The 56,947-nt window shown below is 70.3% G+C and carries 47 protein-coding genes, 1 tRNA gene and 3 pseudogenes (1 of these 51 cut by a window edge); 29 read left to right on the top strand and 22 right to left on the bottom strand.

From position 1 onward, the window contains the following. From ACQ3I4_RS13675 to ACQ3I4_RS13655, 5 genes are all read right to left on the bottom strand, one after another. On the bottom strand, nt 1-944 hold the beginning of the coding sequence (locus tag ACQ3I4_RS13675) for a DEAD/DEAH box helicase (protein ID WP_430633761.1). The gene continues 5,494 nt to the left of window position 1, outside the view; 944 of the gene's 6,438 nt are visible here — the first part of the coding sequence; it begins with the start codon at nt 942-944; its stop codon lies off the left edge, out of view. 3 nt (nt 945-947) lie between these two features. Further along, nucleotides 948-5,624 carry an N-6 DNA methylase gene (locus ACQ3I4_RS13670; protein ID WP_430633760.1) on the bottom strand — a complete coding sequence of 1,559 codons (4,677 nt, stop codon included), beginning with the start codon at nt 5,622-5,624 and terminating at the stop codon, nt 948-950. Further along, on the bottom strand, nt 5,624-8,539 hold the full coding sequence (locus ACQ3I4_RS13665; protein ID WP_430633759.1) for a helicase-related protein: 2,916 nt from the start codon (nt 8,537-8,539) through the stop codon (nt 5,624-5,626). The genes ACQ3I4_RS13670 and ACQ3I4_RS13665 overlap by 1 nt, the downstream gene beginning before the upstream one ends. 111 nt (nt 8,540-8,650) lie before the next feature. Further along, nucleotides 8,651-9,307, bottom strand: coding sequence for a zeta toxin family protein (locus ACQ3I4_RS13660; protein ID WP_430633758.1), 657 nt, complete (start codon nt 9,305-9,307; stop codon nt 8,651-8,653). Nucleotides 9,308-9,437: 130 nt separating this feature from the next. Beyond that, nucleotides 9,438-9,875, bottom strand: a complete 438-nt coding sequence (locus tag ACQ3I4_RS13655; RefSeq protein ID WP_430633757.1) for a hypothetical protein — start codon at nt 9,873-9,875, stop codon at nt 9,438-9,440. A 610-nt stretch (nt 9,876-10,485) separates the two neighbouring features. Here ACQ3I4_RS13655 and ACQ3I4_RS13650 point away from each other — a divergent pair. Continuing rightward, entirely contained in the window at nt 10,486-11,547 is a 1,062-nt protein-coding gene (locus tag ACQ3I4_RS13650) for a hypothetical protein (RefSeq protein WP_430633756.1), read from the top strand. Between the two features lie 73 nt (nt 11,548-11,620). On the opposite strand, the gene ACQ3I4_RS13645 is transcribed toward ACQ3I4_RS13650, so the two are convergent. Both ACQ3I4_RS13645 and ACQ3I4_RS13640 read right to left on the bottom strand, forming a co-directional pair. Beyond that, nucleotides 11,621-11,693 (bottom strand) — tRNA-Ala (locus tag ACQ3I4_RS13645). A 72-nt stretch (nt 11,694-11,765) separates the two neighbouring features. Beyond that, entirely contained in the window at nt 11,766-11,978 is a 213-nt protein-coding gene (locus ACQ3I4_RS13640; protein ID WP_329861173.1) for a helix-turn-helix domain-containing protein, read from the bottom strand. 375 nt (nt 11,979-12,353) lie between these two features. Between ACQ3I4_RS13640 and ACQ3I4_RS13635 the strand changes: the two genes are divergently transcribed. Then, nucleotides 12,354-12,842 (top strand): Lrp/AsnC family transcriptional regulator, encoded by a 489-nt coding sequence (locus tag ACQ3I4_RS13635; protein WP_430633755.1) that lies wholly within the window; start codon nt 12,354-12,356, stop codon nt 12,840-12,842. 67 nt (nt 12,843-12,909) lie between these two features. Here the strand turns inward: ACQ3I4_RS13635 and ACQ3I4_RS13630 are convergent, their stop codons facing one another. Beyond that, nucleotides 12,910-13,410, bottom strand: coding sequence for a DUF456 domain-containing protein (locus ACQ3I4_RS13630; protein ID WP_329861063.1), 501 nt, complete (start codon nt 13,408-13,410; stop codon nt 12,910-12,912). Nucleotides 13,411-13,498: 88 nt separating this feature from the next. On the opposite strand from ACQ3I4_RS13630, the gene ACQ3I4_RS13625 reads away from it, so the two are divergent. The 11 genes from ACQ3I4_RS13625 to ACQ3I4_RS13575 all read left to right on the top strand — a co-directional run bounded on the left by ACQ3I4_RS13625 (nt 13,499) and on the right by ACQ3I4_RS13575 (nt 23,883). After that, nucleotides 13,499-13,705 (top strand): ribbon-helix-helix protein, CopG family, encoded by a 207-nt coding sequence (locus ACQ3I4_RS13625; protein ID WP_329861065.1) that lies wholly within the window; start codon nt 13,499-13,501, stop codon nt 13,703-13,705. A gap of 14 nt (nt 13,706-13,719) precedes the next feature. After that, nucleotides 13,720-14,079, top strand: coding sequence for a type II toxin-antitoxin system death-on-curing family toxin (locus tag ACQ3I4_RS13620; protein ID WP_329861066.1), 360 nt, complete (start codon nt 13,720-13,722; stop codon nt 14,077-14,079). Between the two features lie 94 nt (nt 14,080-14,173). Next, a complete protein-coding gene (locus ACQ3I4_RS13615; RefSeq protein ID WP_329861068.1) occupies nt 14,174-15,127 on the top strand; it encodes a hypothetical protein in 954 nt (317 codons plus the stop codon). Between the two features lie 626 nt (nt 15,128-15,753). After that, entirely contained in the window at nt 15,754-16,215 is a 462-nt protein-coding gene (locus ACQ3I4_RS13610) for a fluoride efflux transporter FluC (protein WP_430633754.1), read from the top strand. After that, on the top strand, nt 16,212-16,577 hold the full coding sequence (locus ACQ3I4_RS13605; protein WP_430633753.1) for a fluoride efflux transporter FluC: 366 nt from the start codon (nt 16,212-16,214) through the stop codon (nt 16,575-16,577). Before ACQ3I4_RS13610 ends, ACQ3I4_RS13605 begins: the two co-directional genes overlap by 4 nt. Before the next feature lie 209 nt (nt 16,578-16,786). Then, nucleotides 16,787-17,545 carry a LamB/YcsF family protein gene (locus ACQ3I4_RS13600; RefSeq protein ID WP_430633752.1) on the top strand — a complete coding sequence of 253 codons (759 nt, stop codon included), beginning with the start codon at nt 16,787-16,789 and terminating at the stop codon, nt 17,543-17,545. Continuing rightward, nucleotides 17,542-19,488 carry a carboxyltransferase domain-containing protein gene (locus ACQ3I4_RS13595; RefSeq protein ID WP_430633751.1) on the top strand — a complete coding sequence of 649 codons (1,947 nt, stop codon included), beginning with the start codon at nt 17,542-17,544 and terminating at the stop codon, nt 19,486-19,488. Before ACQ3I4_RS13600 ends, ACQ3I4_RS13595 begins: the two co-directional genes overlap by 4 nt. Further along, nucleotides 19,485-21,233, top strand: a complete 1,749-nt coding sequence (locus tag ACQ3I4_RS13590) for an acetyl/propionyl/methylcrotonyl-CoA carboxylase subunit alpha (RefSeq protein WP_329861074.1) — start codon at nt 19,485-19,487, stop codon at nt 21,231-21,233. Before ACQ3I4_RS13595 ends, ACQ3I4_RS13590 begins: the two co-directional genes overlap by 4 nt. 139 nt (nt 21,234-21,372) lie before the next feature. Next, a complete protein-coding gene (locus ACQ3I4_RS13585; protein WP_329861075.1) occupies nt 21,373-22,062 on the top strand; it encodes a GntR family transcriptional regulator in 690 nt (229 codons plus the stop codon). A 671-nt stretch (nt 22,063-22,733) separates the two neighbouring features. Next, nucleotides 22,734-23,321, top strand: a complete 588-nt coding sequence (locus ACQ3I4_RS13580) for an NADPH-dependent FMN reductase (RefSeq protein WP_329861076.1) — start codon at nt 22,734-22,736, stop codon at nt 23,319-23,321. Nucleotides 23,322-23,388: 67 nt separating this feature from the next. Further along, nucleotides 23,389-23,883 (top strand): cupin domain-containing protein, encoded by a 495-nt coding sequence (locus tag ACQ3I4_RS13575; protein ID WP_329861077.1) that lies wholly within the window; start codon nt 23,389-23,391, stop codon nt 23,881-23,883. Nucleotides 23,884-24,216: 333 nt separating this feature from the next. Here the strand turns inward: ACQ3I4_RS13575 and ACQ3I4_RS13570 are convergent, their stop codons facing one another. The 3 genes from ACQ3I4_RS13570 to ACQ3I4_RS13560 all read right to left on the bottom strand — a co-directional run bounded on the left by ACQ3I4_RS13570 (nt 24,217) and on the right by ACQ3I4_RS13560 (nt 26,758). Beyond that, nucleotides 24,217-25,071 (bottom strand): putative hydro-lyase, encoded by an 855-nt coding sequence (locus tag ACQ3I4_RS13570; RefSeq protein ID WP_430633750.1) that lies wholly within the window; start codon nt 25,069-25,071, stop codon nt 24,217-24,219. An 8-nt stretch (nt 25,072-25,079) separates the two neighbouring features. Next, entirely contained in the window at nt 25,080-26,297 is a 1,218-nt protein-coding gene (locus ACQ3I4_RS13565) for an NRAMP family divalent metal transporter (RefSeq protein WP_430633749.1), read from the bottom strand. A 167-nt stretch (nt 26,298-26,464) separates the two neighbouring features. Next, complete coding sequence (locus ACQ3I4_RS13560) at nt 26,465-26,758, bottom strand: DUF1540 domain-containing protein (RefSeq protein ID WP_329861083.1); 294 nt, start codon at nt 26,756-26,758, stop codon at nt 26,465-26,467. A 139-nt stretch (nt 26,759-26,897) separates the two neighbouring features. Here ACQ3I4_RS13560 and ACQ3I4_RS13555 point away from each other — a divergent pair, with 139 nt between their 5' ends. Beyond that, entirely contained in the window at nt 26,898-28,355 is a 1,458-nt protein-coding gene (locus ACQ3I4_RS13555; protein WP_430633748.1) for a GuaB1 family IMP dehydrogenase-related protein, read from the top strand. Between the two features lie 702 nt (nt 28,356-29,057). Here the strand turns inward: ACQ3I4_RS13555 and ACQ3I4_RS13550 are convergent. Then, nucleotides 29,058-29,552, bottom strand: coding sequence for an Lrp/AsnC family transcriptional regulator (locus ACQ3I4_RS13550; RefSeq protein ID WP_329861086.1), 495 nt, complete (start codon nt 29,550-29,552; stop codon nt 29,058-29,060). A 181-nt stretch (nt 29,553-29,733) separates the two neighbouring features. Between ACQ3I4_RS13550 and ald the strand changes: the two genes are divergently transcribed. Beyond that, complete coding sequence (gene ald / locus ACQ3I4_RS13545) at nt 29,734-30,864, top strand: alanine dehydrogenase (protein WP_430633747.1); 1,131 nt, start codon at nt 29,734-29,736, stop codon at nt 30,862-30,864. A gap of 172 nt (nt 30,865-31,036) precedes the next feature. Here the strand turns inward: ald and ACQ3I4_RS13540 are convergent, their stop codons facing one another. From ACQ3I4_RS13540 to ACQ3I4_RS13530, 3 genes and pseudogenes are all read right to left on the bottom strand, one after another. After that, nucleotides 31,037-31,819 (bottom strand): ABC transporter permease, encoded by a 783-nt coding sequence (locus ACQ3I4_RS13540; RefSeq protein ID WP_430633763.1) that lies wholly within the window; start codon nt 31,817-31,819, stop codon nt 31,037-31,039. Next, a complete protein-coding gene (locus ACQ3I4_RS13535) occupies nt 31,816-32,091 on the bottom strand; it encodes a hypothetical protein (RefSeq protein WP_430633764.1) in 276 nt (91 codons plus the stop codon). The genes ACQ3I4_RS13540 and ACQ3I4_RS13535 overlap by 4 nt, the downstream gene beginning before the upstream one ends. Before the next feature lie 109 nt (nt 32,092-32,200). Continuing rightward, nucleotides 32,201-32,440 (bottom strand): annotated as a pseudogene (locus tag ACQ3I4_RS13530) (ATP-binding cassette domain-containing protein); the annotation flags it as partial. 112 nt (nt 32,441-32,552) lie between these two features. On the opposite strand from ACQ3I4_RS13530, the gene ACQ3I4_RS13525 reads away from it, so the two are divergent. The 3 genes from ACQ3I4_RS13525 to ACQ3I4_RS13515 are packed head-to-tail and all read left to right on the top strand — an operon-like array spanning nt 32,553 to nt 34,862. After that, complete coding sequence (locus tag ACQ3I4_RS13525; RefSeq protein ID WP_329861090.1) at nt 32,553-33,656, top strand: sensor histidine kinase; 1,104 nt, start codon at nt 32,553-32,555, stop codon at nt 33,654-33,656. Then, on the top strand, nt 33,653-34,375 hold the full coding sequence (locus ACQ3I4_RS13520; RefSeq protein ID WP_430633746.1) for a response regulator: 723 nt from the start codon (nt 33,653-33,655) through the stop codon (nt 34,373-34,375). Before ACQ3I4_RS13525 ends, ACQ3I4_RS13520 begins: the two co-directional genes overlap by 4 nt. A gap of 34 nt (nt 34,376-34,409) precedes the next feature. Then, a complete protein-coding gene (locus ACQ3I4_RS13515) occupies nt 34,410-34,862 on the top strand; it encodes a DedA family protein (protein WP_430633745.1) in 453 nt (150 codons plus the stop codon). A gap of 409 nt (nt 34,863-35,271) precedes the next feature. On the opposite strand, the gene ACQ3I4_RS13510 is transcribed toward ACQ3I4_RS13515, so the two are convergent. Both ACQ3I4_RS13510 and ACQ3I4_RS13505 read right to left on the bottom strand, forming a co-directional pair. Further along, on the bottom strand, nt 35,272-36,636 hold the full coding sequence (locus ACQ3I4_RS13510; RefSeq protein ID WP_430633744.1) for an MFS transporter: 1,365 nt from the start codon (nt 36,634-36,636) through the stop codon (nt 35,272-35,274). A 94-nt stretch (nt 36,637-36,730) separates the two neighbouring features. Further along, nucleotides 36,731-37,552: an SGNH/GDSL hydrolase family protein gene (locus ACQ3I4_RS13505; protein ID WP_430633743.1), complete on the bottom strand. Its 822-nt coding sequence runs from the start codon at nt 37,550-37,552 to the stop codon at nt 36,731-36,733. Between the two features lie 99 nt (nt 37,553-37,651). On the opposite strand from ACQ3I4_RS13505, the gene ACQ3I4_RS13500 reads away from it, so the two are divergent. From ACQ3I4_RS13500 to ACQ3I4_RS13490, 3 genes are all read left to right on the top strand, one after another. Continuing rightward, nucleotides 37,652-38,668: an NAD(P)H-binding protein gene (locus ACQ3I4_RS13500; protein WP_430633742.1), complete on the top strand. Its 1,017-nt coding sequence runs from the start codon at nt 37,652-37,654 to the stop codon at nt 38,666-38,668. Then, nucleotides 38,665-39,603, top strand: coding sequence for a hypothetical protein (locus ACQ3I4_RS13495; protein ID WP_430633741.1), 939 nt, complete (start codon nt 38,665-38,667; stop codon nt 39,601-39,603). Before ACQ3I4_RS13500 ends, ACQ3I4_RS13495 begins: the two co-directional genes overlap by 4 nt. Before the next feature lie 172 nt (nt 39,604-39,775). Then, nucleotides 39,776-43,612, top strand: coding sequence for a choice-of-anchor I family protein (locus tag ACQ3I4_RS13490; protein WP_430633740.1), 3,837 nt, complete (start codon nt 39,776-39,778; stop codon nt 43,610-43,612). A gap of 104 nt (nt 43,613-43,716) precedes the next feature. Here ACQ3I4_RS13490 and ACQ3I4_RS13485 read toward each other — a convergent pair whose 3' ends face one another. Both ACQ3I4_RS13485 and ACQ3I4_RS13480 read right to left on the bottom strand, forming a co-directional pair. Then, entirely contained in the window at nt 43,717-45,003 is a 1,287-nt protein-coding gene (locus tag ACQ3I4_RS13485) for an NAD(P)/FAD-dependent oxidoreductase (RefSeq protein ID WP_430633739.1), read from the bottom strand. 148 nt (nt 45,004-45,151) lie between these two features. After that, complete coding sequence (locus ACQ3I4_RS13480; protein WP_430633738.1) at nt 45,152-46,942, bottom strand: ABC transporter ATP-binding protein; 1,791 nt, start codon at nt 46,940-46,942, stop codon at nt 45,152-45,154. A gap of 74 nt (nt 46,943-47,016) precedes the next feature. Here ACQ3I4_RS13480 and ACQ3I4_RS13475 point away from each other — a divergent pair, with 74 nt between their 5' ends. Beyond that, the gene (locus tag ACQ3I4_RS13475; protein ID WP_430633737.1) at nt 47,017-47,673 is read left to right on the top strand and encodes a TetR/AcrR family transcriptional regulator; all 657 of its coding nucleotides are present in this window, start codon (nt 47,017-47,019) and stop codon (nt 47,671-47,673) included. A gap of 13 nt (nt 47,674-47,686) precedes the next feature. Here the strand turns inward: ACQ3I4_RS13475 and ACQ3I4_RS13470 are convergent. Both ACQ3I4_RS13470 and ACQ3I4_RS13465 read right to left on the bottom strand, forming a co-directional pair. Beyond that, nucleotides 47,687-48,397 (bottom strand): annotated as a pseudogene (locus ACQ3I4_RS13470) (dioxygenase family protein); the annotation flags it as partial. A gap of 288 nt (nt 48,398-48,685) precedes the next feature. Beyond that, on the bottom strand, nt 48,686-48,943 hold the full coding sequence (locus ACQ3I4_RS13465) for a metal-sensitive transcriptional regulator (RefSeq protein ID WP_022876876.1): 258 nt from the start codon (nt 48,941-48,943) through the stop codon (nt 48,686-48,688). Nucleotides 48,944-49,460: 517 nt separating this feature from the next. Between ACQ3I4_RS13465 and ACQ3I4_RS13460 the strand changes: the two genes are divergently transcribed. The 7 genes and pseudogenes from ACQ3I4_RS13460 to ACQ3I4_RS13430 form a co-directional block, all read left to right on the top strand. Beyond that, nucleotides 49,461-50,858, top strand: a complete 1,398-nt coding sequence (locus tag ACQ3I4_RS13460; RefSeq protein WP_430633736.1) for an MBL fold metallo-hydrolase — start codon at nt 49,461-49,463, stop codon at nt 50,856-50,858. A 114-nt stretch (nt 50,859-50,972) separates the two neighbouring features. Beyond that, the gene (locus ACQ3I4_RS13455; protein WP_430633735.1) at nt 50,973-51,557 is read left to right on the top strand and encodes a rhodanese-like domain-containing protein; all 585 of its coding nucleotides are present in this window, start codon (nt 50,973-50,975) and stop codon (nt 51,555-51,557) included. 110 nt (nt 51,558-51,667) lie between these two features. Then, nucleotides 51,668-51,964 (top strand): rhodanese-like domain-containing protein, encoded by a 297-nt coding sequence (locus ACQ3I4_RS13450; RefSeq protein WP_430633734.1) that lies wholly within the window; start codon nt 51,668-51,670, stop codon nt 51,962-51,964. A gap of 60 nt (nt 51,965-52,024) precedes the next feature. Further along, a complete protein-coding gene (locus ACQ3I4_RS13445; RefSeq protein WP_430633733.1) occupies nt 52,025-52,921 on the top strand; it encodes a sulfite exporter TauE/SafE family protein in 897 nt (298 codons plus the stop codon). A gap of 54 nt (nt 52,922-52,975) precedes the next feature. Continuing rightward, nucleotides 52,976-54,304, top strand: a complete 1,329-nt coding sequence (locus ACQ3I4_RS13440; protein ID WP_071214390.1) for an MFS transporter — start codon at nt 52,976-52,978, stop codon at nt 54,302-54,304. 88 nt (nt 54,305-54,392) lie between these two features. After that, complete coding sequence (locus ACQ3I4_RS13435; protein ID WP_430633732.1) at nt 54,393-54,812, top strand: DUF302 domain-containing protein; 420 nt, start codon at nt 54,393-54,395, stop codon at nt 54,810-54,812. Nucleotides 54,813-55,202: 390 nt separating this feature from the next. Beyond that, a pseudogene (locus ACQ3I4_RS13430) lies at nt 55,203-55,544 on the top strand (recombinase family protein); the annotation flags it as partial. A gap of 56 nt (nt 55,545-55,600) precedes the next feature. On the opposite strand, the gene ACQ3I4_RS13425 reads toward ACQ3I4_RS13430, so the two are convergent. Then, on the bottom strand, nt 55,601-56,863 hold the full coding sequence (locus tag ACQ3I4_RS13425; protein WP_329864319.1) for an IS256 family transposase: 1,263 nt from the start codon (nt 56,861-56,863) through the stop codon (nt 55,601-55,603). Nucleotides 56,864-56,947 lie beyond the last annotated feature (84 nt).

Genomic DNA, 56,947 nt, shown 5'->3' with positions numbered 1-56,947 from the left:
AAGATGGTCTCGGCGAAGTCCAGCATGGCGCGGGCGCCACCGGAGCCTCCAAGAGTCGCGGAGGTGGCGACGGGCGTGATGCGCCCGAGGGGCCGCCGTCTGTCCTCCTCCGTGAGCCCCTGCGGTGTCAGGTCCTCCGGCCAGGACGACTTGAGGGCGAGCCCGAGCCGGCGGAGGAGCATGGCGACGTCGGTTCCCTGGGCGCCGTCGTAGGTATGGAACTCGTCGAGGACGAGGTACTGGAGGCTCGTGGCCGAGTCCCGCCAGAGCGAGGCGTCTTCGTGCCGGAGCAGGAGCATGTCCAGCATCTTGTAGTTGGTCAGCAGGATGTCGGGCGGGTTGTTCCGAATTTCCTGCCGGTCGGTGATCAGCCCGTCACGCGTGACGTGCTTGCGGCTGACGCCCTGCTGACCGGTGTACAGGGCGGCGCGGATCCCGCCGAGCTCGGAGTGCCCGGTCAGGAGCCCTGCCAGGCGGTCGGCCTGGTCGTTCGCCAAGGCGTTCATCGGGTAGAGGATGAGCGCCTTGATGCCGGTGATGCCGGCCTTCTGCGCACGGAGGACGTGGTCGACGATGGGGAACAGGAAGGACTCCGTTTTTCCGGATCCCGTCCCGGTGGTGACGAGCGTCGGCTGCGGCCTGCGGAATCCGGTCGAGTCCGGTGTCTTCGTCGTGAGACGCTGGAACGCCTTGGCCTGGTGCCCGTAGGGAGGGAAACCGACCCCGTAGAAGTCCAGGGCCTCCCGCCACCCGTCGGCCGCAGGCTCGAAGGGCAGCCTGAGGCGGACGAACGGCCCCTTGAACATTCCCTTGCCCGCGTCCATGAGGAAGTCTCCGATGGCCCGCTGCGCGCGGGAATCGGACAAGGCGAAGGTGGTGGTCAGATAGTCCCGCAGGCCCTCGACGAGGTCGCGGGATTGCCGTGTGGGAAGGAGTTCGGCCATGGCTCAGTCGGACTCCTCGAGGATCTCGCCGTGCTCCTCGAGCATGCTCGCGAACTTGGCATAGGCGGCGCGCATGTCCTCTTCGCGGTCAAAGCCGCGGAACGGGAACTCGAAGGTGTACTCGACGCCGCTCTGCGGGTGAGTCCACCGCCGGTCGTCGAGCGACATGCCTTCCTCGCCTACTTTGCGGTACAGCTTATTCATCTCCCCCGGGACCTTGCGGCCGTTCGCGTCATAGAGGTCGTTCTGCTCGTAGCCACGAAGCACGGGGAACTGGGTGCGGTAAATGGTGCAGAGCTCGTCGCCTGTGAGCCCGAGAGTGAGCGCGGCAAGCGCATCGAGCTCGATCAAGGCTTGGCGACGCTCGGATGCAATTCGAATCGGTGAGGTTGACGACCATTCGCTGCTCATAGCCTCACTCCAGAGAGGAGCAGTGGCCGAGTTCAAGCACACCAGGCTCGCAGCTCGAGAAACGATTTCACTAGCCATCGGCGCCTTCCGATCGAATTGCGGTAGATTCCCCAGAAGTGCGAACTGAATCTCACCAGATCCGGACACCTTGACGAAGAAGTCAGAGACGACTGAAGACATCATGCCCAGAGTCCCCAGAAGAAGTTCTGCCGAGGGATAGGGCCCACAACTGTAGACAGGGTGAACGTGCGAAGCGCGCGGCGGCAGTACAGCTGGGTGCAGCGTCCTCACTCCCGTCGTCGCCGCCATGCGCCGCCAGGCAATGCGGAAGTGGTCTCGCGACGAAGTGGTCTTACCGTCGATGACCCATTTTGAGTAGTCGGCGTCGTAGTTGAGGCTTCCGTCGCGGACCGGCTGGTAGCTGGTGCGGGGGATGAAGTCCGGCGGGAGGGCCTCGAGGTCGATCTCCGTCCAGTCCTTGTTGCTCTTCATGGTGGGATTGGGCTGCTTCGCGAAGGGATTCGCCACCGTGAAGTGGGGTCCCTGCAGAATGACGTCGTCCCACGAGTCATTGACTCTGGATCCGACCTCGAAGTAGCCCTTCTTCCTGTCGATCGACTCATCCCAACCCCGCGAGTACTGGAGCCCCAGATCCCTGACGCGTGGCGCCTTGCTGAGTTTCTCCAACACGCTCATGCTGGCCCGGTTGACCGGGTAGACCATGCGCGCGTGGAGCGGGGACGTCCCGGGTTCGTCGAGAATGTCTGCCCAGACCGTGAGAACGTCCAGATCAACGTCGACGATGCGCTCCGGGTGGGGGCGTGTGTCCCATGAACCCTCCGCCGTCTTCAGGCCGGGCACCTCGGTTCCACCCTCATGGTGGAGCGATCGAACGACGGTATCGGGATGGTAGAGAGACGCCGCCGTCTGGAAGCGCGGCTCGTCCTGCGCCTGACCGTAGACATGCACGCCGTAGCCGACGTGGTTATCGATCTCAAACAAACGAAGTTCGTTAACGAACTGCCAGTGGCGACGCAGGCGCCGATACGTCGCCGCCCGCAAGTGTTGGGCTCGTTTCTCGGTGAAGTGCGACTCGGGATGGATCAGGGCGATGACACCCGCTCCAGATGCGTTCGTCCAGGTGCGCGCCATAAACGACCGGTAGAGGTCAGGCTGAAGCCCTGTGAGGACGGGATACTGAGACTTCGCTCCGAGGAACTCGGCGAGCACGGAAGTCGGGACTGACGCCTCGATGAACTCCCTCTGGGCGCCCGGCAGCGACAGTGTCTCTCCACGCTTTCGGCCAATTTCTGCCTGCGACGGTTTCTCGGCCAACTGCCACCAGACATCGTGTTCGGCCAGCAGCGCTGCCCCGTCCGAGCGCGGCCTCACCCACGGCGGGTTACCGACCTGCAGGTCGAACCCGCCCCTGCCGAACACCGAAGCGAACTCGAGCTCCCAGTGGAAGAAGCCCTGATCTTCGGCGATTCGGTCGCACACGGCCAGCCACGGATGGACTGCCGACAATTCGTCCGTCGTCTTCATGCCTGCGAGCGGAAAGTCGTAGGCCTCGAACATAGCCAAGTCGTTCCAGTCCGCTGCCGAGAGGGTGCTCGTTTGGCCGACCGTCGAACCGTACTTCTCGGGCTGCTTTTTCACGCCGGCGATGGGGCGCCCGAGGATGCCCTCCAGCGCGTCGATCCACTCGTCGACCGTCGGGGGCGTGGCATCCGTGACCGTCAGCGGCCAAAACCACAGCGCGTTCCAGGCGTTCATCACGCGTTTGAGCCGCTGGTACGCACCATTGGGGTCCCGCAGGGCCTCTTCGATCTCGGCGCGGGTGACCGTCGCGGCTTGATCGTTGCGCTCGTGGGGCCAGTAGTCGATGTGGCGGCGGGCCTGCGCCTCGGCAATCCGCAGGCGGCACAAGGCGACCCTCCACAGGACCTCCACGCGCTCGCCCAGCGCCTTCAAACGGTCGATCTGCGGCTTCTTCAAGGCGGTCCGCGTGCTCTTGGCCCAGGTCTTGAGGGCCTTCTGCTCTTCGGCGGCAAGGTCCTTGACCTCCTTCGCCTCCGATGCCGCGCCCCAGCCTTCGCCCGGCAGCAGGAAGTGGTGGATGCGCCCGACGACGGCAGGGTCCTCCGCATCGCGCTCCACGGCATCGACCAGCCCGGTCAGCGGATGCGCCTGCGGCTCCTCGGTCAGGTACTTCTTGGCCCTTACCGCCTCCAACGAGTACGTGGCGCGCCGCGCTCCGATCAACGAGTTGCCCCGCTTGAGCCGCAGACCGAACCACGGGGCGCTGAGGCCAGGCTGCATCGTGTCCAGCCAGAGCGACACCTCCGCCAGTTCGACTGCCGTGGCATTCAGATCCACCCCGTGGACCTGATGCAGCGCGATCTGCGCCTTGACCCGTTGCAGCTCCTGAGGGTACTCGTCCGCCGGAATCTCGCGATCCAGTTCCCTTTGCTTGCGCTTCAAGTACTCGTCCGCCAGCTGCCGAACAGCCTCGATCGCGAACGCCCCGGAGCCGAGTGCGGGCTCGCAAATGCTCAGGCCGAGGATGTCGTCTGCCGGCCTTTCCTCCGGCAGGAGTTCCTCCAGGGCCTGGGACACAACGAACTTCGTCAACACCTCGGGCGTGTAGTAGGAGGCAGATTGCTGGCGTTCGCGTCCGGCCAGGCGGAAGACAAAACTGCCCTGGGGATGCCGGACGGGCTCGGGCACGCCGGACTCCTCGTTGCGCCGCGTGACGAAGTGCTTGGGGTCGATCCCGTCGATCCGGTCCGCCGGGACGACCCACGATCCCTTGGACGCGTCGCCGTTCTTGGCGACTTCACGGAGGTCCGTCGTGGCGATGATGCCCGTGTAGGACATCAGTCCCTCGTAGACGGCTCCCAGTTGGTTAATACCGAGGTTGGCATAGGAAATGAATCCCCGTTCCTCCCTGCCGTTCGCCTTGCTGAGCAGGAGACGCTCGAGGACCCGCTGCAGCTCGGCATTGCCCAGCCCCACCTCGGAAATGAGGTGTGTGGACGATGGAGCGAACAGATCCGCTTCGAGCGGCTCGAAGACAAGTCCTTCGTCCCGCTCGTCGGCGGAGGCGCCCTCGCTTCCCTCGCCGGCGTCCGCGGGAGCGAGTCGTTCCGCGCGCCTCTGTCGCTGGACGGCGTGGTCACCGTTGACGAGCCTGAAGAGGAGATCGAGCGACTCGAACAGGTGCGTTCCCTGCTGCGACTGGTGACCGGGCAGTTCCACCTGCACCAGTTCACGTAGCCGCTCGAGGCCGTATCCGGCGTCGTACTCCCCCTGGTTCCTCGGCAACACGCCCAGCTCCGGCGACGCCTCCGCATAAAGGAGGAAGAGGATCCGGTAGAGGAAGCGCAGCGACTGACGGGCGAGGAGCTGCCCATCAACGCCGGCATTACTGAGGCCCTGCGAGGTCCTGCGCCGCAGGACGTCATTGGCGATGATCTCGATGGACTCTCGGATGCCGTCGCGCAGGTCCTGAGATACTCCGACAGCGTGCTGGTGCGATTCCTCCAAGCGCTCGTCCCACCACATGGTCCCGTCAGCAGCGGGCACCAGCGACTGCCGCCCGAAGACCGACAGCAGCCGATCGACTTCACCGCCCTTCTTGGTGTCGTTCCTATCGGCAATCAACTGCACGTCGGCCGACAGGTAGCGGCCCTCGGGCCACCGCTCCCGCTCCGTCAGGAACAGGCTGCCGCCCACCGACGCGACAATGTACTTCGGCGACGGTTCGGAGAGGTACAGCTCCGAGAGGAGCTTGGCGAACGGCTGATCGGCCCGTTCCCTGCCGTCGAGCGCGTTGACGCCCAGAAGTCGGGACTCCGTCAGCGCGTCGTCGCCCTGTGCGGGCAGCCCTTCGAGCCAGAGGACGTCGTAGCCGTCTCCCAGCCACAAGCCCTCGACCTGCGCCGTGGAGGAACCCCGTTCGAACTCGAGCGCTGCGGGCGTCCCGGGGATGCCCAGGATCTCGCGGAGCAGGGCATAGGACTCCCTCGCGTGGGGGGCGGCTTCATCACCGTTGAGTTCGCCCAAGGCTGCCAGACCGGTCTGCAGCCTTGACCGTGACGAGGAGAAGCGGCGCACGACCGTCGACCGCCCCTCCTTGGCCTCGGCATCCCACGCCTTGCGCAGCTCGAGGACCTGCTTCTGGAACGTCGCCCCCTTGTCGTCCGAGGTGAAGTAGTGCTCGCTGATCCAGTCCTCAACGAGGACGATCGACTCGAATGCGGGCATCAGTTCTCCTCACGGGACTCGGCAGTCGCCACTCCGGGCGAGTGTCGGGGGACGATCACGAGCAGGGGCCTGACCAGCTGCTGTTCCGGGCGCATGTCCTGGGCCAGCTCTTGCTCGGCCCTGACGCGGTCCTGGCGATCGCGGACCTCGGCGCGCTGAACCAGTTCACGGGACTCAGCCGACCACCTGGCCGCGCGGTCCAGCCAGGCCTCCAGGCGGTTCACCGCATCCTCGGCCAGCAGAGCGCCCGTCATGGTCAAGTGGCCCTCGGCCTGGTCTACCGCCGTCGTCAACTCCGCCTGCAGCTCGTCGACGGGCACGGGACCGGGATTGGACGGCCGTCCGACGAATCCGGCCTCCTTCAAGAAGGCTGTGAGATCGGGGACGGCGCTCGGGAAGCCGTTGGAGACCGCGATGAACGTGCGGTTCAGGAGTTGTCCGCGGCGGTTCGTGATAGTGCCGAGCATCAAGTACGTCGGATCCTCCACTTCGCCGCGGACCGCTAGGACCTCATTGCGGGACACGCTCGCCAGGGCACGGTCACTGGCCCAGTCCAAGACGGGGTGCAACGGCCCGAGGAAGTGCGAGGCCGGCCAGTTGGATTCGTCCGACTTCCGTGCAGCGTCCAAGGCGGTCTGCCCCGCAGCGATGGTGGTGGCCAGCTGCAGCCGCTCTGTCACCCGGCGTTCCTTGAGGTAGTCCTGGGGCAGGAAGCGCAACCTCTTCTTCAGGTCCGGCGTGGGGTCCAGCGCGGCGATGCCGTGGCGCTCATCGATGATCCAGCCGACTTTCTGCTGTGGGTCGCCGAACGCCTCCTCCAGCGCCTCGCGAAGATAGTCCAGCTCCGTCGGGTACAAGTCGATGCGTTTCTCCAGCGTCACGGAGCCGACTCCAGCCCCAGCCGACGCCGAGCTGCCGGCCGGGGCATCGGCGTCGTCGTCCTCCGCCGCCCGAGCCGCGCTCTCCGCCTTCAGCAGCTCTTCCAACTCGTCCAGCTCGACGTCGGCGGCACTCGGCGCCACCGCTTCCAGATCCCCGCCGGTCATGAGGACCTCGCGGATGGCCTTCTCCTCCGCCTCCACGGAGTTCTTCCCCATCAACGCCGCGACGTCGTTGAAGACCTGGTGCGCCTCGTGTTCCTTCTCGATCAGCCGGGTCAGAATGCGGATGTCGCCCGAGAAGCGCTCCTCCGCCGGGTCCAGGACCAGCGTGGCGATCTGCGGGGGGTGCTTCTGACCGTAGCGGTCGATGCGCCCATTGCGCTGTTCGATGCGGATCAGGCTCCAAGGGATGTCGAAGTGCACCAGGTGGTGGCACTCCGCGTGGAGGTTGACGCCCTCGGAGGCGACGTCGCCCGTGACGAGCACCCGAAGCGGCGAACCGCCTCGCTTGAACTGTTCCACGATGTCCTGCTGCTCGACGTCCGAAAGGCCGCCGTGCAGCAGCCCGATGTTCTCCTCTTTCAGGCCCAAAGCCTCGGGAAGCGCAGCCTCGAGGTACTTCAGCGTGGCCACTCGCTCCGCGAAGACGACGGCGCGCGTGGGCTGCCCCTTGCCCACGCCGGCCCGCTTCAGGTGATCGACCAGCGCGGAGAACTTGGCCGACGGCTGCGTGCGCGCCTCGATGGCGAGGTCCAGGAGCTTTTCGAGGGCATCGGCTTCGCGGGCACCCGCCGGGTTGGACTCGGCCGTCGCGCCCGGACTTCCGTCGGCGCGGCCAAGCTTCCGGAGACGCTCGGTGATGGTCTCGACCAGCGCTGCCGGGCTGGAGAGGAAGGCCTTCGCGAGCGTCCAGCCGAACAGCGAATGGGCGGCCGGGCTGTTGCCGAGAGGATGGATCCAGGTCGCCGACAACTCGCTGGCCACGGCGTTCTCGGCCGGACTCGCCGGAACGAGCTTGTTCTGCGGCGCGGGGCGCTCCGCCCAGTCCGCACCGACCTCGGTCGCGACCTCGTCGCTGTAGCGGTGGCGGCGGACGATGAGCTGTTGGACGGCGTCCTTGTCGATGGACCCGTCCGGACGGACGGCCGTGGGATCCAGGAGGCGCACGAGCTCCGCGAACGACTCCTTCTTGCCGTTGTGGGGCGTGGCGCTGGCCAGGATCAGGGCATCGGTCCGCGGAGCCAGGATGCGGGCGAGCTCGTTGTTGAGCGTCCCGGCATTGGTGAGGTTGTGGGATTCGTCGATGACCACGGCGTCCCAGCGGCGCTTCTTGAGATGCTCGCGGTAGCGCGGCGTCTTGAGGGTGTCGATCGAGATGATGGCGCGCTTGAAATAGGTGAAGGGGTTCCGCGAGGCGGGAATCGTCTGCCTCACGCGCTGGATGCCAACGGAGTCCAGACGGACGAACGGCAGCGCGAAGCGGGTCCACATCTCGTGCTGCATCTGTTCCAGGACGTGGCGGGGCGTGACGATGAGGATGTTGTCTCCGCGGCCACGTGCCACAAGCTCGGCCAGGATCATCCCGATCTCCAGCGTCTTCCCCAATCCCACGGCGTCGGCGATGAGGATGCGGGGGCGGATGTTGGCCGGGTCCAGCGCCTTGGCGACGGCGATACGCTGGTAGTTGAGCTGCTTGGACAGCATCCGAGTGCTCACCGACAGGGCGTTGCTCGTGGCCGGCATCGGCGTCTTCCGCAATGTGGTCTCGAGGAAGAGACGGGACTTGCGGTAGTTCGGGGAGTCGTCGGCGACCACACGCGCGCGGCGAGGATCGACGACCTGGATCTCGTCGAGGTCCGAATAGAACGCCGCCTCGGTGTCGCGCACCAGCTCGCTCAGGCCCTGGACCTTGATCAGCGTGCCGCTGGCGGTGAAGCTCGTCGACGTCACCAACCAGTCTTCGTCCCTCACACTGACCACCGAACCGGGCGCCACGTTCAGGCCCGCGGTGGTGCGGTCATCCAGCGTCGTCATCGTTGCTACATCCCCCCCCTGAACAGCATGCTCGGACACACTGCGATTGAGTCTAATGCGGCGCGGCAACCATTTGCCGCCATAGCAGCCGCCGCTCAATGGGCCACGCTGCTACGGAACTAGCCGCAGATCCCCAGTCGCAGAATCAACTTCGTATCGAATGAGTTCGACTGCTCCCAGTTCATCGCGCCCGCGCTCCGCCAGCTTGGCCGCATTAGTCGTGCATTGTGATGAGCCGTCGGCGGAGAACATCGCAGAGATTACGTGGTCGGGTACGAACCGACCGCCCATCTCGTCCGCGTGACGACCAGTCCACCAACGACTTCGAGCTCGCTCGTAGGCAGTTTCCAACGGGACCTCGACAGACACCACCGTCAGGTGCTCGTATCCCGCTCGACTGAGTTCGTCGATGTACTGCCCGGGAAGCCTTTCCCATGACAGCGAGCCATCGACGATTACGTTCTCGCCAGCTTTCAGAGCCATGTCGCGCACTACGTCGGCTATTCGCGTCGAGGCCCTGTGGACGTGCGTCGCCAATTCCCTCAGTGCCACACCACGGCCATCCGAGAGCACACGGCCCAGCCGGAAGTCCAGCAGCTTCCGACGTTCCGCGTCCTGAAGCACGAGATCCTTGATGATGTCGGGATCGATCAGCCGATAGCCTTCGTAGGGCTGCCTCAACAGGGCGCTTGACTTGCCGGCGCCGGGAGGTCCAGCCGTCACGACCACCGCCTGCCCACGAGTAGCAACGTCGGAAGTCCGGTCCATGTAGGCCCTCGCGACCCTGATCACCGTCAGATCGTCAGGGAAACGAGCGAGTTCGCCTGGAGGTTGCTCAAGGACACCGCCAGGTGCCAGAAGAGCAGTCAGCTCACTGTGGACCTGATCGCGCAGCGCCCTATCTCTCAAAGCGAGACCTGATGGCGGCGAATTCGTCCTCGTTCAAGAGACCTTGCGCAGCGGCAGACACAACTTGATCCCATGTACCCGGGATGCGTCCCTCGTGTGGATCCGGCGCATCTTCGCCGAAGGAGTACTGGAATTCCACAAGCCTTTCGACGAGTTCGTCCCGCGGGGTGTCGTACACGAAAGCCCGCAGAATCAGCTCTTCTGGGTCCTCGTTGAGCTCGCCACCCCGACGGTCGATCGCCTTCAGAAGGCGATGGACCTTCGGCTGGCTAGTCACCAAGAGGTCAGCGATTTGGCGCTGGTTCAAACCGCTCTGCTTGGCTTGGAGGGCCGCACGAGTCTCATCCAAGATATCCAGCCGCTGTCGCGCCTGACGTTGTAACGCCTCATGGTGAAGGGCTCGCAAACCACCGTCCATGACGATCATGATGCCTCCCCGACTCGTTGCGTGCTCCTGATGATAGACCGTGATTCACATTGAATCAAGCGATTTCGAGGAGCACTCAGGAGGTGGCAATGGGCGTTGCCCACCGAACAAGACAAGCAATTCAAGACTGGTCTTCGAACGTCAAGGCCGCCACGGAACCCCGGCAAGATGGTCGCCCACAAGTGGAGTTTGCAGCATCGCATCCGCAACACTGTCCTCGCAGCTACGCTCGACGCCTCGGCTCGTGTGCGACTACGTCATAAGGAACACTGACTGGCGGAGGGGGAGCCCAGTTGTCGCGCCCCGACCAGCGGGACCGGTGCGCCTCAGAACTCGTTCTTCGCCTGCTTCGCCACCAGTCCCCTCCGATGCCCCATCGCAGACACCGCAGTCCCCGATCCGAGGGCGAACGGGCCGAGGGCCGCTGATCCGTCGACCGAGGGATGCTCGCCGATTCACAGTGGACCCCAGTCAACGGACCCGCAGTGAGATTGCCCCCAACGCCGTCCTCGAGTTCAACGGCTGATCCATGAACCAAGTCAATGCGCCCGACTCATGCCACTTCAGCGGAGGACCTCCACGTTCTGCAAATCATTGGCACAATACGCGTATGACAACGGCAATCTTCGGCGCAGGTTTCTCACGAGCAATCTCCAACTCAATGCCCACAACCGTGGAACTTGGAAGGGAGCTGCGGCGGGCCGATTCCGATCCTACGGAATTGGCGCGGATCCCCGAGATTCAGACCGGGGCCGATCTCGAACGGTGGCTCTCGCGCATCGCCGAAGCACAGCCGTTCTTGGACGACATCGACAACGCCCTCGGGAAAGTCGATTTCATCTCCGCGACACGAGTTATCCGTGGAGTACTGAGCGACAAACAAGACCAAGCGATGAAGCAGAAGCTCCCCGAGTGGCTCCGCACGCTAGTTCGCTATTTGCACACCACAGGCTCCAGCGTCATTACGTTCAACTACGACACGCTTCTGGAACAGGCCACTTGTAGCGTTCTCACGGAGGATCTCTCATCCCAATATGGCGCCCCAGTCCAGCCTGAGTTCCGCGGCGACAGAATGCCCCTCCTGGCGATTCCCCCTCGACGTGGCCACGCGCAAGTTTCGTACGTACAAGAACCATCGTTCAGCCTCGTGAAACTCCATGGCTCGATCGACGCCTGGTGGGTCCCGGGAGATGAAACAGGAGCGACGATCGGCACGTTTCGACCCCAGGCGTGGGGCAGCGAGAGGCGCCCCGAGCAGTGGGATCCGGATCTTCAACCTGCCGGCAGGGAACCATTCATCATTCCTCCCGTCTCTTCAAAGTCGCCCTTCTACCGAAATCCGATAACGAGACACCTCTGGCGGGATGCGGCTCATGCCCTAGCCGCGGAGAGAGTATCCATCGTCGGCTACTCCGTGCCGATGACCGACCTAACAACTGCGAGCATGCTCGAACATGCCCTCGGCCGGCTGGACACTGCCAATTCAGCCAATCAAATTGACGTCGTCGACATCAACGCCTCCCTAGTAAAGGAATCTCTAACGGCATTGGGGGTCGATGAATCGAAGATTCACCTTTTCGAAGGTGTATCAGACTGGGTCGAGGACTTGATCGATACGGATCTCAACGGTCAGCCTCCGGCGATCTCGCCCTACGGAGAAGCCATGGATTGATCAATGGGCCACTAAGAAACAAGAAACCCGGCCCAACCAGACAAAGAGCCTAGTCAAACCGAGTTTCCAAGAGTGGAGCCTAGGGGAATCGAACCCCTGACCTTTTCATTGCGAACGAAACGCTCTACCAACTGAGCTAAGGCCCCGCGCCGTCATCCCGCAGGATATCGACTATGCAAGGTTAGCGCCTGCCGGCGCCTGCCACAAAAACGGCCCCACTACTCGCTGTTCGCATCGACGTCCTTGTGTCGATCCGCCGCCGCCCTGCTCGCCTCGTATTGGCGCTGGATGTACGCCTCGAACTGCTCGCGCTCCACGCGCCACACCCCGCGGCCGCCGATCTGGATGGCCGGGAGGTCGCCGCTGCGCACCAGGGAACGCACCTGCGGGAGGTTCACGTTCAGCTCCTCGGCGACGTCCTCCAGACGCATGAATCTCATACCCCCGAACCTAGCGCGGCGCAGCCCCCACTTCCAGCCGGCCCCACCCGGCTGTGGATACCCGCCGCCAACGCAGCCGGGCCCGCGCCCCAGACATCGAGGCACGGACCCGGAGTCGCGTGAACATCGGCTGCCGGCCTTCTGGGCCGTCCCGGATCCGCCGCCGGGATGGGGCGTTGGATCCGTCAACCTGCCGCCCGTCGGCTCGTGACCGTGGGCGGCAACTGATCCGAGTGAACCCCGCGCCGGTCATACCGCGCAACAACCTTGGTGCGCGCTGGTCAATCTGACTAATCTGGTCCGTGGAAGACGGTCCGGATTGCTCGTTTTGACCGCCCCGCCCCCTCCCCCTCGAAGGAACCGACGATGATCCCCGAGACCTTCCAGCTCGACGCGACCGACAAGCGCATCCTGCTGGCCCTGGACCAGGACCCGCGCGTCCCCACGATGATGCTCGCCCAGCGCCTGGGCCTGGCCCGCGGCACCGTGCAGTCCCGCCTCGAGAAGCTCGCCGCCTCCGGCGCCCTGCGCCCCAACAGCACGCGCGTCTCCCCCGCCTCCCTCGGCCGCGGCGTGAGCGCCGCCGTGAGCGCCGAGCTGGACCAGTCCCGGCTCGACGAGGCCATCGCCGCCCTGGCGGACATCCCCGAGGTCCTCGAATGCGTCGCCCCCGCCGGGGACACCGACCTGCTGATCCGCGTCGTCGCCTCCGACCCGGACGACCTCTACCGCGTCAGCGAGGTCATCCGCCTCTGCCCCGGCATCACCCGCACCTCCACCTCGATGTTCCTGCGCGAGGTCATCCCCTACCGCACCACGGGCCTGCTCCAGGAGGGCGCGGACCCGGTCAGGTAGCCCACGGCACCCCCGCGCACGGCGGGAGGACGACGGCGGACGCGGCCCCGGCGTCGTCCCCTCGCCCCTAGCGCGTGGCGAAGTGCCAGACGACGCCGATCATCCACAGCGACGCGGCCAGGGCGGCGCAGCCGAACTCGATGAGGATCCCGATCCCCGTGGCCTTGAGCGCGGACCCGGAGGCGCGCAGGGCGGCGCCGAAGTCGCGCCGGCGGGCGAACTCGGACGCCAGCAGCCCCGCGCCGAAGCCCACGAACAGCCCGACCACCGGGATCGCGAACATCCCCACCACCGCGCACACGAGCGCCACGAGCACCGAGCCCTTGGGGATCCGCTGTTGCTTCAGGTTCCGCCCCGTCAGCACCGCGGACGCGGACCAGCCGACGGCGGCGACGAGCATCCCGAGCGCGGCCATGGTCCACGCCGCCGGGCTGCCGAGGATCCACGCCCACGCGAGCAGGGTCGCGATCGCGAGCCAGCTGCCCGGCAGGATCGGATACACGGTGCCGAGCGCGGCGACGGCCAGCAGCAGTCCGGCGATGACGGTGACGACGATCTGGGGATCCACGGCACCAGTGTGCCACCCGGTGCGGGCCCTATGGGAATGTCCGCGGCCGGCCCCGTGACGGGCCGGTACCGCGGCGGTACCGTGGAGCATGGCCATCAACTTGCGGATCCCCGCCGAGCTCGACGCGGAACTCGATTCGCTCGCAGCCTCTGCGCACACCAGCAAGAGCGCGCTGCTCCTGGAGGGCGCGCGTCTCGTCGTGGAACAGGCGAGGCGCCGTTCTGCGATCGACGCCGCCTTCAACCGCGTGGTGGCGGACAACGCCGGACTGCTCAAGCGCCTCGAGGACGCGTGACCGCCTAGCTCTCCTTGGACGACGCCCTCCACCTCGCCGAACGATTCGGGTTCCACGTCCGCGACGCGGGGCTGCTCGCCTCGGCCGTGGCCCGGCCGGCCGCCGTCGTCGCGGGCGCGGAGGCGTACCCGGATGTGGCGATGAAGGCCGCCGTATTGTTGGAGTCCGTCGCCCGAAACCACTCGCTTCTGGATGGAAACAAGCGGACCGCGGTCACGCTCGCCCTGGTGTTCCTCCATGTCAATGGAACCCGCCATACGTTGGCGGAAGACGAGTTCTTCGACCTCGTCGTCGACGTCGCCCGAGGGGCCGTCGGCGCCTACGACCTCGCCGACGCACTCCGGCCCCGCCTCGCTCCCATCGACGGGGCCTGACGGTTCGGCTGGGAAAACCCTTGGAACGGGAACCCGGCGCGGCGGCGGCGAGTTGAAGCTACGGAAGCACCGCCGCAGCGAAGGAGTAACGCCCATGGGCATGTTCGACAAGCTGGTCCGCAAGGGCCGCGAGATGGCCGCCGACTACCTGCGCGAGCAGTCCGGGCAGTCCCGGAACGCGCCGCGACAGGGCGGCCACGGCACCCCGGGGTACGGACAGTACGACGCCGGACGTCCCGCCCCCGTGCCCGGCGGCGGCTATGCGGCCCCGCGCCACGGGGACGGCCTCTACGCCGCGGGCGCGCCCGGGACCTCGGCCGGGGCAGGGTCTGGAGCGGGAGCCGAGGACCGGGCGGCGATCGAACGCTACCGCTACATGCTGCGCACCGCGCCACCGCAGGACATGGAGCGCGCCCACCAGGAGGCGTTCGAACGACTGACGCCGCAGCAGCGCGAACTCCTGCGGCAGGAGCTGGCCGCCGAGCTGCCTGCGGCCGAGCAGCCGCGCACGGACGCTCCGTTCGACCTGGCCCGCTCCGCGACGCGCGCCGAGGTGTCCCGCCCCGGCTTCATGGAGCGGCTCCTGGGCGGGCAGGGCGGCGCGGGCTTCGGAGCGTCACCGACCGGGCCGTCCGTGCAGGCTGGATCCGCTCCGGCGAACGGCGCCCGCGCGGGCGGGATGGCCGGAGGCCTGGCCGCCGGGGCCGCGGGCGGGCTCGGCGCCGGGCTCCTGGCCGGCGTGGCCGGGGCGTTCATCGGCACGGCGGTCGCCGGGCCGCTCCTGGAGGGCTTCTCCGGGATCGGCGACGGGCTGGCCGGCGCCGTGGACGGTTTCGGCGACGGCATCGGCGAGCAGATCGGCGGGCTCGGCGAGGGGATCTCCGGGCTGGGCGACGGCCTCGGCGGCGCTGCCGACGGCCTCGGGGAACAGGTCAGCGCGGCCGGCGATCAGATCGGCGGTCTCGGTGAGCAGGCGGGCGGCCTCTTCGACGGGCTGCTCAACGGCGGTGGCCTCTTCGGCGACACCGGGAGCGACTGGGAGTTCTGACCCGCCACCGGCCCGGCCCTCCGCGACAGTCGGCGCCTTTCACCCCGCCACTGCCCCGGCCCGTCCACGCCTCCCGGCCGAACCTCGGCCGACCCGGTCCGTCCGCGACCGCCGGCGACTTCCAACCCGCCACCGGCCCGGACACTCCGCGGATCCCGGCCCAACCACTGCCCACTTCACGTCTACTGGGCGAGACAGCCAACCGGATTCGAGATCACGGGGTAGACCCCGTGAAGTCGACAGCAGTCCGCGGCCTCGCCGAGAGGACGTGAAGTGGGCGCGGCAAGTCCGGCGGGTCCGGTGAGTCCGGCGTGAAGTGAGTCCGGCCGGTCCGGCGGGTCCGGCCAGTCCGGCGAATCCGTCAGGTTCGTCGGTCGCGGCGGGTCCGGCGTTGCAGTGAGTCCGGCGCGTCCGCTCCGCCAGGACGGGGGGTGTGTTGCCGGCCCACACTGGTGAAAGGGTCCAGGCCGGCGGAGCCGTTCAGGCTGGCGGGGCGCGGCGCCGCTGTGCGAGAATCGCCTCAGCCTTCGTGCCCGGCGGTGGGGCTCGCCGGACCCAACCTCGATGATCCATCGACAACAGTCCCTATCTCCCGCGATCCGTTGCGCCCAGAGATAGGAACCGGCATGACCCACGAGCCCCCGCCCCGCACCCCACACCCCGGCACCGCCGGCACGCCCCGCGAATCCGGGCTCGTCCTCGCGGCTCTCGTCTTCGCCGGCGGAACGATCGGCACGGGGCTGCGCATCGGCGTCGCACACCTGGTCCCCGACGCGGCGGGCCTCCCGCTCGGCATCCTCGTCATCAACGTCTCGGGCTCCTTCGCGCTCGGACTGCTCCTGGCCGCCCTCGCGGCGCGCGGCCCGGACGAGGGCCGGCGGAAGCGGGCGCGGCTCTTCGCCGGGACGGGACTGCTCGGCGGCTACACGACCTACAGCGCCCTCGCGACCGACACCACGCTGCTCCTCGACGCCGGCCAGGCAGCCACGGCCGTGCTCTACGGCCTCGGATCGGCGGCGGCCGGCGTCGCGGCGGCCGTCCTCGGCGCCGCCACCGCACACGCCCTGGCCCGCGGGGGGCGCGCATGAGCCCGCTGCTCTTCGCCGCGACCGCGCTCGCCGGGGGCGCCGGCGCCACGGCCCGCTACCTCGCGGACCGCTGGCTCGCCCCGCGCCTGCCCGCGGGATTCCCGTGGCCCATCGCCGCGGTCAACGTCACCGGCTCATTCCTCCTCGGCCTCCTCACCGGACTCCTCGCGGCCGGCCCCTGGCTGACCGTCCTCGGCGTCGGCCTCCTGGGCGGCTACACGACCTTCAGCACGGTCAGCGCGGACGCCGCCCGCCTGTTCTCCGAGCGGCGCCACCTCGCCGCCGCGGCCAACGCCCTCGGGACGCTCCTGGCCTGCACGGCCGCCGCCGCGGCGGGGCTGCTCCTCGGGCGGCTCGCATGATGGCGACCCTCCCGGTTCGGCGCTAACGTTGAAGGTGCCCACCGTGACGACGGACCGGGAAGAAGGCCTTGGAACCCCAGCCGGAAGACTGGATCCAGGGCCTTTCGCTCGCCGCAGATCGGAGCCTCCGGAACGCCGCCGAAGAGATTGTTGAACAATCCGCGTTTATGGTGCATCCTTGATGAACACCACATGAGACGGAGGTCACTTTGGCAACCATCGATCTGAACAGCGACGTCGGCGAGTCCTTCGGCAGCTGGACCATGGGCGACGACGCGGCGATCTTCCGCTCCGTCTCCAGCGCCAACGTGGCCTGCGGCTTCCACGCCGGGGACCCGTCCGGGATCGCCCAGACCTGCCGCGACGCCGCCGCCGCGGGCATCACGGTCGGCGCGCACGTCGGCTACCGCGACCTCGCCGGCTTCGGCCGCCGCTTCCTGGACTGCTCCCCCACCGAGCTCGCCGACGACGTCCTCTACCAGCTCGGCGCGCTCGAGGCCCTGGCCCGCGCGGCCGGCACGTCGATCAAGTACGTCAAGCCCCACGGCGCCCTCTACAACACCATCGTGACCCACGAGGTCCACGCCCGGGCCGTCGTCGACGCCGTCAAGGCCTTCGGCGCGGACCTGCCGCTGCTGCTCCTGCCCGGCTCCGTCGCCCTCGCCCAGGCCGAGGCCGCCGGGCTGCGCGCCGTCGCCGAGGCCTTCGCCGACCGCGCCTACACCCCCGCGGGCACCCTCGTCTCGCGCCGCGAGGCCGGCTCCGTCCTCCACGACCCGGAGCTCGTCACCTCCCGCATGGTCCGCCTCGCCACCGACGGCACGCTCGAGGCCGCCGACGGCTCCACGATCCGCGTCGAGGCCGAGAGCATCTGCGTCCACGGCGACACCGCCGGCGCCGTCGCGATGGCCGCCGCGGTCCGCGCGGGCCTGGAGGACGCCGGCGTCGAGATCCGGCCCTTCGCATGAGCGCCCGCACCCTGCGCTGGGCGGGCACCCGCGCGTTCCTGGCCGAGTGCGCCTCCCTCGAGGACGTCGTCGCCCTGCACGCCGCGCTCAGCGCCCGCCCGCTGCCGGGCCAGAAGGAGGTCCTCGCCGCGGCCGAGACCGTCATGGTCGCCTTCGAGACGCGCGAGACCGCGGTCGCCGGCGCCCGCGCCGTCGCCGCCCTGGAGCTCGACGCCGCCGCATCCGCGGCCGGGCGCACGGTCGAGATCGACGTCGTGTACGACGGCGAGGACCTCGCCGCCGTCGGCGAGCTGACCGGGCTCGGGCCCGACGGCGTCGTCAACGCCCACACCTCCGCCGCGTGGACGGCCGCGTTCGGCGGCTTCGCCCCGGGCTTCGCGTACCTCGTCGCCGAGAACGACCCCCTGCAGGTCCCCCGCCGCTCGACCCCGCGCACCGCCGTCCCCGCCGGATCGGTCGCCCTCGCGGGCCGCTTCTCCGCCGTCTACCCGCGCCGCTCGCCCGGCGGCTGGCAGCTCATCGGCCGCACCGACGCGCCCCTGTGGGACCTCGGGCGCGAGCAGCCCGCCCTCATCCGCCCCGGGGACACGGTGCGCTACCGCCCGGTCCGCGAACTGATCGGGATCCCGGGTACGACGCCGGAGCCCGCCTCCGGCACGGAACCCGCCACCGCGGGTGGGAACCCGGGCGCCGAGGGCGTCGCCGCCACGGCCGCCGACACGCAACGCGCAGCCACCGACACCCACGGCGCGGAGGCCTCCGCGCCCGGCAGCGGCGACCCGGCGGTGGCCACGTCCACACCCCGCGCGCTCGTCGTGGACGACCCGGGCCTGCAGTCGCTCGTCCAGGACCTCGGCCGGCCGGGTCTCGGAGACCTCGGCGTCTCGGCCTCCGGAGCCGCCGACGCCTCCGCCGCCCGCCTGGCCAACCGGCTCGTCGGCAATGCCGCCGGCGAGGCCGTCATCGAGTCCGTCTTCGGCGGCCTGCGCGTCACGGCGCGCGGCCACCACGTCCTGGCCCTCGCCGGGGCCGACGTCGACGCCCTCATCACGGCCCGCCCCGCCAAGGACTCCGGGGCCGCGGGTGACGCCACGGCCGACGCGGCGACCGGCGTCGACGGCTCCGCCGAGACCGCGCCCGAGGCCGCGTCCGGCACCACCTCGCCGGACGCCGGGACCCGCGCGCCGGCCGACCGGCCCGCCCCGTTGCGCACCCCGTTCGCGCTCTACGACGGCGAGACCCTGAGCCTCGACGCCCCGAGCGCCGGTCTGCGCAGCTACCTCGCGGTCCGCGGCGGGCTCGCCCTCGACCCGGTCCTGGGCAGCCGCTCCTCGGACGCGATGTCCGGCGTCGGACCGTCCCCCCTGGCCCCCGGCACCGCCCTGGCCGTGGGCCGCGCGGCGGCGGGCTCCGCCGTCGGAATCGCCGAGGACGCCCCGGCACCCCTGCCCGCCCAGGGGAAGACCACCGAGCTGCGGTTCGTCCCCGGCCCGCGCGACGACTGGTTCGACGCCGCCGGGATCGAGGCGCTCACCGGCCAGGAATGGACGGCGACGAGCCAGTCCAACCGCATCGGCGTCCGCTTCGAGGCCCCCTCCGACGGCCGCCCGCTCAGCCGCTCCCGCGACGGCGAACTCGCGAGCGAGGGAGCCGTCCCCGGCGCGCTGCAGGTCCCGCCGTCGGGGCTGCCCGTCCTGTTCCTCGCCGACCACCCCGTGACCGGCGGCTACCCCGTGGTCGGCGTCGTGGTCCCCGAGGACCTGCCGCTCGCCGCGCAGCTGCCGCCCGGCGCCCACGTCCGCTTCCGGCTCGTCGATCCGGACACGCTCCGGCCCGCCGACGCCGACGGACCCACCGCACGCAACGCCGGAGACCCCGGCACCCAGCCGGCCCCCGCCGGCGCCACCACCCAGCACGCCACCACCGGAGGAAACCAGCCATGAAGAAGGTCCTGATCGCCAACCGCGGCGAGATCGCCGTGCGCGTGGTGCGCGCCTGCGCCGACGCCGGGCTCGGCTCCGTCGCCGTCTACTCGGATCCCGACGCCGACGCCCTGCACGTCCGCCTCGCCGACGAGGCCTACGCGCTCGGCGGCACCGCCTCCTCCGAGTCCTACCTCGACATCGCCAAGCTGCTCGACGCCGCAGCCCGCTCCGGCGCCGACGCCGTGCACCCCGGCTACGGCTTCCTGTCCGAGAACGCCGACTTCGCCCAGGCCGTCCTCGACGCCGGGCTGACGTGGATCGGCCCCACCCCCGACGCGATCCGCGCCCTCGGCAACAAGGTCACCGCCCGCGACATCGCCGTCCGCGCCGGCGCGCCCCTGGTCCCCGGCACCGACGGCCCCGCCGAATCCGCCGCCGAGGTCCGTGCCTTCGCCGAGGAGCACGGGCTGCCCGTGGCCATCAAGGCCGCGTTCGGCGGCGGCGGGCGGGGCCTCAAGGTCGCCCGGCGGCTCGAGGACATCGAGGACTCCTTCGAGTCCGCCGTGCGCGAGGCCACCGTGGCGTTCGGCCGCGGCGAATGCTTCGTCGAGCGCTTCCTCGACAAGCCGCGGCACGTCGAGGCGCAGGTCCTCGCCGACACGCACGGCAACGTCGTGGTCGTGGGCACGCGCGACTGCTCGCTGCAGCGCCGCAACCAGAAGCTCGTCGAGGAGGCCCCCGCGCCGTTCCTCTCCGACGAGCAGCGCGAGCGGATCCACGCCTCCGCGAAGGCCATCTGCCGCGAGGCCGGCTACACCGGCGCCGGCACGGTCGAGTACCTCGTGGCCCCCGACGGGCTGATCAGCTTCCTCGAGGTCAACACGCGCCTGCAGGTGGAGCACCCGGTCTCCGAGGCCACGACCGGAGTGGATCTGGTCCGCGAGCAGTTCCGCATCGCCGCGGGCGAGCCCCTCTCGATCACCGAGGACCCGGCCCCGCGCGGCCACGCGATCGAGTTCCGGCTCAACGCCGAGGACCCCGCCCTGGGCTTCCTGCCCTCTCCCGGGACCGTCGAGGCGTTCGAGGCCCCCACCGGCGCCGGAATCCGCGTGGACACCGGCGTGCGCTCAGGCTCCACCGTCCCCGGCGAATACGACTCGCTGCTCGCCAAGCTCATCGTCTGGGGCGAGGATCGCCAGCAGGCCATCCGCCGCTCCCGCGCCGCCCTCGACGAGCTCGTGATCCGCGGCCTGCCCACCGTGGTCCCGTTCCACCAGGCCGTCCTCGCCCAGGACGCCTTCACCAATCCGGACGCGCTCGGGGTCTACACCACCTGGATCGAAACCGCGTTCGCCGACGACCTCGCCGCCTCCCCCTACCTCGCGGCCTCCGCCCCCGGCGCCGAGCGCAGCGAGCTGACCGTGGAGATCGACGGCAAGGCCGTCCGCCTGGGCCTGCCCGCCCAGCTCTACCAGGCGCTGCTCGGAGGCGGCGGATCCGCGGCCGGGGCTCCCGGCGGCGGGGGCGGCGCCGCCGACGCCTCCTCCAACGGCGAGGTCCTCACCGCGCCCATGAACGGCAACCTCGTCAAATGGGTCGCCGAGGACGGCGCCGAGCTCGCCGCGGGCGACCCCGTCGTGGTCCTCGAGGCCATGAAGATGGAGACCACCGTCTCCGCCCACCGCGCCGGAACCCTGGTGCGCGGCGGGATCGAGCCCGGCACCGGCGTCGTCCGGGGTCAGGAGATCGCGCGGATCGACTGACCCGAGGCGCGTCGTCGCCGCCGGCGTCCCGGCCCTCGCCCGCGGCGCCGTCCCCCACGAAGGGCGCACCGCCGTCGTCCGGGTCCCGGCGCCCACCCCCCGTCACGACCCGACCCCGCAGCCCACTAGATTGGAAGCCATGACCGCCGCGAAGCTCATCGGGAACCTGCCCGACGCCCCCGCCACCCACGCGCACACCGTGGGCTGGGTCGCGGGCGTGCTGCGCGCGCGGATCGCCGAGGGGCAGCTCGTGCCCGGCTCCAAGCTCTCCGAGCAGGCGCTGTCCGAGGCGCTCGGCGTCTCCCGGAACACGCTGCGCGAGTCGTTCACCGTGCTCGCGGGCGACTCCGTGGTCAACCGCATCCCGAACCGCGGCGTGTTCGTCGCCTCGCCCGGGCCCGACGACGTGCGGGAGATCTACCGGGTGCGCCGCATGATCGAGCCCGCCGCCGTGTTGTGGGGCGAGCTCGGCGCGGACGCGCTCGCGGGGATGGAGGAGATCGTCGCCCGCGCCCGCGCCGCGCGGGACGAGGGATTCGTGCCGGGCATGGCCGACGCGAACCAGGCCCTCCACAAGGCCGTCGTGGCGCTGTCCGGGTCCGCGACGCTCGAGGAGCTCATGGAGCGCGTGCTCGCGCAGATGCGGCTCGTGTTCCACGCCATGGCCTCCGCGCCCGACTTCCACACGCACTACGTGGACCGCAATGTGCGGCTCGTGCAGCGGCTGCGCGCCGGCGAGCGCGCCGAGGCCGCCGAGGAGTTGCGCGCGTACCTGGACGCGGCCGAGGCCGAGCTGCTGGGCCACCTCGAGGGCGCCACCCCCGCCTAGCCGCTCCGGGCCCGGGGTCCGGGGTCCGGGGTCCGGATCTTGCACGATGCCGGCCGGGGAAGCCGAATAATCCGCCCTGCAGACCGGCCGTGCGGGCCCCGTCCCTCGCGTTCTCCACCGGCGGGTCGTCATAAGGCCGGCTGCATGCCGTGGCTCCCAAGCATCGTGGGCCTCCGAAACGCGTGGGCAGATCACGCGGACCGGAGGGGCCTCGAAAAGCACTATCTGCCCACGCGTTGCGGGCCACGTACGAGATTCCCGCCATGGGCCACCGACGGCCCACGCAGCATGCCCAGCGGCCCACGGGCGCCCTCTTGCTCGGCGCCGAAGTCCTCGACCCAGGACTCCTCGGCTCCGGGCTTGTGGGCTGCGGGCTTGTCGGCTCCGGGCTTGTGGGCTGCGGGGCCGGCGCCGGATCGCCTGACGGCAACGGGCTGTGTGGGCCCCCGTCCTCCACGCGCTCCGCCGGCGAGACCCGCCCTGCCGCTCGAGATCCTGCCCGCCCACTGAGCAGCCCCTAGCCACGCGCGGACGCCAGTGCTAGCCCAACAAGCCTGCCAAGTCGAAGGGGACAACCCCCTAGCCACGCGCGGACACCGGTGCTAGACAAGTGCCTGTCACACCATCGGACGGACCGGGCGCCCCAACGCTCCCGGCAGAAGGGACACCCCGTGGGAACACACCGCATCGGCTACATCGTCGGCAGCCTCTCCTCCGCCTCCATCAACCGCACGCTCGCCCACGCGCTCATCCGGCTCGCGCCCGCGCAGCTCGAGTTCACCGAAATCCCCATCCGGGACCTGCCCCTCTACAGCCAGGACTACGACGACGACTTCCCCGCCCCGGCGCGCGAGCTCAAGGCCGCGATCGGGGCCTCGGACGGGCTGCTGATCGTCTCGCCCGAGTACAACCGCTCGATTCCCGGCGCGCTCAAGAACGCGATCGACTGGGCCTCCCGCCCCTACGCGACCAACTCGTTCGCGCGCAAGCCGACCGGCATCATCGGGGCCTCGCCGGGCGCGATCGGCACCGCCGTCATGCAGTCCTCCATGCGGGCCGTGCTGAGCTTCCTCAACGCGCCGCAGCTCAATGCCCCCGAGGCCTACGTGAACTTCAAGGCCGAGCACTTCGGCGAGGACGGCAGCGTGTCCGACGAGGGCACGCGCGACTTCCTGCGGCACTACGTGGAGGAGTACGCGGCGTTCGTCGAGCGCGTGCTCTCCGTGACCGCGCCGGGACACATCGGCGACCAGGACTAGCCGATCGGCGGGGAACCGCTCCGGCACCGGCATTCCCCGGGAGATCGAGCACTCCTACCATGGAGCCATGAACGCATCACGGCCCGGTCCGCTCGTCCTGCGGGCCGGCGACGGCGACGTCACGGGTGCGGCCGGAAACCTGGACCGCTACCTGCTGGAAAGCGCGGCCACCAGCGGCCGGATCGCACTGGTGGAGCACACCCTCGGACCCAAGGTCCTGGCAGCGCCCCTCCACCGGCACGGACGGGAGGACGAGTACAGCTTGGTGCTGGCCGGCACGCTCGGCGTCGTCGAGGACGGCGCGGAAGCCACGGCGACCGCCGGTGATCTGGTGTCCAAGCCCCGCGGGCATTGGCACACGTTCTGGAACGAGGGCGACGATGAGCTGCGCGTCCTGGAGATCATCGTCCCGGGCGGGATCGAGGTGCTGTTCCGCCGCCTCGCCGAACCCGGAGGCGAGTACTCGCCCGATTCCCTGCCGGCCCTCGCCGCGGAGTTCGGCGCCGAGGTGGACTTCGAGGCAACCATGGAACTCCTCGAGCGGCACGGTCTGCGGTTCTGAGCGAACCGGCGGCCGGGCCTCTTCCGGCCTCCTCGGGCGGGCGCCTCCTGCCCGCCTCGGATGGCTCTCCGGTGTCGCATCGCTCTGAGGCGCCCAGCGTGGCCCGACCCGGAAAGGGATCTTGCGGGACCACGTGCGTCGCGGGCAATCCCGGTGGAGGCAACCCCGGGGATGGACGGCGTTGCAGGACAAGAGTGGGACGGGAGATGCGGCGGCGGACTCCATCGATGGGTCCGCCGCCGCACCGCGGCGCAGGTCTTGGGGATTCCTGCGCCGCCCTTGCGACGGCAGATCCTTGGGGTGGTCCGCCGCCGCATCGCGGTGCCCGGGGCGCTACGGGATCAGGTATTCGCTGTCCCGCGCATCGGTGATGAGCATGTGTCCCGGCGCGTGGCCGATGGCCAACGGCGGACGGGACTCCATGACGGCGGCCTGGGGGGTGACGCCGCAAGCCCAAAACACCGGAAGGTGGCCCTCGGGGATGTCCACCGCGTCGCCGAAATCGGGACGGGACAGGTCCCGGATCCCGATCTCGGACGGATTGCCGACGTGCACGGGGGCGCCGTGCACGGCCGGGTAGCGTGAGGTGATGCGGACCGCGTCGGCGACCTGCGACGCCGGGAACGGCCGCATCGAGACCACCATGGGCCCCGACATCGACCCCGCCGGCTCGCAGCGGACGCTGGTCCGGTACATCGGAACGTTGACGCACTGGTCGATGTGCGCGATCGGCAGGCCAGCATCGGCCAGCGCGGTCTCGAAGGTGAACGAGCAGCCCACGATGAACGTGACGAGGTCGTCCCGCCAGTACGGCGTGATGTCCGTGGATTCCGCGACGGGCCGGCCGTCCTCGTAGACCACGTACTTCGGAACGTCCGTGCGGATGTCCCCGCCGGCCAGGAGCGGCCCCGTGGTCTGCCCCGCGTCCAGGACGCCGAGGATCGGGCACGGCTTGGGGTTGCGCTGGGCGAAGAGCAGGACGTCGAACGCCTGCGCCTTCGGGACGATGATCAGGTTCGCCTGCGCGTAGCCGCGGGAGATGCCCGCCGTGGGGAGCACGAGCCCTGCGCGGAACCGCGCCCGGGCCTCGGCGGGCGTGAGTCCCGCGAGCTCCCGGGGGCCGGGGAGGACGACGCCGGAGCGGTCCTCCCGTGCCTGCCCCGCCATCGCGGTCCATGTCTGGTTCATGGCGTGTCCTAGGCCCAGAGCTTGGCGAGGCCGGCCAGCGAGTTGGCGCCGAGGTAGAGGGTCAGGAGCCAGGACGCGACGCCGATCAGCAGGAGCCACTTCGGGTAGACGTAGCCGTGGAGCAGGTCGCGGCGCCGCCAGGCGACCCAGAGCAGGACGCCGAAGCCGACGGGCAGGATGAGCCCGTTGAACGCGCCGGCGAAGATCAGCAGGGTCTGCGGGGCCTGCCCGATCAGGAGGTAGATACCGGCGCAGGCGGCGATGAAGACGACCGTGATGAGGTTGCGCTTGCGGGCCGCGGTGGTGCTCTTGGTGACGAAGGAGACCGAGGTGTAGGCGGCGCCGATCACGGACGTGAGGGCGGCGGCCCACAGCACGATGCCGAACATGCGCACGCCGATCTCGCCGGCCGCGTGCCCGAAGGCCTCGGCGGCCAAGTTGTCGCTCGTCAGGGCCACGCCGCCGGCGACGACGCCGAAGATGGCGAGGAAGAGCAGGACGCGCATGACGCCGGTGACGATGATGCCCAGGACGGAGCTGCGGCTGATGTGCTTGACGTTCTCCTCGCCCTTGACGCCGGAGTCGATCATGCGGTGCGCGCCGGCGTAGGTGATGTAGCCGCCGACGGTTCCGCCGATGAGGGTGGTGATGACGAGGAAGTCGATCTGCTCGGGCAGCACGGTGTTCTTCAGCGCCTCGCCGACGGGCGGGGCGGCGACGATCGCCACGTAGAGCATGAGCAGGATCATGACGGCGCCGAGGAGGACGACGATGCGGTCCAGGGCCATGCCGGCCTTCTTCGAGAGGAAGATGAGGATCGCGACGGCGGCGGAGATGGCACCGCCGATCTTCGGATCGAGGCCGAGCATGGCGTTCATGCCGAGGCCGGTGCCGGCGATGTTGCCGATGTTGAAGACGACGCCGCCGATGAAGACGAGGCCCGCGAGGAACCATCCGACGCCGGGGAAGACCTTGTTGCCGAGCTCCTGGGCGCGCGAGCCGGAGATGCCGATGACGCGCCAGACGTTCAGCTGGACGGCGATGTCGACGAGGATCGAGACCAGGATGGCGAACGCGAACGCGGCGCCGAGCTGGACGGTGAAGACCGTGGTCTGCGTGATGAAGCCGGGGCCGATGGCGCTCGTGGCCATCAGGAACATCGCGCCGAGCAGCGCTGTCCGGCGGGCTCCCGAGCCCAGTTTCTCGTGCGTGCCTACTTCTGCCATTTTTCCATCCATCGGGTGCGGGTGACCTCAGTCACAGTGGGACGATGGAGAGAACACTACAGGTTGTTCAACAATCCATGCAAGGGATTGTTCAACAAAACTTCGAGCGGGGCTCTCCGAGGAGTCGGGGACGGCAGGGGTGGCGCCGGGCACGCAGGCGCGGGGGTTCAGACCGCGTGCTTGTAGGTCAGGCAGTCCGCGTTGTCGGCGCCGGGACCCACGTGGACCTCGGAGGCCGAGCACATCAGGTGGTCGTTGTGCACGCACTCCTCGCGCTGGCAGGCGCCGACCGAGGCCAGGACCTTCGGCAGGCCGCCGTGCGTGCCGGTGTCGACGAACGTCGCGCACTGGGCGTGGTCGCTCGTGCCGCCGATCGTGATGCCGGCCGCCCCGCAGTGGGAGTGGTCGTTGAAGGAGCAGTTCGCCACGGCGCAATCCGTGACGGGGACGGTGACGGTCATGATGCTTCTCCTCATGCCATCGGCCCGGCCGGTGCGGGCCGCTGATTCCACGCTACGCCCGATGGACCCGGCCTAATTAGTGCTGATTTCGGCACCGAATCGGCTGTGGCGGACCTTGCCGGACGCTAGCCTGAGAGGCGTGAAGTTCCTCAACGACGCCTCCGCCCCGTACGACCTCACCTACAACGACGTCTTTATGGTGCCCTCCCGCTCCTCCGTGACCTCCCGCATGGACGTGGACCTCACCACGCCCGACGCCGTCGGCACCACGCTGCCGCTCGTCGTCTCCAACATGACCGCCGTCGCCGGCCGCCGCATGGCCGAGACCGTGGCCCGGCGCGGCGGGATCGCGATCCTGCCCCAGGACATCACGCCCGCCGCCGTCCAGGACATGGTCGGCCAGGTCAAGCGCGCCCACTCCGTCTTCGAGACGCCGATCACCGTGCAGGTCGACGACGCCGTCGCCACCGCGCTGTCCCTGCTCGGCAAGCGCTCCCACGGGGCCGCCGTGGTGCTCGACGGCGAGCGCGTCGTGGGCATCGTGACCGAGAAGGACTGCACCGACGTCGACCGCTTCGCCCGGATCTCCGAGGTCATGTCCGCCGACCCCGTCACCGTGGGCCCGGACGCCGACCTCGACGCCGCCTTCACCCTGCTCGGCACCCACCACGTCGGCGTCGTCCCCGTCCTGGACTCCGGGCGCCTGGCCGGCGTGCTGACCCGGCAGGGCGTGCTGCGCTCCTCCATCTACACGCCCGCGCTGGACCCGCAGGGGCGGCTCATGGTGGGCGGCGCCGTCGGGATCAACGGCGACGTCCGCTCCAAGACCACCTCGCTGCTCGAGGCCGGCGTCGACGTGCTCGTCGTCGACACCGCCCACGGGCACCAGGACAAGATGCTCGACGCCCTGCCGCTCGCCGCCGCCGCGCGGGACGCGTTCGCCGACGCGACGGGCCGGCGGATCCCGCTCGCCGCGGGCAACATCGTCTCCGCCTCCGGCGCCGCCGAGCTCTCCGCCGCCGGCGCGGACATCCTCAAGGTCGGCGTCGGCCCGGGCGCCATGTGCACGACGCGGATGATGACCGGCGTCGGGCGCCCGCAGTTCTCCGCCGTGCTCGAATGCGCCGCCGCCGCGCGGGATTCCGGCGCCGAGGTGTGGGCCGACGGCGGCGTGAAGTACCCGCGCGACGTCGCCCTCGCGCTCGCCGCGGGCGCCGCCTCCGTCATGGTGGGCTCCTGGTTCGCCGGGACCTACGAGTCGGCCGGGGACCTCATGCGGGATCCGGACGGGAAGCTGTACAAGGAGAGCTTCGGCATGGCCTCGGCGCGCGCCGTGCGGAACCGGACCAAGGACCAGTCCGCGTTCGACCGCGCCCGGTCCGCGCTCTTCGAGGAGGGGATCTCCTCCTCGCGGATGTACCTGGACCCGGCGCGGCCGGGCGTGGAGGACCTGATCGACTCGATCGTCGCCGGAGTGCGCTCCTCCTTCACCTATGCGGGCGCGCGCTCGATCGGCGAGTTCCGCGAGCGCGCCGTCGTCGGCATCCAGTCCAGCGCCGGCTACGAGGAGGGACGCGCCCGCGACACGTCCTGGTAGGCGGGCCGCCGCGGACCAAGGGATGCGGCACCCGGCGCCCCGTGAAGGAAACCGGGCCGCAGCGTGGCCGGCGTCCCGTGAGCAGTCAGTTGGCCACAGCGTGGCCGGCGTCCCGTGACCGAAACCGAGCCGCAGCGTGGCCAGCGTCCCGTGACCGAAACCGAGCCGCAGCGTGGCCAGCGTCCCGTGAGCAGTCAGCTGGCCGCAGCGTGGCCGGCGTCCGGAGAACAGGAGACGGATCACGCCGCCGCCCAGTTCACGTCAACTGGGCGAGCCCACGGGTGCCCATGCGCCCGGTTCACGTCAACCGGGCGAGCCCACGGGTGCCCATGCGCCCACTTCACGAAGCGCCGACGAGGCCACGGCGCGTTGCCGACCGCACGGGGTACACCCCGTGAACTCGAATCCAACCGACTATCTCGCCGAGACGACGTGAAGTGGGCATCTGATGCCGCGGCAGGAACCAGTCGGGCCACCAGTTCGGCGGCGGGAATGCCGTGCGGCATCGATGCAGCCGTGGGGATGACGCGGTAAGGACGAAGATGGGGAAGACGCGGTAAGGATGAAGGTGGGGCTGACGCGGGCACGATGTCCAGACGCGGGCACGACGTCCAGACGCGGGGCCCGAAGCGGTGCCGCCCACTCGACGCCCGGGCGCGACCCAGAGGACCGGGTACGGCTGGCCGTCGATGAGGGTCGGGCTCAGACCCAGGGCACCAGGCCCTGTGAGTGCTCGAAGACGAGCGAGGTCTGGGTCGAGGCGACCGCCGGGTTGGCGGAGAGGTTGTCCAGGACGAACTGCCGCACGTCGTTGGAGTCCTTGACGGCGACGTGGATGAGGAAGTCGTCCGTGCCGCCCAGGAAGAACAGCTGGGTCACGCCGGGCTTCGCACGGATCTCCTCCGCGAAGGTCGACATGAGATGCCGCGCGCCGGCCCGGATCCTCACGAAGATCAGGGCCTCGAGCGCGTGGCCCAGGACCTCGGGGTCGACGTCCACCGTGAAGCGGCGGATCACGCCCGCCTCGCGCAGGGCGTTCAGTCGGGCCAGGCACGTGGACGGGGCGATCCCGAGCTCGGCCGCGAGCGAGTTGTTGGTGCGCCGCGCGTTCTCCGTGAGCATGCGCAGCAGCCCCCGGTCGACGTCGTCCAGCTCCACCGGCCGCCGCCTCCGAAGATCTTTCGACGTGGCCGCCATCACAGTCTCCCGTCGCCGCTGGGAATCATCGATTTCCCGATCTTGGCCGCAAGAAATACGGCGTAACACCAACGTTACCGCAGAAAACCCTACCCTTGATGCACAGCACCGGAGGCGGCGCGACCGGGGAGGCCCCGGCGTCGTACCCCTCCCCCAGACCCCCAGCGCACCAGGAGAAGCCATGATCATCGGCGTCCCGAAGGAAATCAAGAACAACGAGTTCCGCGTGGCCATCACCCCGGCCGGCGTCTCCGAGTTCACCGCCCGCGGCCACGAGGTCGTCATCGAGACCGGCGCCGGCGTGGGCTCCGGCATCCCCGACGAGCTCTACGTCGAGGCCGGTGCCCGCATCGCCGACGACGCGGACTCCACCTGGACCGGCGCCGACATGGTGCTCAAGGTCAAGGAGCCCATCGCCGCCGAATACCACCGCATGCAGGCCGGGCAGGTCCTCTTCACCTACCTGCACCTCGCCGCCTCCCGCGAGTGCACGGAGGCCATCGTCGCGGCCGGCAGCACCGCGATCGCCTACGAGACCGTCACCGCCGGCCGCTCCCTGCCGCTGCTCGCCCCGATGTCCGAGGTCGCCGGGCGCCTCGCCGCCCAGGTCGGCGCCTACCAGCTGCAGCAGCCCAACGGCGGCGCGGGGATCCTCATGGGGGGCGTCCCCGGAACGCGGCCGGCCAAGGTCGTGGTGATCGGCGGCGGCGTGGCCGGCGAGAACGCCGCGGTGATCGCCGCGGGCATGGGCGCGGACGTCACGATCATCGACATCAACCTGGGCCGCCTCAAGGAGATCGACACCGCCCACGCCGGCCGCATCAAGACCCTGGCCTCCTCCCAGTTCACGATCGCCGCCGAGGTCGCCGCCGCCGACCTGGTGATCGGCTCCGTGCTGATCCCCGGCGCCGCCGCGCCGAAGCTCGTCACGAAGGACATGGTGGCGCAGATGCGTCCCGGCTCCGTACTCGTGGACATCGCGATCGACCAGGGCGGCTGCTTCGAGGGCTCCCGACCCACGACCCACGCCGAGCCGACCTTCAGGGTCCACGACGCCGTCTACTACTGCGTCGCGAACATGCCCGGTGCGGTCCCGCAGACCTCCACCGCGGCCCTGACCAACGCCACCCTGCCCTACGCGCTGCGGATCGCCGACAAGGGCTGGCGCCGCGCCCTGGCCGAGGACGCGGGCCTGGCGGCGGGCCTGAACGTCCACGCCGGCCGGGTCACGCTGGCCTCCGTGGCCGGGGAGTTCGGGCTCGAGCACGTCGAGACGAGCGCCGTGCTCGAGGACGCGAGCTTCGCGATCTGAGCGCCTGCGTTTCTTCCCATTTCTCGAGCGCCGGGGCCGGCGAGTCTGGACGACTCGCCGGCCCCGGCGGCATTTCCGGCAGGAGAAGTGGGCAGGTCTTGGCACGGTGCGGGCCGGCGGCGTTTCCGAAGCGGCGGGCACGGGGCGTGGGTCGCTGCGGCGCCGGCCGGAATCAGTCCCAGCGGAATGCGACGGCCGCGATGACGCCGCCCGCGATGACCGCGAGTCCCAGCGCCGCGAGGTGCTGCAGCTCGACGGCGGCACCCGACCACGCCGCGGACAGCGCCTGCACGCCCGCCCCGAAGGGCAGCCACTCCCCGACGGCCGCGACGCCCTCCGGCAAGGTGTGGCTCCCGCCGAACAGCCCGCCCAGCGCGCCGAGGGCGAGGAATAGCACCAGGCCGATCGCGACCGCGGAATTCGGGGTCGGGGCGAGCGCCGCGACGATCATCCCCACGGCGTAGAGCGCGGCCATGGACAGGGCCACGACCCCGAGCGCTGCGAGGGGGCGGACCGGCGGGTTCGCGCCGAGGGCCAGCAGCGCCACGCCGAACGCGAGGGCCATGCCGAGGACGGCCTGCGCGACGCTGACGACCGCCTGCGCCACGAGCACCATGGCCGGGGACGCCGGCGTGACGGACAAGCGCCGCAGGATCCCCGTCCTGCGGTAGTAGGCCAGAAAGCTCGGCATGTTGATGATGCCGATGCTGGCGATGACCAGGACGACGACGAGCGGCAGCACGAAGAGGTCCAGCGCGGTCAACCCGTTCTCGAACACCACCTCGCCCGCCGATCCGGCGCTCATCACGAGGATGAGCAGCGGCAGGCCCAGCGGCACGATCAGCCCGGCCGTGTCGCGGGCCACCATCTTCGCCTCGCAGGCCACCAAGACCGCCCACGACCGGGGCCCGGGGCGGTGGACGCAGTCCATCCGCGTCGCGGCTGCTTCACTCATGTCATCTCCTCCAGTCCCCTTCCCGTCATCGACAGGAAGGCGTCGTCCAGGTCCGCGGCGCCCGTGCGCCGGATGAGCCCGTCGGCCGTGTCCACGGCGAGGACGCGGCCGACGTCGAGGACGGCGATCCGTCCGCAGAGCCGCTGCACCTCGTCCATTGCGTGGCTGACCAGCAGGATCGTGGTGCCCTCGTCCCGCATGGCTTCCACCGCGGCCCAAACCTGACGCCGGGCCCGCGGATCCAGGCCCGTGGTCAGCTCGTCGAGGATCACGACGCGCGGCCGGACGCGGCGCGGGGTAGAAGCTCCGGTAGAGCCGCACGAGCTCGTCCACCGTCAGGGCGTGGTGCAGGTAAGCCTCTTGGAGCTGCACGCCGAGCAGCCCGCGCAGCCGGGCGCGGTCGCGGCGCGCGTCGAACCCGAACACCGAGGCGCTGCCCCGGTCCGGGACGCGCAGGCCGGCGATCATCTCCACCGTGGTGGTCTTGCCCGAGCCGTTGGCGCCCACGATCCCGAAGACCTCTCCCGCCTCGACCCGCAGGCTCACGTCCTCCACCGCCGTGCGGCCGCGGTAGGCCCTTCCCAGGTGTTCGGCGAGGATCGCCGGCGTCGTCGTCTTCATGTCCCCGACGCTACGGGCCCGCCCCCGCCCCGCGCCCGTGCCGATCGTCGCCGCCTGCGGCCATGACTTCCGGCACCTGTCCCGGCCCCGGGGGCCACCCTAGAGTGGTGCCATGCGACGACTGGATACCGAGATGTGGGCCGGCATCGCGATGCTCGTGGTCTCCGTGGCCGTCGCGGGGCCCGTGCTGTTCGGCGTCGTCGACGCCACCCTGCCCCGCCCCTGGTGGATCGCGGCCCTCGTCCTGTTCTTCGCCGGGCTCATGACCGCGTTCGCGGGCACCCGGGCGGTGCTGCGGCACGCGGGGTTCGGCGCCGCCGTCGTCTGCTCCTGGATCGTCGTCGGCACGACGGCGGCCTCCGGGCTGCTGCCCGTCCTCCTCGTGGTCACCGCCGCCTCGAGCGTCTACCTCATGCCGCTCGCCGCGGGCGCCGGGATCGTGCTCGCGAACACGGCCTTCCTCGCGCTCGTCTACTGGCCCGTCGCCGGCTCCACGGCCGAGGCCGCCATCAGCGTGGGCTTCTACCTGCTCATCCAGTCCGCCTCGATGCTCAGCTCGGCGACGCTGCTGAAGGAACAGCGGATGCGGCGGGAGCTGACCGAGGCGCACGTGGAGCTGCGCGCCGCCTCCGTGCTGCTGGCCGAATCCGCCCGGACCACCGAGCGCCTGCGGATCTCGCGCGAGCTGCACGACCTGATCGGGCATCAGCTCACGGTCCTCGCCCTCGAGCTCGAGACGGCAACTCACCTGGACGGGCCGCGGTCGCGGGAACACGTCGAACGCGCCAACGGCGTGGCCCGGGCCCTGCTGCGCGATGTCCGGGGAACCGTCGGCCAGCTCCGCGGCGAACCGCCGGACCTCGCCGCCGCGCTCCGCGAGGTCGTGCGCGAACTGCCCGGGCTCGAGGTCTCCCTCCACGTCGAGGACGGCATCGGCGCGGGCGAAGCCGAGGCGGGGGCCCTGGTCCGCGCCGTCCAGGAGATCGTCACCAACACCTTGCGGCACGCCGGCGCGACGACCCTGCGGATGAGCGTGGCCACCGGCCCCGACGGCGCGCTGGTGCTCAGCGCCCGGGACAACGGCCGCGGCGCCGTGGAACCCGTGCCCGGCAACGGCCTGAGCGGGCTCCGCGAGCGCTTCGAGTCCCTCGGCGGCGGGCTCGCCGTCGACGGCCGGGACGGTTTCAGCGTCACCGCGCGGGTCCCGGCGCCGTGAGCGGGCCGGACACCTCCGATCGCGGAACGGGCCCGGCCCCGCAGGGCGCCGTCGCGGCCGGTCCGGACGCCCGCGCGATCCGCGTCGTGGTGGTCGACGACCAGACACTCGTCCGCCAGGGCATCCGGAACCTGCTGGAGATCGCGGGCTTCGACGTCGTCGGGGAGGCCGGGGACGGGGCGGAGGCGATCGCGGAGATCGGGTGCTCGGCGCCGGACGTGGTGCTCCTGGACCTGCGGATGCCGCGGTTCGACGGGATCTGGGCCCTGGGCGAGCTGGCCGCGCGCGGCTCGACGGTGCCGGTGCTCGTCCTGACGACGTTCGACGACGATTCCCTCCTCCTGCGCGCGCTCAAGGGCGGGGCGCGCGGATACCTGCTCAAGGACGTCACGCTCGAACAGCTCTCCCATGCGGTGCGCACCCTCGCCGCGGGCGGAACGCTCGTCGCCCCTTCCCTCACGGACCGCCTGCTGCGCGCCATCCGCTCCGATGCCGTCGGCGCGGACGACTCCCTGCCCGCCGCCCAGGAGCTCACGTCGCGCGAGCTCGAGGTCCTCCGGCTCGTGGCCGAGGGCTGCAGCAACCGGGAGATCTCCGAGGGCCTGTTCCTCGCCGAGGGGACCGTGAAGAACCACGTCTCCGCGATCCTGCTCAAGCTCGGCGCCCGCGACCGGACCCAGGCCGTGCTCCGCGCGCTGCGGGAGGGCGTGCTGCCGTAGCCCGCCACCGGCCGCTCGACGGTAGGCTGATGCGGTGGATTGGCTTCGCGACGCCACGTTCGGCTGGGCCTACCTCTTCCTCTTCGCGATCGCGATGGCCCGCGCCAACACGACGTACTGGATCGGGCGCGGCGTGGCCGCCGGCGTCCGGCACTCGCGGTTCGAGCACTTCCTCGAGGGCCCCATCTACCGGCGGGCCCAGCGCTTTATGGCCCGCTGGGGCGTCCTCGCCGTCCCGTTGTCCTTCCTCACGGTCGGGATCCAGACCGCCGTCAACGGCAGCGCCGGCGTCTCGAAGATGCCGCTGGCGCGCTACCTGCCCGCCGTCACGGCCGGCTGCCTGCTCTGGGCGCTCGTCTACTCGACGGTCGGGATGGCCGTGATCTACGCGTGGATCGCGCTCGGCTGGCAGTGGATCCTCGTTGCCGCCATCCTCGTGGCCGCCGGAACGCTCCTCTGGATCCGCCACCGCCGCCGCGCCGACTGACTCCCGTCTCGTGTTCGCCCAGTTCACGTCGACTGGGCGAACGCATGGGGTCTACCCCGTGAAGTCGCCCCGCGCCAGCTGTCTCGCCCACAAGACGTGAAGTGGGCACGGTTGCGCGGGGTCGACGCCGTGGGGTCACCGCCGCCGGCTGACTCGCGCCTTGTGTTCGCCCAGTTCACGTCGACTGGGCGAACGCATGGGGTCTACCCCATGAAGTCGCCCCGCGCCGGCTGTCTCGCCCAGAAGACGTGAAGTGGGCACCGATGCGCGGGGATGGTTTTTTGGCAGAGGCCACGGGCTGACGGCGGGCGACGGGCCACGAACCACGGGCCACGGGCCACGAACCACGAACCACGAACCACGAACCACGGGCTGACGACGGACCACGGTCCATGCCTACGAACTCGGCCTACGGCACCGACTTGATCTTGTAGACCAGGGCGGCGGCGCTGAGCCCGATGACCGCCGCGATCACGAACAGTGCCGTGTACCCTCCGAGGAACTTCACCGACAGGAACGCGAGCACGGGTGCGACGACCTGCGGCAGCGCGGCGGCGATGTTGATGACGCCCATGTCCTTTCCGCGCGCCGCGGCGGACGGCAGCACCTGGGTGAGCAGGGCGAAGTCCACGGCCAGGTACGCGCCGAAGCCGATCCCCAGCACGGTGGCCCCGGCGATCGCGCCCGGCCACACGGGGAAGAACGCCATGATCAGCGCCGCGCACGCGATGACGGCGGAGGACCCGGCGACGAACACGCGCCGCTTGCCCGCCTTGTCCGACCACCGCCCCGCGACCACGGTGGTGGCGATGACCATGAACGCGTACAGCCCCGTGAGGATCAGCACGCCGCCGGCCGGGTCCGGGTGCTCGATGACGTCGGTCAGGAAGAACAGCAGGTACACGATGGTCAGCTGGTTGCCCACGAACATCAGGAAGCGGGTCAGCCACGCCCAGCCGAAGTCGGGGTAGCGGGCGGGGTTGATCCAGAAGGAGCGCAGGAACGCCCCGAACCGGAAGGGCTCCCGCAGCGCGCGCGGCAGCACGGGGTCGTCGGAGTGGAACAGGTACGGCACCACGGACAGGAGCAGCGCCCCGGCGCAGAGCCAGTAGCCGAACGCCACGTTCCCGAAGATCACGAACCCCACCACGGAGCCGCCGAGGATGCCCACCGTCTGCCCGAGCGCGGCGAGCCCGCCGACCTGGCCGCGCTGGTCCACGGGCACGCGGTCCGGGACGGCGGCGGTGATGGTCGAGTAGGCGGCGTTCGCGCCGGCCTGGACGAGGCACCAGCCGAGCAGGAGGAGGGCGATCGTCGTCGCGCCCGAGAGCAGCAGCAGCGCGGCGCTGCCGAGGATCGCCCCGCCCAGGATCCAGGGCGAGCGGCGGCCGAGCTTCGACGTCGTCCGGTCCGAGAGCGCCCCGGTGAGCGGGTTCATGACGAGGGACACGGCGGCCCCGCACCCCGTGACGAGGGAGAGGATCGCCTCCTTGTTCAGCTCGTCGATCGCCGTGGCCTGCAGGCCGATGAGGATGTTGATGGGCGCGAAGAACGCCACGTTGATCCCGACGTTGACCAGGACGACGCCGGTCACCCACCGGGCGCGGACGCGTCGCCGGGGTTCGGCGAGGGCCTCGTGGACGACGGCGGTGCCGGGGCCCGCGGGCGTGCCGGCGCCTCCCGGGACCGCTCCCTCGGGGACGGTTCCCTCCGGCGCGCCGCCCGAGCCGCCCGGGCCGCCGGCCGGTCCGCCGGGCTCCCCGGTCCCACTCACGAGAGGAACGCCTGGAACGCCCCGGCGCCCACGCTCAGGACGAGGGCGGCCGCCATCAGCAGGACGAGGGGCTTGCGGAGTCTGCGCATCGTGTTCATGATGCGTTCATCGTAAGCCGTTGACGCTTCCTGTGGAGTCTCTTGAGTCCGTCGGCGGGACGCACGGGATCGGGCCAGCGCGGCTGCAGCGCGTCGCCGAGCGTGATGCCGCGCAGCTTCCGCCCGAACATGGGCAGCACCCACTGCCGCATCCACTCGGCGTCGCGCACCACGGCGTCCCGCAGTCCCGGGCGCTCGCGCGGCCCGAACGGCTCGAACACCAGCTGGTGGCGCACGCCGAGCAGGTTCAGCACCTGGATGGCCATGTAGCGGTGGCCGGCCCGGTTCATGTGCAGCTTGTCCGTGTCCCACAGCCGCCGGTCCTGGTAGGCGTCCCACGTCCAGTAGTCCACGAGCTCCACGCCGTCGCCGGCGTGCTCGGCGGCGAGCTCGCGGACGCGCTGGTTGAAGATCCAGTTGCGGCGCTTCATCGGCTCCAGGATCGGGTGCACGGGGACGTCGAAGCCCGTGAAGAGCAGCACGCGGGCGCCGGAGGACGCGAGCCGCCGCACGGCCGCCGTGTAGTTGTCCAGGAGCCGGCCCATGTCCTGGCGGACCTCCATGATGTCGTTCCCGCCGGCGTAGAAGGTGATGACGGAGGGCTCCATCGCGAGCGCGGGCTCCACCTGCTCCTGCACGATCCGGCCCAGGCGCCGGCTGCGCACGGCGAGGTTGGCGTAGCGCCAGGCGGGGTCGTCCTTGGAGAGCTGCTTGGCGACGCGGTCCGCCCAGCCGCGCACCCCGTTGGGCAGGCGCGGATCCCAGTCGCCCACGCCCTCGGTGAAGGAGTCGCCGATGGCGACGAACAGGCCGGACATGGCCCCACTGTGGCACCCGGCGCCGAGCGGCGGGCGACGGCCGGGCGAACGCGGCGTGAACGCGTGGTGCCGGCCCGCGCCCCGGCGTACGGTGGGGTCATGGAGACACACGACGACGCCGGAGCGGGGCCCGTCATCGCCGTCGCCGGGGCCACGGGGCACGTCGGCGGGGAGGCCGCGCGGCTGCTCGCGGGGCTCGCGTCGGGCGGGGCATCCGGCGCAGTGTCCGGCAAGGCGTCCGGCGCCGCGCCCGGAAGAGGGCACGACGCCGGGGCCGCAACCGGGCGCGCGCCCTTCCGCCTGCGGGTCCTCGCCCGGGATCCCGCGCGGACCGCCGCCGTGGCACGCAGGCTCGGCCCCGGCGTCGTACCCCTCACCGCCGCCTACGGCGACCCGGACGCCGCGCGCGCCGCCCTCGAGGGGACCGACGTGCTGTTCATGGTCTCGGCCGCGGAATCGGCGCACCGGCTCGAGGAGCACGCGGCGTTCATCGGGGCCGCGGCCGACGCGGGCGTGCGGCACGTCGTCTACACGTCGTTCTTCGAGGCCTCGCCGACGGCCGTCTTCACCCTTGCGCGGGACCACTTCGCGACGGAGGAGATGCTGCGCGCCGCCGGCCCCGCCTGGACGTTCCTGCGCGACAACTTCTACCTCGACGTCTTCGCCCACTTCGCCGACGCCGACGGCGTGATCCGCGGGCCCGCCGACGACGGCCGCGTCTCCGCCGTGGCGCGGCGCGACGTCGCCGCGTGCGCCGCCGTCGTCCTCGCCGGGGCCGCCGCGGACCTGGCCGTGGGGCGGGACTGCGCCCACGCGGGACGCCGCTACGAGCTCACCGGGCCCGAGGCGCTCACCCTGGGCGAGGTCGCGGCCGGGCTCGCCGCCGCCACCGGGCGGCCCCATCGCTTCGAGCAGGAGACCGTCGCCGCCGCCTACGCCTCGAGGGAGCCCTACGGCGCCGAGCCCTGGCAGCTCGACGCCTGGGTCAGCACCTATACGGCCATCGCCTCCGGCGAGCTGGCGCGCACCACGGGCGACGTCGAGGCCCTCACCGGCCGGCCCGCGACGAGCCTCGCGGCGCTGCTGCGCGACGGCGGGGGCACACCGGTAGCGTGAGCAGCGTGCACGAATCCGCCCCCGCCCCGCGGCCCGCCCCGCGCACCGCCTGGGCTCCCCGCCACCGCGGGCTCAAGCTCGCCCACCACCTCGTGCCGGCGTTCGTCGTGATCGCCGTGCTGCTGGGCCTCGGCGCCGCGTCCGTCGGCGCCGGCAAGCCGCTGCTCGCCGCGCCGATGGCGGCCCTGGCCTTCGGCGTGGGCCGGGCCGTGCTGCACGAGTTCCGCCGCGGCGAGGACTGGGCGGCGCCCACCGGGGCCGACGTCGAGACCTCCTCCGGGCCGCGCGCCGCCACATGGTTCCCCTCCTCCCCCGTCTCGCTGGCCGGCGGCGCGGTGACGGTCGGCGTCGCGGTCGTCACGGTCGTCGGGGCGATCGCGACCGAGGCCAAGACCGTCCTGCTCGGCGACGGCGGAGCGCGCGTGCTCACGGCGACGGCCGCCGCGGGGCTGCTCGTCGTGGGGTTCCTCGTGCTCCGCGAGGGCCTGCGGATGCTGCGGCTCGCCGCGTCCGGGCAGGCGCCCGGGGTGTACCTCACGCGGAGCCGGATCGTGGTGGTGGACCGGCGCGGGCACCACGAGGCCTATTGGAAGGACGTCGTGTCCGTCCTGGCGCGCGATCCCCGCGGGCGCAAACCGCTGGGCGACCGCGGGCCGGCGCTCATCGAGGTCCACACGCGCGCCTCGGGGGCTGCGGGCACGGCCTCCGGGGGCCCGCGCAGTTCCGCGGCCTCCGGAGGCGCGGCATCCGATGCCGGTGCGCCGGGCCCCGGGGCGGGTCGCAGGACGAGGCCCTTGATCGTGGACGTCCAGGAGCTCGACGCCGATCCGGGCCTGCTCCTGCGGGCCCTCGGGCACTACGCGGCCCACGCGGCGGACCGCCCGGAACTCGGCACGGACAAGGCCCTGTCCCGTCTCGATTCCCCCACCCCCTGATCCCGCGTCACGATCCACCCACGCGTCGTGATGAGTGCGGCGTCAGGACGATTCCCCGGATCGTGAGGCGGGGTGTGGGCGGAGGCCGAGGGGCCACTTGGTGTTTACCCGCCGGTAAGGTGCGCCGCGTAGACAAGGGAGGTCATCACCTCACATCCTTGGGAGCACAGCCATGTCACAGTCCAGGCGCACACGGCGCCGGCTCGCCCGCGGGACGGCCGCCGCCGCCGTCGCGGCCCTCGCCGGCGCCCTGCTGGGAGCCCCGGCCCACGCGGGGATCGTCCCCGAACCGATCGCCTACCCGGCCTCGGCCCCGCTGACCCTCACCCCGGTCGGCAGCTACGAGACCGGCGTCTTCGACGCGTCGGCCGCCGAGATCGTCACCTACCACGCGGGAACGCAGCGGCTCTTCGTGGTCAACGCCCAGGCCGGGCTCGTCGAGGTCCTCGACGTCTCCGACCCCGCCGCCCCCGCCAAGCTCTTCGAGATCGCGGCCGACGGCGTCGCGAACTCCGTGGCCGTGCGCGCCGACGGCCTCGGCGTCATCGCGTTCGAGGCCGTGCCCAAGACCGCCCCGGGCTCGCTCGTCTTCTTCGACGCCACCGCCTCCGCGCCGAGCGTGCTCGGCTCCGTCCAGGTCGGCGCGCTCCCCGACATGGTGGCGCTCTCCGCCGACGGGAGCTACGCCGTCGTCGCCAACGAAGGCGAGCCCGCGGACGACTTCAGCGTCGACCCGGAAGGAAGCATCGGCGTCGTCCGCCTCCCCTCCGCCCTCGCGGCCCCGTCCCAGTCCGACGTCCGCACCGCGGACTTCCACGCCTTCGAGGCCGGCGGCGCCAAGACGCTGCCCGAGGACGTGCGCGTCTTCGGCCCCGCCCCGCACGGCGACGAGCTGCCCGTCTCGCGCAACTTGGAGCCGGAATACATCGCGATCGACGGCGGCACCGCCTACGCCGCGCTGCAGGAGGCCAACGCCGTCGCCGTCGTCGACCTGGCCAGCGCCACCGTGACGGACATCTGGCCGCTCGGCTTCAAGGACCACGGCGCCCCCGGCCAGGGGATCGACCCCTCCGACCGCGACGGCGGCTTCGACATCCGCACCTTCGAGGGCCTCAAGGGCGTCTACATGCCCGACGGCCTGAACGCCTACCAGGCCGGCGGGCAGACCTACCTCGTCACGGCCAACGAGGGCGACGCCCGCGAGTGGGGCGACTACGTGGAGCCCTCCCGCGTGAAGGACCTCGGCAAGGGCGGCCTCGCGCCGGTCTGCGCCGATTCGCCGCTCGCCGCGCTGACCGGCGACGCCGACCTCGGCCGGCTCAACGTCACGACCGCCGACGGCCTGGACGCCGCGGGCGAATGCTACGAGGAGCTCTACTCCTTCGGCTCCCGCTCCTTCTCCATCTGGACCACCGACGGCACGCAGGTCTTCGACTCCGGCGACGAGTTCGAGCGCATCACCCACGCCGCGAACCCGGAGTTCTTCAACTCCAACCACACCGAGTCCAACCTCGAGGGCCGCTCCGACGACAAGGGGCCGGAGCCGGAGAACCTGGCGATCGGGCAGGTCGGTGACAAGACGTACGCGTTCATCGGCTTCGAGCGCGTCGGCGGGGTCGCGGTCTACGACATCACGGTCCCGGCGGCGGCCGAGTTCGTCTCCTACGTGAACAACCGGAACTTCGCCGAGTCCGTCGAAGCCGGAGGCTCGCTCGCCGCCGCGGGCGACCTCGGCGCCGAGGGCCTGGCCTTCACCCCCGCCGCCGACGCGCCGGGCGGCGTCCCGCTGCTCGCGGTCGGCAACGAGGTCTCCGGCACCACCACGCTGTTCGAGGTCTCCGGCGAGGGCGTCGTCCCGCCGGCCGAAACCATCACGATCGACGTGCTCGGCATCAACGACTTCCACGGCCGCATCCAGGCGGAGGCTCCGTCCGCGGGCGCCGCCGTCCTGGCGGGAGCGGTGGCGCAGCTGCGCGGCGAGAACCCGAACACGCTCTTCGTCTCCGCGGGGGACAACATCGGCGCGTCCACGTTCGCGTCCTTCTCCCAGGAGGACAACCCGACGATCGACGCGCTGGGCGCGGCCGGCCTGGACCTGTCCGTCGTGGGCAACCACGAGTTCGACCGCGGCTTCGCCGACCTGACCGACCGCGTCATCCCGCGCTTCGCGGCCGCCACCGGTGCGGACGGCGCGGACTTCGCGCTCGGCGCCAACGTCTACCGCAAGGGCACCAAGACCCCGGCGCTGCGCGAGTACGCGCTGCGGGAGGTCGACGGCGTGACGGTCGGCTTCATCGGCACCGTCACCGAGCAGACCGCCGCCATGGTCTCCCCCACGGGCATCGCGGACATCGAGTTCGGCGACCAGCTCGAGGCCGCCGACCGCGTCGCCGCCCAGTTGCGGGACGGGGACCCGGCGAACGGCGAGGCGGACGTCGTCGTCCTGTTGACCCACGAGGGTTCCGCGGGCACCGACTGCGCCGCGATCGCCACCGAGGACACGCTCTACGGCGAGCTCGTGCGCGAGGCCTCCCCCGCGATCGACGCGATCCTCTCCGGGCACACGCACCAGTCCTACGCCTGCGAGTACGACGTCGAAGGCTGGGCCGGGCTCAAGCGACCGGTCCTGCAGGCGCACCAGTACGGGACGACGCTGGGCAAGGTCAGCATCGAGGTGGATCCGGAGACGAAGCGGGTCCTCTCGCTCGGCTCGGAGCTGCTGCCGCTCGTCGGCACCGACGGCGCGGCGCTGTACCCGGCGGATCCGGCCGTGGCGGCGCTCGTGGACGAGGCCGTCGCCGAGTCGGAGGTCGTCGGAGGCGTCCGCGTCGGGCAGATCACGGCCGACATCCTGCGCGGCGGCGACGCCGGGTCCGACCGCGGCGTCGAGTCGGCGCTGGGCAACTCCGTGGCCGACTTCCACTTGTGGGCCACGTCCAACGAGTCCTTCGGCGGCGAGCCCGCGCAGATCGCGTTTATGAACCCGGGCGGGCTGCGGGCGGACCTGCTCTACGGCACGGACGGCACGGTGACCTTCAAGCAGGCCGCCGACGTGCAGCCGTTCGCCAACACGCTCGTCACGCTCGATCTCACCGGCGCGCAGATCAAGGCCGTCCTCGAGGAGCAGTGGCAGCCGGAGGGGTCCTCGCGGCCCAAGCTGCACCTGGGCATCTCCGAGGGACTCTCCTACGTCTACGATCCGGAGGCCCCGCGCGGCGAGCACGTCCTCTCGGTCAGCTTCGAGGGCGAGGAGATCGCCGACGACGCCGTGTTCCGCGTGGTCGCGAACTCCTTCCTGGCCGCGGGCGGGGACAACTTCTTCACCTTCGCGGAGGGGACCGGATCCACGGACACGGGCCAGATCGACCTCGAGGCGACGGTCGCCTACTTCCAGGCGCACGACGCCGTCTCCCCCGCGCCGCTCGGCCGGGCCGTCGTGGCGGGCACCGACTGGGCCGAGGTCTCCCTCTCCGCGGGCACCGTGGAGCAGGGCGGCTCGATCGAGGTGACGGTCTCCGGCCTCGAGGAGGGCCAGCAGGTCACGGCCGAGCTGCACTCCGACCCGATCGTCGTCGAGGGCATCCCCGCCGCCGACGCCTCCGGGACCACGACCTTCACGCTCGAGGTCCCGGCCGGGTTCGCGACGGGCGCGCACACCCTGTTCGTCGCCTCCACCGGCCTCGAGCCGATCGCGACGCCGCTGACCGTCACCGCCGCGGCGGGCGGCGGATCGGACGACGGGGACGACGACGGCTCCGGCACCGGTTCCGGGGACGACGACGGTGCTGGCGCCGGCTCGGGCTCGGGCTCCGGCTCCGGAACGGGAACAGGCGGCGCGGGATCGGGCGACGGGTCCGGCACCGGAATCGGCGCGGGCGACCTGGTGAACACGGGCGCCCAGACGGGCCTCTTCGTGGGCCTGGCGCTGCTGCTGCTCACGGCGGGCGGCGTCATGGTGGCGGCCCGTCGGCGCCGTCAGCTGGCGGCGGAGGCAACGGAAGCCCCGTAGCCCCACCTCCCCAACGCATCACTCTCCTGCGTACGGCTGTTATGAGCGCGTCATGACAACCCGTCGTAGGAGAGTGATGTGGTTAAGGGGACGGGGCGGGCGGCTCAGCGGGCCAGCTTCTTCAACGGGACCGACGGGTCGACGAGCTGCGCCGGGTCCACGGGGATCCCGCGGTCGATGATCCGGCGCGCCGCCCGGACCGTGAGCCCGCCGTCGACGGCCGCGCACCCCGTGAGCCGTCCGCCGTCGTCCACGAGGAACGCCGCCACGGGCACGCCGCCCTCGACCCGCACCACGTGCGTCCCCGCTCCGGCCATCCGACCGACGCCCTCGACGTGCACGCCGTGCCGGTCGGACCAGAACCACGGTGCCCCGTGCGCGGGCGGCGCCTGCCCCAGGAGGGCGGCAGCCGCCGTCGTACCGGAGTTCAGCGCCGCTTCCCAATGCTCCGCACGGCGCAGCAGGGTCCCGTCCGCCAGCCGCGTCCGCGCCGCGTCGCCGACCGCGAAGACGCGCGGGTGGGACGTGCGGCCGGCGGCGTCGACGAGGATCCCGTCCTCGACCGCGAGCCCCGCGGCCTCGGCGAGCGCCGTCCGCGGGACGATCCCGATCCCGACGAGCACGGCGTCGGCCTCGAGCGCGGTTCCGTCGGCGAGGAGCACGCGGCGGGGACCGGGGACGACGCCGGGGCTGGCCCCACCGGCGGGCCGCACGCCATCGGACGGGGTGCTGAGGGAGGGGGATGCGGCCTCCGGCGGGGTGATGGCGACGGGGACGGAGCCGTGGACGCGGATCCCGCGCTCGGCGTGCATCGCGTGCAGCCGGCGGGCGAGGTCCGGGCCGACGACGGGGACGAGCGGCGGGTCGACGGGTTCGACGAGGTCGACCGTGGCGCCCAGGGCGAGCGCCGCGGAGGCGGCCTCCGCGCCGATGAGCCCGCCGCCGACGACCACGATCCGGGCCCCGGGGCGCAAGTGCGGGCGGAGGCGGTCGGCATCGGCGCGCGTGCGCAGTTCGAGGACTCCGGGGTGGTCGGCGCCGGGGATGTCGAGGCGGCGGGCCGCGGCGCCCGGGGCGAGGACGACGGCGCCCGCGTCCGTCGTCGTGCCGTCCTCGAGCGTGACGCGCCCGGCGGCGGGATCGAGCGCGGCGGCGGTTCCGTGGACGACCTCGATGCCGTGCGCGGCGAACCACTCCGCCGGTTCGAACGCCAGCCGCGCGGCATCCTGCGTTCCCATCAGGTACTGCTTGCTCAGGGGCGGGCGGTCGTAGGGCAGGCCCTCGGGGTCGATGATCGCGAGCCGGCCGGTGTGGCCGCGGGCGCGGAGCTCGCGGGCGGTCGCGAATCCGGCCACGCCGCCGCCCATGACGACGACCGATTCCAGGGACATCTCCGGGCTCCTCTCCACGACTGCACCCACCCTCTAGCGCAACGCTATCCACTCCCGGGTCGTTCCCAGCGCAGAGAACGGCGATTCCCCGGAGAGCGTTGCGGGGCGGAGCCGGGCGCGGGCTGGACGGGAGGCGGGCGCGGGCGGGTCAGACGGGCGCGATGCGCAGGGCCTCCACGAGGCCGCGGTAGAGCCCGCTGTCCTCGAGGAGCTCGGCGTGCGTGCCCCGGGCCACCACGCGGCCGGCGTCCATGACGATGATCGTGTCCGCGTCGACGACGGTCGAGAGCCGGTGCGCGATCGTGATGACGGCCCCGCGGGCGGCCTGGCGGGCGATCGCAGCCTGGATCGCGGCCTCCGTGATCCCGTCGACCTGTGCCGTGGCCTCGTCGAGCAGCAGCACGCGCGGCCGGGACAGGATGGCCCGCGCCAGCGCGATCCGCTGCCGCTGGCCGCCGCTCACCGAGCTTTCCGTCAGCGCCGTGTCGAGCCCGTCCTCCAGCGCGGCGACCTTCTCGGCCAGCAGGATCTCCTCCAGCACCGCGTCGACCTCTCCGGGGGCCGCGTCGGGGTTGGAGAAGAGCAGGTTCTCGCGGATGGTGCCGGGAATGATGGGCGTCTCCTGCTCCACATAGGCGAAGTGTCCGCGGACCTGCGCCGGCGTGAGCCCGGCGTAGCGCCGGCCGTCGATCAGCAGCTCGCCGGAGGCGGGGTCCACGAAGCGCAGCAGGAGCGAGAACACGGTCGTCTTGCCCGCCCCGGACGGCCCCACGATGGCCGTGTGCCCGCGCGAGGGGAAGGCCAGGGTGACGTCGTCGACGGCGGGCGCGGCCCCGTCGTCGTACCGTGCCGTGACCCCGCGCAGCTCCAGGAGGGCGCCGGGTACGACGCCGGATCCGGCGCCTTCGCGCGCCGCCGGCACCGGGGGTGCCGTCCCGGCGGAAGGGACGTCGGACGTGGCCCGGGCGCGCGGCTCGAGCTCGAGGCCCTCGACGTCGCGGATCCGGCCGGCCGCGGCGATGCCGGACTGGAGCGTGGTGAGGTTTCCGCTGAGTTCGGTGATGGGGCCCATGAGGCCGAACGCGTAGAGGAGGAACGCGATGAGGGTGGAGACCCCGATCTCGCCCTGCGCCACGCGGACGGCGCCGTAGCCGAGGATCACGATGATCGTCACCTGGATGCCGGTCCAGGCATATGTCCAGGCCATCGCCTCGCGGCGCACGGAGCGGACGCTGTGCTCGCGGGCGCTCGCGGCGTGGGCCAGGAGGGTACCGGCCTGCCGGTCCTCGGCGTTGGAGACCTTGACCGTCTTGATCGCCCGCAGCGCCCCGTCGAGCCGGCCGCCGAGGTCGCCGACCGCCTCCTGGGCCTTCTCCTGCGCCACCGCGATGGCCGGCATGAGGGTGGCGAAGAGGATCACCACGACGATCACGGCCACGGCGGTGGTCACGAGCAGCGGCCAGTCCAGGACGGCCATGAGGACGAGCGTGCCGATCAGCATCACGACGCCGTTGATCAGGCCGATCACGCTCGAGGACGCCGCCTCCCGCAGCAGCACGGTGTCCGAGGTGACGCGCGTGACGAGCTCGCCCGTGGGCCGGGCGGCGAGTGCGAGGACCTTGGCGCGGAAGTAGCGGCGGATCATGCGCTCGCGGGCCTGGTAGACGATCCGCTCGGCGAGCGTGCCGAGCAGGACCCACTGCCACCAGCCGATCGCCGCGCCCACGACCATGAGGAAGGTCAGGACGAGCACGGGATCGCGCAGCGACTGCCCGGCCTCGAGGCTGTCGAGGATCCACTTGGTGACCATCGGGCTCGCGAGCCCCATGGCCGAGCCGAGCAGCGCGAGGACGAGCCCGAGGACCAGGACGCGGGCGTGGGGGCGCGCGTAGGACCAGAGGATGCCGGACCGGGAGCGGGGGCTGGTGGACTGCGTCATGGAATCATGGGACAATTCTGTCCCAAAAATGTCAAGACTAGTCCCATCACCGGACGGGGTTGTACATTGGCGGCATGACGAGCGAGAGCGGCAACGGGCGCGTGCGTGAGCGGACGCGGGAGCGCATCCTGCGCGCCGCCCTGCCCGTGCTGGCCCAGAACCCGCAGGCCACGATGGGCGCGATCGCCGACGCGGCGGGGGTGGCGCGCAGCACCCTGCACCGCTACTACCCGGACCGCGCCTCGCTGCGCGAGGGCCTCGGCGGATTCGTCGAGGCGGAGTCCGCGCGGGCCGCCGAGCGTGCGCGGCCCGGGGAGGGAACGGGGCTGGAGGCGATCGTCCGGCTGCTCCACGAGTACCTGGACCTCAGCGAGCTGTTCATCTGGTGGTGGTCCGGCGTCGAGTCCCGCGCGGCGGAGGACTGCGCCCCGGACGGAGCCGGGAAGGACGCCGGGAACGACGCCGGTGCGGGCGGCGAGGGCGCCGGCGGCGGCCCGGGGGGCGGCACCGAGGACTACGACGACGCGGCGCTGCGGCGGCTCGTCGAGCGCGGGCACGCGGACGGATCGATCGACTCCTCGCTCCCCTCGGCCTGGATCACGAGCGTGGTCTGGTCGATGCTCTACGGGGCATGGGAGTTCGAGCGCTCGGGCGCGGCCACGCGGCACGAGGTCCGCGAGTTCTACATCGGCACGCTGACGAAGGTCCTCGCCCCCGCCGCCCGCCCCTGACCCGCACGCCCGCTCACCCGCCCAGGGTCCAGGACCGCTTCGAGAGGCCGAACCAGAAGCCGTCGATCGCGGTCTTCGCGTCGATCCCGCCCGAGGCGTAGGCCGCGCCCAGCGCCACGTACAGCGGCGCCCAGTGCTCGGAGCGCGGGTGGGCCTCGCGGGCCGCCGGCGCCTTGTTCAGGAAGTCCAGGATGGAGTCGACGTCGCCGCGGGCCATCGCCTCCTCGGCCCAGTGGTCGAACTCGCTCGAGGCCGCGGGCGGCTCGCCGTCGGGCCCGGCCGCCGGGTTGAACCAGCGCAGGTTGTGCGTCGTGAAGCCGGAGCCGACGATCAGCGTTCCCTGTTCGCGCAGCGGGGCGAGGGTCTTGCCGAGCTCGAACAGGCCCTGCGGGTCGAGCGTGGGCATGGACATCTGGACCACGGGCACGTCGGCGTCGGGGAACATCTCCTTGAGCGGGACGTAGGCACCATGGTCCAGCCCGCGGGTCTCGTCACGCTCGACGTGGTGGCCGTGCGTCCCGGCGAGCCGCGCGACCTCGTCGGCGAGGCCGGGGGCGAGCGGGGCGTCGTAGCGGACGTCGTAGTAGCGCTGCGGGAAGCCCCAGAAGTCGTAGACGAGCTCCTGCTTGCGGGCCGAGGCGCTCAGCGTGACGGGCACGTTCTCCCAATGCGCGGAGATCATCAGGATGTCCTTGGGCTTCTCGAACGTCCCGGACCACCCGGCCTGTGAGCCACAACGATAAGTGGCCTGTTTTTCACAGTGCTTAGTGGCGGTGTTTTCTGGCCTTGGTTGTTGCATCTTCGGGCCGATGGATCAAGCACCCACATTGACTGCTGTCGATCGGTGCGCGGCGTCAGATTAGTGAACAGGGATGCTGATCGCTACGGCCCGCTTGGCGGCAGGGAGTGATTCCTCGGCGTTTGCGGAACCGCCGCACTGCCGAAGTTCGCGCAGTGGTCCTGCCGGACTCCATGGGTGGTCTCGGCGACAGCTATCGCTGGATGGCTGGGGCTAGGCCAGGGAGAGGAAGAGTTTTTCCATGTCGGCACGGTCGGCTGTGGGGTCCTCGCTTTTCAGGCACTGCTCGAGCCCGGTGGCGATAATGGAGAACCCGGCACGGTCTATGGCCTTGGAGGCGGCGGAAAGCTGGGTGACCACCGCGCGGCAGTCGCCGCCTTCCTCCAGCATGCGGATCACGGCGTTCAGCTGGCCCTGGGCGCGCTTGAGCCTGTTGATGGCCGGTTTCATGGTGTCCGCTTCAAGTTCCATGGTGGGTCCCTTCAAGGTGTTGATTTCTTCAATAGTATACCCCCGGGGGTTTCCTTAGCGTATCAATGGCAGTGATTCTCGATACCCCCATGGGTATATGCCATACTCGAATACGGAGGGGGCGGTCAGGCCTCCATCAACAACCCCAGACGCAAGGAGTCACCATATGTGCCGTGCGACCAAATGCCGTAAGTGTCAGAAAACCACCTGGGCCGGATGTGGCCAGCATGTCAAGCAGGTCATGGCCCACGTGCCGCGGAGCGAGCGCTGCTCCTGCGATCCAAATGCCCCGAAGGAGTCCGGCAAGAAAGGCGGCTTCTTCGCGCGCCTCTTGGGCCGCTAGGCCCAACCTCGCATGCGCCTGTGGCGATCGGCACCATTCCCGATGGTGTCGATCGCCGCTTTTTTGTGCATCCGTGAACGACTTGACGGATACCCCAGGGGGTATTATTGTTGCCTATGAACCGGATACCCCCAGGGGTATGAAGGGTAAGCTGACCAACCACAAGGAGAACCAATGCTTCTCGAACGAATCTATGACGAGGACCTGGCACAGGCCAGCTACTTCATCGGCTGCCAGGCCAAGGGCGAGGCCCTCGTGGTGGACGCCCGCCGCGACATCCAGGTCTACCAGGACCTTGCCGAAAAAAACGGCATGAAGATCACCGCCGTCACCGAGACCCACATCCACGCCGACTACCTCTCCGGGACCCTCGAACTGGCCGCCGCCACCGACGCGGCGATTTACGTTTCGGGCGAGGGCGGGCCGGACTGGCAATACGAATTCGAAGCCGAACGCCTCCTTGACCAGTCCACCATCACCCTGGGAAACATCACCGTCACCGCCCTGCACACCCCCGGACACACCCCCGAACACCTCTCCTTCCTGGTCACCGACGGCGCCTTCAGTGACAAGCCGGGCTTCCTGCTCTCGGGCGATTTCGTCTTCTCCGGGGACCTGGGCCGTCCGGACTTGCTCGACGAGGCCGCCGGCGGTACCGACACCCGTTTCGCCGGGGCCCACGACCTGTTCGTTTCCCTGCAGAACAAGTTCCTGACCCTGCCCGACTACATCCAGGTCTACCCGGGCCACGGCGCCGGCAGTGCCTGCGGCAAGGCGTTGGGTGCGATCCCGTCCTCCACCGTCGGATATGAGCGCAACTTCGCGTGGTGGGGGCCCTACCTCAAGGCGAACGACGAGGCGGGGTTCGTCGAGGCACTGCTTGACGGGCAGCCCGACGCACACGCCTACTTTGGCCGGATGAAGCGCGAAAACCGCCAGGGCCCGGCTGTCCTGGGCGACCGCGCACCGCTGGCCGAACTGAACACCGCGGACGTCGCAGCCGATTTGGCCGCGGATGACATCGGCGTGGTCGACACCCGCCACCACACCCTGGTTCACGAGGGCACCGTCGCAGGGGCACTGAACATTCCCGCCGGCACCAAGGCGGCAAGCTACGGTGCCTGGGCCGTGGACCCGGAAACGGACCAGCGCCCGCTGGTGCTCTTGGCTCCCAACAGCGAAACGGCCACCGAGATGTGGGACCACCTCATCCGCGTGGGCATCGACCGCGTCGCCGGATACATCACTTCCCTGGACGGCCTGCCGGTCTACGTGCCCCGCACGATCTCCCCGGCCGACCTGGCAGGGTTCGCTGCGGCCATGGTCTTGGATGTGCGCAACAAGACCGAGCACACTGCCGGACACGTGCCCGGCTCCGAACAGCTCAACGCCGGACGGGCGCTCTGGAACACCGACAAGCTTCCGTCCGACGGCGTGATCGTGAGCTACTGCCAGTCCGGGGTGCGCAACTCCGTGGCCGCCTCCGCCCTGCGCCGGGCCGGGTTCGACGTCGTTGAACTCGAGGGCAGCTACGCCGGATGGGCCGACTGGAAGCAAATGCAGAACGCCTAGGTTCTCCACTGCCCATCCCTCAACAATAAATTCTACGTATTCCCGGTCCCGCATCCCCCTTTCCGGATGCGGGACCGGCCGGGCGCCATGCCCGGCAGAAAGGCCCACACCCCCATGAACACCATCCCCCAGGCCACCAGCCCCGAAGAGCTCAAGGACTGGATCGATACCGGCACCGACGTCGTGGTGCTGGACGTGCGTTCCGCCGCCGAATTCGAATCCCTGCATATCAAGGGCTCCTACAACGTCCCCCTCCCGTTGCTGGCAGAACACACCGAGGAACTCGCCTCGAAACTCGACACCAAGGTGGTGCTGGTCTGCCAATCCGGCGTGCGCGCCACCGAAGCCAAGACACACCTCGCGGCAGTCGGATTCGGCAACGCCCATGTCCTGTCCGGCGGCGTCCCCGCTTACAAGCAGGCCGGTGGCGGGACCGTCGAGGGTTCCAAGCGCTGGGACCTGGAACGCCAGGTGCGCATGGCCGCCGGTTCCCTCGTGGTGGCCGGCCTGGTGGGTGGGAAGTTCCTCTCCCCGCAGCTGCGCACCGTCGCCGGTGCCATCGGCGCGGGCCTGACCTTCTCCGCGGCCACCAACACCTGCGCCATGGGCAAGGCCCTGGCCAAGATGCCGTGGAACAAGACCGGCAACGAACCGACCCGCGCATCGGTCCTCGCCCAGCTACCGGCCAAGAAGTCCTAGCTCCCCCGGTTGGCCCGCGGCCAGCCGCTTTCCTCCCCGTTTCCGGGCCCGGGCCCCGTCCGTCCGGGCCCGGGAAACCACCCCCTCGCATACGCCCCACAGGAGCAACCATGCCAGAAATCACCTTCACCGACACCGACCGGCGACGCGCCACGGACCAGCTCCTCGACGTCCGCGAAGACTTCGAAGTCGCCGAGGGAATGATCCCCGGCGCCATCCACATCCCCATGGGAGAGCTGAACGCGCGCCTGGGCGAAATTGACCGGTCCCGCCCGGTCGTCGTGGTCTGCCGCAGCGGTAACCGCAGCGCCCGCGTCGCCGACGCCCTCACCGGCGCCGGCTTCACCGCCGACACCATGGCCGGCGGCATGATCGCCTGGCAACGTGCCGGCCTGCCCGTCACCTAAAGCCATACCCCCGGCGCCAACCCCGCCCGCCCCTGCCCTCCTTCCCAGACAAGGCCCCCCATGACCCTCACCCTCGCACTCACCCTCCTGCTCTCGGTGCTGATCGGGATCGCCCTCGGCCTGCTCGGCGGGGGCGGGTCCATCCTCACCGTCCCGATCCTCACCTACGTCGCGGGCATGAACCCCAAGGAAGCCATCGCCGCCTCACTCTTCGTCGTCGGCGCGACCTCCGCGGTCAGCGCCGTGACTCATGCCCGCAAGAAGCGCGTGCAATGGCGCACCGGACTCGTCTTCGGCGCAGCCGGCATGGCCGGGGCCTTCGGCGGCGGCCTCTTGGGCGGACACATCCCCGGAACGATCCTCATGATCGCCTTCGCCCTCATGATGGTCGCTACCTCCCTGGCCATGATCCGCGGCCGTAAGAACCCCGCAGGCGCACCCCACCAGGGGGATCTGCCGGTGCCCAAGGTCATCATCGAGGGCCTGGTCGTCGGCTTGGTCACCGGGCTCGTCGGTGCCGGCGGCGGCTTCCTCGTAGTGCCGGCACTCGCCCTGCTCGGCGGTCTGTCGATGCCCGTCGCCGTCGGCACCTCGCTGGTCGTCATCGCCATGAAGTCCTTCGCCGGACTCGGCGGCTACCTCACCGCCGTCTCCCTGGACTGGACACTTGTCGGCGGAGTCACAGCCGCCGCGATCCTCGGCTCCTTCCTCGGCGCCCGCCTGGCCGGACGCATCCCCGAAGCGGCCCTGCGCAAGGGCTTTGGCTTCTTCGTCCTGGCCATGGGCGTCTTCGTTCTCGTCCAGGAACTCCCCTCCCCCGCCAACCTCATCCTGGGCCTCGCGGCCACCGCAATCGCCGCGGCCGCGGCCCTGTGCTGGTTTGCCATCCCCGCATGCCCCCTGCGACGCAAGTCCCTGGGTTCACCCACCACCACCACGGCAACCGAAGCCCACTAACCGCCGGCTCATCGCCGTCCGGCCTTTCAGCCCCGGCACACCAGGAGACCGAGCATGAAGCAGTCCACCACCAGGGCGCTCCCCATCTTGGGTTTGCGCGCCAACGCGGCGCAGTTCACCCTGCTCGTCGCGGTCAACGCGCTGGTCGGGGGCATGGTTGGACAGCAACAAACCGTCCTGCCACTGCTCGCCCACGCCGAGTTCGGCCTGAGCGGATACACGTTCCTGTTTGCCTACGTGGCGGCCTTCGGGATCGCCAAGGCGACCTCCAACTGGTTCGCCGGGACCCTCTCGGACCGCTACGGACGAAAGCCCGTGCTGCTGGCCGGGTGGCTCTTCGCCATCCCGGTGCCGCTCATGCTCATCTTCGCCCCGGACTGGAGCTGGGTCATCGCCGCGAACGTTCTGCTGGGCATCAACCAGGGCCTGACCTGGTCGACCACCGTCATCATGAAAATCGATCTGGTAGGCCCGGCCCAGCGCGGCCTGGCCATGGGACTGAACGAGGCCGCTGGCTACGGTGCCGTGGCCGCCACGTCCCTGCTGGCCGGATACCACGCCGAACAGTACGGACTGCGTCCGGCGCCCTTCCTCTTGGGAATCGCCTACACCGCCTTGGCACTGCTGCTGTCGGGCCTTTTCGTCCGGGAGACCCACCCACATGCCCTCCTGGATGCCGGAAACATGGATGCCCGGGGCGCCTCCGCCCGGCATGGCCTGGACGCCAACCTAGCCAACGGCCAAATCTTTTCCCTGACCAGCTTCCGGGAACCGGCCTTGTCCTCGGCGAGCTTGGCCGGCCTGGTGAACAACCTGAACTTCGGACTCTCCTGGGGCCTGTTCCCCCTCCTGTTCGCCACCGCGGATCTCAGCATGGGCCAGATCGGCCTGCTTTTCGCCCTGTATCCCGGGGTCTGGGGCATCGGCCAAATGGCGACCGGTGCTCTCTCGGACCGGATCGGACGCAAACACCTCATCACCACCGGCATGTTGGTCCAGGCCGGAGCCCTGGCGATCATCGCGCTCGGGGACGGCTTTGGTGCCTGGGCCTCGGGAACCGTATTGCTCGGCGCGGGAACCGCCATGGTCTACCCCACGCTGCTGGCCGCCGTGGGCGACGTCGCCCATCCCGCTTGGAGGGGACGCGCGGTGGGCGTCTACCGGGTCTGGCGCGACCTCGGATATGCCGTCGGTGCCATCCTGGGCGGGATCGTCGCCGACCTGTTCGGGCTCAACGCCGGCGTCTGGATGGCCGCGGCACTCAGCGCGGCCGCAGGGCTGATCGTCGCGATCCGCATGTATGAAACGCACCCACCGCATCCCCGGCCGACCCCTGCGGGCAATACCCTGGCAACACTTCCGCGCGACCACACCAACCCGTAGCATGGCCACAGAACCGAGGTCCCCTGCCGTGGCGGAGCACGCAGTCGCGCTCGGCACGCCTCCACACCACGACCCGAGGAGAACCGCCATGACCTACACCCACGCCATCACCGTCCCGCTGTCCTGGCAAGACGCCGTCGAACGGACACGCGGCGCCCTGGCAGAACAGGGATTCGGTGTCCTGACGGAGATCGATGTGAAGGCGACCTTCACCCAAAAGCTGGGCCAGGAGGCCGGGGCCTCCGTGGGGGACTACATCATTCTCGGGGCCTGCAACCCGCAACTGGCCCAACGCGGCATCACCGCCGAACCGCAGCTGGGCGCACTGCTCCCGTGCAACGTCGTCGTACGTCGCGCTCCCGCCGCCACGGAAACCACCATCGAGGCCATCGACCCGCAAACCATGGTCAAGCTCAGCCAGAGCGATGCGACACGTGAGGTCGCCAACGAAGCCGACGCCAGGCTTCAGGCGGCATTGAAGGAAATCTCCGGAACAGTAGGTACCTAGGTTGTCACCTCATTGGCACAGGTCGCTCGCACGATTCCAACATCGCTAACGGGCACCGATTCCTGGTTTTCATCCGGATCCAGGTACTTTAGGACTCGGCCCATGAACCGTCCGGTTCCGGGCAGTGGTGAGGGCACCAAACGCGCCGACCACCACCCGCCAAGTCAGCAAAGAGTGATGGGCGTTGCAGCCACGGACAACAGTTATTGAGCGGATAAGCCGGGAAACCACCGTCTTGAAAACCTAAAGCTTTTCGAGACACCAGAACCGCGCCTATTTTGACGATCGGCCTCCTTGAAGTCCCGGGAGGCGGTTTGCCCCAGAAAGTCGTCTTACCGTAAAACGTCTTACGCGGTTGGCATCCAGGGGTTTTTGAGCCAAAATGGCCAGGTGAGACACTTGGGATACACGCGGGTGAGCACTTCGAGCCAGGATGCGCAGTTGCAGCTCGACGCGCTTCTCAAGGACGGGGTGCAAAAGCGGGACGTGTTTGCCGACGTCACCTCCGGAAGCAGGTCCGCGATCGAGCGACCGGGAATGAAGAAGCTCTTGGAGTATGCCGAGGCCGGGGACACCGTGGTGGTCTGGCGGGTCGACCGGCTCGGCCGGTCCCTGGTCGATGTGCTGAACACCGTGAACCTGTTGCGTGAACGCGGCGTGAATGTCCGCTCCATTTCCGACGGGATCGACCCGGCCACCTCGACCGGGCGCATGATGCTGAACCTGCTGGCCGGGGGTGTCAAGTTTTCCGTGTAAGGGACCGGTCGGTGATCCGCTCTGCCGGGTGGTCAGATCGGGAGTCGGTTGGGGAATTGGACGGCGAAGGCGTTCAGGGCCTGGTGCCATCCCTGGGTGCCGGTTCCGAGCTCGCCTCCGCGGGTGGTCTCGATGTTCCGGATCCCCAGGTAGACCAGCTTGAGCGCCGCGTCGTCGGAGGGGAACGAGCCCCTGGTCTTGGTGATCTTCCGGAGCTGGTAGTTGATCGATTCGATCTGGTTCGTGGTGTAGATGACCTTGCGTATCTCGGGTGTGAACGCCAGGAACGGGGTGAAGTCCTCCCACGCGTTCCTCCACGCCAGCACCGCCCCGGGGGCCTTGGCCTGCCAGGCCTCGGCGAAGGCCTCCATGGCCAGCTCCGCGGCCTGCACGGTCGGAGCCGTGTAGATCGGACGCATGTCCTTGGCCATCGCCTTGCGGTCCCCGTAGGAGGCGTAGCGCATCGCCGAGCGCAGCAGGTGCACCACGCACGTCTGGACCACGGTCTGCGGGTAGATGCTGTTCACCGCCGCCGGCAGGCCGCTCAGCCCGTCGCAACACAGGACCAGGATGTCCGTGGCGCCGCGATTGCGGATCTCGGTGAGCACGTTGGCCCAGAACTTCGCCCCCTCCGAAGCGCCCAGCCACAGGCCCAGGACCTGCTTGCGGCCCTCGACGTCCACGCCCACGGCGATGTGGCAGGCCCTGTTCGCCACGACCCCGCCGTCACGGATCTTCAGCCAGATCGCGTCGATGTAGACGATCGGATACACCGCTTCCAGCGGCCGGTTCTGCCATTGGGCGACCTCGTCGGCGATGACGTCGGTGACCCGGGAGATCGTCGCGGCGGAGACCTTGGCCCCGTAGATCTCCTCGAGGTGGGCCCCGATGTCGCGGGTGCTCATCCCACGGGCGTAGAGCGAGAGGATCATGTCCTCGACCTTGCCCAGCCGGCGGGACCGCTTGGGCACAATGACCGGCGCGAAGGAGCCGTTCCGATCCCGTGGCACGGTGATCTGCACCGGCCCCTGCAGGGTCTGCACGTTCTTGGTGGTCTTGCCGTTGCGCGAGTTTCCCGTCCCGGCCCCGGCGGGGTCCCCGGACTCGTAGCCGAGGTGGTCGCTCATCTCGGTCTCCAGGCTCCGTTCCAGGACCGCGCGGGTCATTCGCGCCAGCAGCTCCTCGACGCCGTGGCGCCCCTGCCCGAGATCCTCCGCGGCGGTGACGAGGGCGTCGATCTGATCGGCGCTGAGAACGCCTTCAAGAGGGTTCGGAATGGTGTTGGTATCTGCCATGAGGCCCGTCCTTTCAAAGGGGTGAAACCACAGGTCACACCCCAGTTAGAGACCGGACCCTTACACACTCTATGAAACACCCTC

Origin of the sequence: Zafaria sp. Z1313, from assembly GCF_050563205.1 — a bacterium.
GTDB lineage: Bacteria > Actinomycetota > Actinomycetes > Actinomycetales > Micrococcaceae > JAZDCJ01.
Note: the sequence above shows the minus strand (reverse complement) of the source record. Positions and strands in the feature narration are given on the sequence as shown.

Coding starts and splice junctions, on each gene's coding strand:
- ACQ3I4_RS13505 (WP_430633743.1), bottom strand. CDS start 37,552: ATGTCCGGCCTGTTCGTCGCCATCGGCGACTCCTTCACCGAGGGCGTG.
- ACQ3I4_RS13590 (WP_329861074.1), top strand. CDS start 19,485: ATGAAGAAGGTCCTGATCGCCAACCGCGGCGAGATCGCCGTGCGCGTG.
- ald (WP_430633747.1), top strand. CDS start 29,734: ATGATCATCGGCGTCCCGAAGGAAATCAAGAACAACGAGTTCCGCGTG.
- ACQ3I4_RS13500 (WP_430633742.1), top strand. CDS start 37,652: ATGGAGACACACGACGACGCCGGAGCGGGGCCCGTCATCGCCGTCGCC.
- ACQ3I4_RS13550 (WP_329861086.1), bottom strand. CDS start 29,552: ATGGCGGCCACGTCGAAAGATCTTCGGAGGCGGCGGCCGGTGGAGCTG.
- ACQ3I4_RS13595 (WP_430633751.1), top strand. CDS start 17,542: ATGAGCGCCCGCACCCTGCGCTGGGCGGGCACCCGCGCGTTCCTGGCC.
- ACQ3I4_RS13655 (WP_430633757.1), bottom strand. CDS start 9,875: ATGATCGTCATGGACGGTGGTTTGCGAGCCCTTCACCATGAGGCGTTA.
- ACQ3I4_RS13485 (WP_430633739.1), bottom strand. CDS start 45,003: ATGTCCCTGGAATCGGTCGTCGTCATGGGCGGCGGCGTGGCCGGATTC.
- ACQ3I4_RS13440 (WP_071214390.1), top strand. CDS start 52,976: ATGAAGCAGTCCACCACCAGGGCGCTCCCCATCTTGGGTTTGCGCGCC.
- ACQ3I4_RS13540 (WP_430633763.1), bottom strand. CDS start 31,819: ATGAGTGAAGCAGCCGCGACGCGGATGGACTGCGTCCACCGCCCCGGG.
- ACQ3I4_RS13490 (WP_430633740.1), top strand. CDS start 39,776: ATGTCACAGTCCAGGCGCACACGGCGCCGGCTCGCCCGCGGGACGGCC.
- ACQ3I4_RS13460 (WP_430633736.1), top strand. CDS start 49,461: ATGCTTCTCGAACGAATCTATGACGAGGACCTGGCACAGGCCAGCTAC.
- ACQ3I4_RS13635 (WP_430633755.1), top strand. CDS start 12,354: ATGATCCCCGAGACCTTCCAGCTCGACGCGACCGACAAGCGCATCCTG.
- ACQ3I4_RS13435 (WP_430633732.1), top strand. CDS start 54,393: ATGACCTACACCCACGCCATCACCGTCCCGCTGTCCTGGCAAGACGCC.
- ACQ3I4_RS13660 (WP_430633758.1), bottom strand. CDS start 9,307: ATGGACCGGACTTCCGACGTTGCTACTCGTGGGCAGGCGGTGGTCGTG.
- ACQ3I4_RS13585 (WP_329861075.1), top strand. CDS start 21,373: ATGACCGCCGCGAAGCTCATCGGGAACCTGCCCGACGCCCCCGCCACC.
- ACQ3I4_RS13610 (WP_430633754.1), top strand. CDS start 15,754: ATGACCCACGAGCCCCCGCCCCGCACCCCACACCCCGGCACCGCCGGC.
- ACQ3I4_RS13650 (WP_430633756.1), top strand. CDS start 10,486: ATGACAACGGCAATCTTCGGCGCAGGTTTCTCACGAGCAATCTCCAAC.
- ACQ3I4_RS13605 (WP_430633753.1), top strand. CDS start 16,212: ATGAGCCCGCTGCTCTTCGCCGCGACCGCGCTCGCCGGGGGCGCCGGC.
- ACQ3I4_RS13455 (WP_430633735.1), top strand. CDS start 50,973: ATGAACACCATCCCCCAGGCCACCAGCCCCGAAGAGCTCAAGGACTGG.
- ACQ3I4_RS13465 (WP_022876876.1), bottom strand. CDS start 48,943: ATGGAACTTGAAGCGGACACCATGAAACCGGCCATCAACAGGCTCAAG.
- ACQ3I4_RS13665 (WP_430633759.1), bottom strand. CDS start 8,539: ATGACGACGCTGGATGACCGCACCACCGCGGGCCTGAACGTGGCGCCC.
- ACQ3I4_RS13475 (WP_430633737.1), top strand. CDS start 47,017: ATGACGAGCGAGAGCGGCAACGGGCGCGTGCGTGAGCGGACGCGGGAG.
- ACQ3I4_RS13670 (WP_430633760.1), bottom strand. CDS start 5,624: ATGCCCGCATTCGAGTCGATCGTCCTCGTTGAGGACTGGATCAGCGAG.
- ACQ3I4_RS13450 (WP_430633734.1), top strand. CDS start 51,668: ATGCCAGAAATCACCTTCACCGACACCGACCGGCGACGCGCCACGGAC.
- ACQ3I4_RS13565 (WP_430633749.1), bottom strand. CDS start 26,297: ATGGCAGAAGTAGGCACGCACGAGAAACTGGGCTCGGGAGCCCGCCGG.
- ACQ3I4_RS13425 (WP_329864319.1), bottom strand. CDS start 56,863: ATGGCAGATACCAACACCATTCCGAACCCTCTTGAAGGCGTTCTCAGC.
- ACQ3I4_RS13615 (WP_329861068.1), top strand. CDS start 14,174: ATGGGCATGTTCGACAAGCTGGTCCGCAAGGGCCGCGAGATGGCCGCC.
- ACQ3I4_RS13570 (WP_430633750.1), bottom strand. CDS start 25,071: ATGAACCAGACATGGACCGCGATGGCGGGGCAGGCACGGGAGGACCGC.
- ACQ3I4_RS13525 (WP_329861090.1), top strand. CDS start 32,553: ATGCGACGACTGGATACCGAGATGTGGGCCGGCATCGCGATGCTCGTG.
- ACQ3I4_RS13445 (WP_430633733.1), top strand. CDS start 52,025: ATGACCCTCACCCTCGCACTCACCCTCCTGCTCTCGGTGCTGATCGGG.
- ACQ3I4_RS13480 (WP_430633738.1), bottom strand. CDS start 46,942: ATGACGCAGTCCACCAGCCCCCGCTCCCGGTCCGGCATCCTCTGGTCC.
- ACQ3I4_RS13640 (WP_329861173.1), bottom strand. CDS start 11,978: ATGCGTCTGGAGGACGTCGCCGAGGAGCTGAACGTGAACCTCCCGCAG.
- ACQ3I4_RS13560 (WP_329861083.1), bottom strand. CDS start 26,758: ATGACCGTCACCGTCCCCGTCACGGATTGCGCCGTGGCGAACTGCTCC.
- ACQ3I4_RS13625 (WP_329861065.1), top strand. CDS start 13,499: ATGGCCATCAACTTGCGGATCCCCGCCGAGCTCGACGCGGAACTCGAT.
- ACQ3I4_RS13575 (WP_329861077.1), top strand. CDS start 23,389: ATGAACGCATCACGGCCCGGTCCGCTCGTCCTGCGGGCCGGCGACGGC.